This is a genomic window from Zobellia galactanivorans (assembly GCF_000973105.1).
Taxonomy (GTDB): domain Bacteria; phylum Bacteroidota; class Bacteroidia; order Flavobacteriales; family Flavobacteriaceae; genus Zobellia; species Zobellia galactanivorans.
The window spans coordinates 1169955-1227625 of sequence record NC_015844.1 but is presented as its reverse complement, the minus strand read 5'-3'; the positions used below and the strand labels follow the sequence as shown (position 1 = coordinate 1227625).

Sequence of the window (57671 nt, the reverse complement as noted above, 5' to 3'; positions counted from 1 at the left end):
ATGGTGTTTGGAATATAACAAGCGAAACTTGAACAAGAGTGGCGTGGTGATTTCGGAATCGGATGAAATGGAAGGGAGGATAGAAACGGGTAATGCGAATCTATCAACTTCAAGTTTATATTACGGAGCCTTAAACTTAGCCGCTGACCTTGGTGTTTCATTAGGGAGGCCCAAAAAAGAAGTTTCTGGCTACCGAAAGGCCGCAGTTCGATTGAAAAAGAACATTGAAGCCTATTTTGGGGAAACAATTGATGGTCTGGAGACCTATAAATATTACAAGGAACATGAGAATCTAAGGCATTGGATTTGCCTTCCTTTGGTGGTGCAAATCTTTGATAGGAAAGAGGGAACTATTGATGCCCTTTTTGATAGATTATGGACGGATAACGGCGTTCACGTTGAAAAAAATGATGAAAACTTAGAAATATCCAAAGTTTTTTGGGATCGCGGAACCCTATATGCCCTAAGGGGCACTTTTCTTGCGGGTGCCACGGAACGATCACTGAATAAATTAAAAGAGTTTTCCAAAAAACGCTTATTGGGTGATCGGGTCCCCTATGTTGTAGAGGCTTATCCTGAAGGGAATATGGCCCACCTCTCCGCAGAAAGTGGCTTGTACTGCCGGGTATTTACAGAAGGCATGTTTGGTATGGTACCAACGGGCCTAAGTAGTTTTCGTTGTACGCCTAGACTTTCTGAGGAATGGAACAAGATGGAATTAAACCACATTAAGGCTTTTAATAAGGATTTCCATATTAAGGTTTTAAGGGAAGGAGATAAGATTCGTTGTAAAGTGGTCGAAAGTAATGGCCGTGTATTCGTGAATTCTTTGATTAAAGATGGAGACTCGGTAGAAGTATTTCTTAAATAAAAACCTATGCTTGCTATGTTGAAAAATGATTTTGTAAACAATGGATTTGGGCATTTAGATCAACTATTATCTTTTGATGAAGTGGTTGAACTTAGAAAGTTATACGATGTCCTTTTGGAAGACAAGAAGCTTACTGCCGGCTTGAGAAGTGATTTATCGGGTAATAGCTCAAATTCTGAGGCTGTTGAGAAAATTACGCAGATCATGCTTCCCAGTAGTATTGAACCCCAACTTTTAGAGAAGCAAGTTTATACAAAAGCATTGGCTTGGGCCCGGGATTTGCTGGGCGATGACATGGCACTGGATTTTGATATGCTGATCAATAAGGCTCCTTTTACCGATACGGAAACGCCATGGCACCAAGATGCTGCTTATTGGATCGACTTACCGGACAAAAGGTCGGTAAGTTGTTGGATTGCACTTGATGATGTTTATGAAGAAAATGGATGTATGTGGTTTGCAAGGAGACATGACCAAAAGCTATTGGAACATTCCCATAAAATAGCAGGTGGAGCATTGTCCGTTCAAGCATTTCCTGAAAATGGAAAACCATTGCCGTTAAAGGCCGGAGGGTGTTCTTTTCATGACGGATTTACTTTACATTACAGTAAAGGTAACAGTACTAATGGGCAGCGAAGGGCTCTTATCTTGAACTTCAGACCCCAAGAAATGATAAAATTGGAACGTGAGCGAGGTATGGATCATACGGGCAAACGGAAATTTAGGAAGTCGGATGATGCCCTTTAGGCTTTACCGCCCATTGTCCCCGTTCGTCAAAGGGTTAGAATTACAACTTAAGTTTCTGTCCTAAATTTTGGTGGTATTATAGATTAAAAAACAAAATTGTTTACGGTATTTAACATCTAGAATTTGGTATATTTGACCGAATCCTAAAAAAATAGAATTTTACAAAAGACCGTCTTGATAATTTAATTAATAACTAAAATTAATATCGAGAACTTATGGAAAAATTCCAATTATTCAGAAACCTAATTATCCTGACGATCATTTGCAACTTGCACTGGGGCCAAGCACAAGATGTTATCATGTTCGACGATTTCAACTACGATGGTATCAATGATGACGACCTGTCGAATTTTAATAAATGGGTAGTTGTCGATGGCCTTAATGGCCCACCGGCAAACGCTATTTACAACAAAGGTAACGTTAAGTTTGTTCAAGATCCCGACCTTTCAGGAAATGCCTTGGTAACGCTAGAAACTGTAGTGAACAAGCAAGGCAGTGGAACCGATATAACGCATTCCAGGATACAGACCAATGGGTATGATTATTTTGAGGGTACCTACTCTGCAAGGGTCAATTTTAGCGATGTGCCCTTTGCTTACAAAGATGGAAATGTGCAAACTTTCTATACGATCGTAAGTCACTTACTGGCCACTGATGGTTCGCGGTATAGTGAAATTGATTTTGAATATTTCGCTGCGGACAAATGGGGTACTTCTACAGACAATCAAGTGCTGTATACCACGGCCTACAATCGTTATGAAGGCGATAATTTTTTCAATGATAGCGATTCCTCTACACGATCCTACTCCGGATGGCACACCTATACTTTCTCATTTACCGATGGTGTAAATGTAAAGTTTTGGGTAGATGATGAGTACTTGGGCGTTTTGAAATATTCACCAAAGGATGGTTCCCCCCTTTACCCTAGAAGTCCCATGCAGATTGCCTTTGCCAATTGGATATTCGGTCACATCACCGGTGCCAGTACGGAGAACAGAAACTCGACCATGAAGGTAGATTGGGTTCTTTTTTATGAAAACGAAGAAGTCGCCCCTTCGGAAATCGAAAACTTGGTATCGGAATTTCGCTCTAACGGAATCCAACGGCGCAATCTGGCCGGGGAAGTTTTTCCAGAAGGAGGGGGAGAACCGATATTCGAAATGGTAATGGAAGCGGAAGATTATACGAATATGGGGGGTGTAGAGGTCGAAAATACCACTGATACGAATGGTGGCCAAAATGTGGGCTATATCGACGCCGAAGATTGGATGAGCTATGCAGATGTAACCTTTCCTATATCCGGCGATTATACTGTTTCCTATAGAGTAGCAAGTAGGGATGGAGGGGGAAGCCTCTCTTTGGATTTAAATGCCGGTTCAATTGTTCTAGGAGAAAGAAGCATCCCGAAAACAGATGGATGGCAAAACTGGACAACAGTTTCCCACACTGTTCATGTTGATGCAGGAACATACAACCTTGGCATTTATGCAATAACTGGAGGGTGGAACATTAACTGGTTGAAGATTTCCATGGCAAATACGAATAATTTGAACGCTTCGGCATCGATTTTCCCCGAATCATCGCTAGAAATCGATTCGTTGGATGCAACCGTTTCACCCAATTCATTTCGGGATAACCTTAGTGTCGATTTGGGAAGTTCCGAAAGTGCAAGCGCAATCGTTCTTGATGTAACGGGACAACAAGTGGCGTCTTTTGAAAAAGTCATGAACCACGAATTCATAGACTTATCGGAACTTGAACCAGGCCTCTATTTTCTAAGGTTGAAAACCGATACCTACGATGTGGTGAAGTCTATTCTCAAGGAATGATTTAAATATATTCCCATGACCAAAAACATGGGCCGAAAAAAGGGCCTGTCCAAAAGGCTTGGACAGGCCCTTTTTATTATAACAATTACTAGGGCGTTTTCGTATCGATAATGGGATAATAGGTGAATATTTGGAAATCTTAAAATAGTGCCCCCCCCCCCCAGTAGATTGCCAAGGTACCTTACGGTTTTCCGATACGCTAAAATATCAACGAAAACAGTACCATACATCCGTTAAACTACTTTTTGAAGGAGTGTCGATATACATATAGAGTATTTAAGGCACTTGACATAACTGAGAACTATCAATAGTATCACTACAACTTGCTACTGATCTTCTTTTTTGTGAGTTGATTGATGCGAATTGTAATTGCTAACTCCCTAGGTCTACAGTAAGTTATGTCTAAATTCCTACGTCGTCTTTATTTATTTTACGGGATGCATACATTTTGGGGTGCTTCCTCATTTCGCTCTTTTTTAATTCATGGATATAAATTTATTCACTAAAAACCTAGTAATCCGATAGTTCTAATGTACTGTTAAAAAAATGATAATATTTCATTATTTGTAAGAATTTATTTATTAATATTGTGATGCATACAACTAATTTAAATTTATAAAGAAATGAAAAACTTAAATCGCAAAGTAGCCTATGTATTAGGGCTTACGTTTTTTTCAGTGTTACAATCTTGTACTAACGACGCAGACGTTGCAGATGTAGAGAGTGCAGAAGAATCTGTTTTAGCAATTTCAGATGCTTTCCCAGAGGAACTGCATAATTGTGGGTATGTAGATGGTAACTGGAGTAGTACGGCTTTTTTATCTAACTCTATTGGTACTGCATCGGAAACTAACTTTATGCAAACACAGAATTCTAAGATAGCATCTGTTTGGGGAAGACCAGCTGTGCCTTTATCTTTTGTAAAAGACAACGTTAATCCAAATTCTACGTACAATGCCATATCTTATGGTAGTGGTAAAATTTATTATGGTGAGGCTATTTATAATGCAGCAAAGGCACAAGGGCAAATTGCTAATGTTATGATTTTAGCACATGAGTTTGCACACCAATTACAATTTACCTATGGTTACCCTTCTAAAAATGAAACCACGGCAAGAGCTGGGGAGTTAGAAGCAGATGGTATGGCTGGATATTACCTAAGAAGACCAAATGGGTACAATAAAACCAGTTTTTCCGAGATTGCTGCAGCTTATGAGTTTGCAGAATCTATAGGTGATAATAATACATCTAGCCCAGGACACCATGGTCGTAGCTACCAGAGACGTTCTGCAGTAAGATTAGGATTTCTTTTAGGGGCATATGACCTTGATGCCGCTAGTTTTGACTACAACTTTTTCTACTACTATAATGGGGTATTAAATGGTACTTACAAGCAAGAGAAATCAGAATTTTTTAATCCGGAATTGGATAAATACATTCGTTCTTATACTAAGGAGTTAGAAAGAATTAAGAATGGCGAAATGACCGACGAAGAGTATTTTGAGTTAGATTAAAAAAGACTCTATCCCAATAAGTGCGTAAGTTAAAAAAAGGGGGTTGACTATATTTAAAGTCTGCCCCTTTTTTCATAGATCGTGAGGAACTGATTTCGTATTATGCCCCAGTTCCTGATGGGAATGGATATCTCGGACTCCCCTTCGAGCATCTTTGCGATGCCGCGTTTCTGGAGCTCCTTCAAAAAACCGTTCAGTTCGTCGCCCGATTTGAACGGTTTTAAAAATTCATTATTGGATAATTCTTCTTTCTTCATAAGGTGTAAATATTTTTTGTTTACACATTTTATGAGATAGTCCTTATTAAATATGGAGAACAAATCATAGTGTCTTTACTACTTTGTATATAGGTAAAGACACTTACTTTAGATATCCTTTACCAACAATTAATTCTTTGAATCAACCAATTGCCATGACCTTACCCAATTGTACGTTGTAGTTCTATCTTCTTTTGAACCTGTCATGCCGCCGTCTTTAGGTACCGGATTCCAATCATAGGTCTCAACGACCATTCGTAAATACATTTCAATATCAAAATCGGCCGGGGGCGTTACTTTAGATTGCATCTTGCCGTCCAAGAAAAATATAATTTCATCCTTAGATTTCCACCAAACACCATAAACATGGAAATCTTCGTATGCTTTTCCTCCTAACTCCGCTTTGCCTTTGCTCGATCCTTTTTCGTATTCACATCCCTCCGGAATATTTCTACTGTGGGTATTGGAGTTCATGGTTTGGTCAAAGTATTTCATCCAGTCGGCATCATTCGTTATTTGTCCAACAGATTCCTGAATGTCCAATTCCGTTGTTCTTTTGTCGCATCCTAATCGGTCTTTCCCTTCATTAATTAACCAAAATGTAGAGGACATGAAGGTTTTGTTGGCTTTCATTTCGCACTCATAATAGCCATAGGTCATACCATTTCTTGAGCCAACGTAACCACCTCCGTGCGTATAGGTTTTATTGTTTTTGACTATAGGTTCTGGCAGCATAGTTGTAGTTATTTGTAAACTTCCGTTATTTAAGGAAATATTTTCTGCAAGAAACAATCCCGGAGCGCGACCTATCCATCCTTGGCCCGAAATCTGCCATTTTTTTTCATCTATCTTTTTCCCTTCAAATTCATCGGACATGTTTTCAATTAATTTCCATTCCTGATGAGGTTGCCTTGGGTCTTCTCCAGGCTTAAAATGTGGAGCTTCTTGAGCGAATGTAATACTTGTGATTAGTAGGGTAATTGTTATTAGGAATTGGTTGGAAAGCTTCATTTTCGTAGATGTAATTTTTTTGTTAAAATTTTGGCTTGTATTGGTTTGATAAAGTTTTTATGGAATATTCAAATAAAGGGTAAGAAGACGTATCATTTGATTTAATTGCATTTTGCACGATTTTAGAATCGACATTAAAGGTGTGTAATAACAATCGGCGAATCAATCAATAACATCCTAACTACCTTTTTGGATACGAATTGCAATTTATGATTATCTGGATTCTTTCGCTGTGTATAACTCGTAGAACTGTAAGTGATACTGTAACTTTAACGGTTAAAATTTAAAAATTACTGTTGTTATAGAGGAAGTTACCCAAACACAAAAAAAGCAATCGAGAAATCGATAGCTTTTTTTTAGTAGCACGGACTGGACTCGGACCTGACCTCCCCCTATTTAAACAAACAGATTAAAGTTGGAAAGATCGGAGCGAATAAATGTTCAAGTTTAAACCACTATTTGTTTTTTTAACGCTAAAGAATCCCATAATCTTAAAAGGGTACTCTTGTAGATTACCAATGTGATTTCTTGTTTTTCTATACCCTAAAATTTTAATGAAAACGACACCATACAATCCGTGAAAACACTTTTTGAAGGAGTTTCGGTGTATATATCCTAAGAATAGAACCACAAAACCATAGAAAATACCTGCACAACACCTGCACAAAATCAACCGGAGCGCTATTTTTTCGGAAAAAACCTTACTGTTTTTAGAATATTGAAAATCTATCTAATCGTATAGTATATGGGGTGTTTTATTGTCGATTTATCAGTAAAAAGGTATTTTTTTGCTTTGTATGTTTTTTGTTGATATTCTTTCCTCTCTTCAAAGGAAGCAACGATAATATATTTGCGGCTCATTAAAATTTCAATTAATTATGGAGCCATCTTATTTGACAAACTCTCCTGTACTTAAAAAAGTACAATGCCCTCCTTAGTTTAGGTGTCGCATATATTTTATTCCTCAATTCTTTACATGTTTAACTCAGGGACTTTTATAAGAGTCTCTCAAACTTATTGATTATGAATTCACTAAAAAAGATTATTGGGTCTCTTTTCTTGATTCCCTTTTTGTTTTCGTCCTGTTCCAAGGAAATCGCTTCCGAGGAACAAAGTTTGGATCAGGCACCGATAACGCCGGTTGCGGCACAGGCCTCATCCGTAGATGAGCCCATTGTTTTGGGGTATTTTCCGTCTTGGTCCGAAACTTGGGCGGCTTCCGGGAAACCTTCGAAGTTAAGAGATCTTCCGGGGCATATTACTCATGTTTTTCTAGCCTTTGCCAAACCAAATTTGAGGTACCAAAAGGGTTCTATGTCACTCTCCGGTACAGGTATACAGACGCCTTATGACGGTGAGGCCCTCAAAGAGACCGTTTCTATCCTAAAGGCTAGGGGTACCAATGTCATCCTTTCCATCGGTGGGGAAACATATTGGGGGTCTCAAGCAGCCTACGACATCGATTATCAACAGATTAAGGATTTTGTCGATGACATGGGCTTTCAAGGTATCGATTGGGATTATGAGCCCAGCGGGAGTTTTGCGACTATCGGTGAGCCGGAAAACGTACAGCACTTTATTGATTTTTTCAATAAGTCAAGAGCTATCATGCCTAAAGGCGAATACCTTTTGGCCTGTGCTCCTGCAGGTGCAGGGGCCTTGGGAGGTCTAAACAATGACGACCCTGCTTCTCCCTATGCCTATAGTAAGCGAAATTCCGTAACCGGGGAATCGGACGACAAACTCTACAAGGCCACGGAGCCTAACGAGGCCATCAGTCTTTTCGGCTTTAGTGCTACGGGACATTTTATTCCTGTTATGAAAGCGGTGGGCGACAAAATCGACCTTGTGGCCTATCAGGGATACAACACCGGGGCGGCTAGTAATCGTAAGATCATGTATGACGCATACAAACACTATGCAGATCAGTACGGCTTCAACATAGCTGCGGGCACCCATTATCCCAATGAGCCTTGGGGACCACATTACACTTATGACTATCAGACAATTGCCGACCTTTCAGAACATATCGCCTCCAAAAGCCAGAATGACGGTCTAATGATCTGGCAACTGCTGTTGGGTGATGGCAATACCTCGGCCTATGGCTATTTGCATGTGGGCAGCCAAATACTGAACGGTGTTTCTAGGTCGACCGCTATAGCGAATGCAGAAAATTATCCTGGTGGTGGTAATGGAATCCCAAATCCAATTCCAGATCCGAACGATGGCACGGATTGCGATTCGGCCGCGGCATGGAGCGCTACGGCGTCCTACGCCGGAGGTGTGTACAGTACGTACCAAAATTCACTTTATAGAGCCAAATGGTGGACACTTGGCGATCTACCTACTAGTGGTGACGTATGGGAATTTATCGGCAGTTGCTCTGGTGATGATGGCGGTAGCGGTGACGATGATGGCGGTAGCGGTGACGATGATGGCGATTGCTCTTCTATTGCCCAATGGAGTGCATCAGCGGCCTATCTCGGCAACGCCGAAGTAGTTTACAACGGAACCGTATATCGGGCGAAGTGGTGGACCAGTGGAGAAGTACCTTCTGAAAGCACTGGTGATGGTCAACCTTGGGAGGTGGTACGGTCTTGTAATTAAACCCATATCTCCTATGTTGTTTATGACAGGCCCATGTCAATTATTCAACATGCTTCAAACTTATACAGTATAGTCTTAACCTACTAGAAGGCGATTGATTAGGGACGATAGTGATATCGTCCCTTTTTTTTCAAAAAATCATGTAAACATCAACCATACAACATCAATATATTGTTGGTTTTTTTTGATAAAACCCCAATTATGAATTTTTTCTACAAAATATAGTGGGTGTCCGTTAAATCGGGTAATCCGATATAGGGAATTCTTAAAATAAGAAACACATATTGGGCTTGTATGTTTTTTGTTGATGTCATTCTTAATCATTTATAAAAATTAAAAAATACTTTGGCAGTTAGATTAAATCGCGGAAGGTGGAAAATTTTTAAAGGGAACTAAAAATTAATAAAATGAAAAATAGTTACACGAATAAGGAATTTAACAAGGGGCAAAATGGAATGGGAACACCGATGTATTTAAAGTCAATCTTATTGGTATTCATTTGGTCCATTTTGGTTCTGTCAAGTGTTCAAGCACAGGTAGGCCAGGTTTTATGGGAAGATAATTTTGATACGTTTGACGAAAGTTTGTGGACTCCCGACATAGGCGATGGTTGTGCACAGGGTATCTGTGGTTGGGGAAATCAAGAACTTCAGTCGTACGAGTCCGACAATGTGTATATAGAAGACGTACCTGGGGAACCCGGGAACAAAGCGCTTGTGATCGAGGCCAAAAGGGAGAATTCTGGAAGCAAGTCGTTTACTTCCGGAAAAGTTACCACCAATAAGAAGGTGGCTATACATTACGGTCTTATCGAGGTCAGGGTGCGGGTGCCAGACCTACAGACCGGTCTATGGCCGGCTGTATGGCTCTTGGGAACTTCTAACCTGGTATGGCCCGCCAAAGGGGAAATCGATATGATGGAAATGGGCTTTAACCAAGAAGAGCGAACCCGGCAACTGGAACCAAATTCTACGGTCAATACCTACACAGGTGCCAATGCCTTTTTTCCAATACCCGATAACGGAGGGGTGGGTAACATCGCTTATGACGTCGATTATAATACTCCCTATGTGGCCGATCGGCCGCTAAACGATCGTTTTGTTACCTACAAGCTCTATTGGGAGCCTACATCCCTGCGCTTTGTGGTTGAAGACGATGGAACGGAGTACGATTTGTATGCCGGACCGCTACCCCTCGATCCCGAAGGCGATACGGCGGCTTTTACACGTCCTTTTTATATGTTGCTGAACTTGGCGGTAGGCGGTAGCCTAACGGGTGTTTTGGATCCTAACGGTATCAACGCACCCTTGCCCGGTAAAATGATGGTGGACTATGTGCGTGTTTCCGAATACAACGGACATGGTAGCGTAGAATTTGGTGATGGCAGTGACGATTTAGTGGCCGAATCGGGCAACTTTGGTGTTTTCACTGAAAACACCCCGGTGGCAAATGGGCTGAATTTTGGCAGTGATGCCGATATCTTCGTTTTTTCTGACACCTTTGCCGAAGGTTCTGAAGCGCCTTACGAGGGCGAGGAGGTCATCAGTTGGGAAACTTCCTCATCCAATACTTGGTTCGGTGCCGGAATCACCAGTCTTTTTGGAAAAAATATGTCCAATTATGTCGAGGAGGGTACCATGAAGTTTAAGATCAAGATTCCTGCCGATGTATCCTTCCGTATCGGTATTACCGATAATTTCACCAATGAAAAATATATCACTTTTCCTGCGGACGAAACCAAATACGGTTTGGTAAGGAACGGTGAATGGGGGCAAGTCGAGATTCCCCTTTCAGATTTTGAGGGCTTACTGGCTTTTCAAAACTTATCCTATTTGTTTATTTTCTCCAGTGATCCCGAGAATCTTCCATCTTCGCCCTTCGCGGTGGCCATCGATGATATTGTCTGGGAAGATGGTAGTGGTCTGATAGGTTGTCAACCTTCAGATATAATCGCCTCTGCCGACGTAAATGGTGATGCGACCTCTCAAACAAATTTGACCGTTGGAAGGGGTGATAGTGTGAGTTTAAATCCAGGACCCGCGGAAGGTACTTGGAGCTGGTCCGGGCCGAACAACTTTTCATCGAACCAAAGACAGGTCGATTTCCTTGTTATCGGCGAGGGTGATGGCGGTAGTTATACAGGAACCTACACCAACGGTTGTGGCGCCGAGACGACTATTACCTATCGTATTACCATCGATTCCGTTACCTTACCGGAGCCACCGGTCGGAGTAATCAAATCTTGGACCAGTGTCAGCAAGGCGGGGAATGTTATTAGACATCTCGATGGTCGAGTTGGAATTGCTTCCGATGTGGTACCCGTCGAAGCGGGACAATGGAATATGGTAGCGGGACTTGCCGGTAGCGGTGTATCCTTTCAATCTGTTGATTTTCCGAACAAATACCTAAGGCATCGGGGAGGAGAGGTTTGGTTAGATGATGTTGAGGATAGTGCTTTGTACAGGGAGGATGCTACCTTTTTTGAACGGGAAGGATTGGCCGACGCCTCGGCGACCTCGTTCGAATCCTTCAACTATCCCGGATATTATCTACAACACAGAAATTCCCTACTGTATATCGATACCGTGGATACTGATTCGGCAAGAAATGATGCGACCTTTACGGAGAACGACCAAGAACAGGATAATGATGATAACGGCAGCTGTTCTCAGCTTGCGGCCAACAACGATTACACCGTTGAGATAACCGAAAACGAAGAGGGCTCCTTTTTAACTTTCGTACCTGAAAACCCAGGTATCGGAAATGGCGTGACTATTCTGTACTATGGTACGGTCGAAAACGGAATATTCCCTGGTTATAGCGTGACGCCCAACGAGCCGAAGGCCATCAATGCCGAGCTTGGGCAGACCGTTTACTTCTTCTACACCTACAACGTTCCTGAGGGTGGGGAGCGCAATACTTCGGCGAACCGGCATAGTTTCGAGGTCGGTAGTTGTGCCACTGCCGGTGCCATGCAATTGAAAGCTTCGGTCATTGGTTCTGAAGCTCCTGATTTCTTTGTCTATCCGAACCCTGTTCAAGATAGGTTACAGGTGAATATAGACCGAACGACCGATTACCACACGGCCATTCTAGTAAACGGATTGGGACAGGAATTGGACAGGAAGGACATCAAAAAAGGGGAAAGTCCCGTTTTTGAAATGGCCAGTCTGCCTAGAGGTGTTTACTTTATTCGGATGATAGCGGCCGATAGAACGGAAACCGCTAAAGTGATTAAATAAAATGATTGAATAGGAATGTTTACGGGAAACTCCCCGGTTTCCCGTAAACCCTAATTTTCACCTTTTTTTGCTATTTTTTAATTGAACATTAACCTAAACATGCTAGTATGAAAAATTTCACACTAGAGCTTTTCAACTTGGCCGGTACTCCAGTGTTCGAATATTTAAAAACATGTTCGAGGGAAGGGTAGGGTTCCTTAGATGTCGAGTTGGACAATCTAAGCTAAAGACTATATTTTATACGGTTTCAATCAGTGGCGAAATGACTAATGCTGCGTTGTTAGTGGACTGATATAAAACAGAAAAGCAAGCTGCTTTTCGAAAGTAGTGAGGACATGTCGATACGCATACGCTGTCCATCACCAACGCACCCCATCGGAAAATCGCAGCTGATGTCGAGCGCTATTGGTAAATCAATCTTCTACACTCTTAAGTTATGGAGCAAACTCATAGCATACACTAGTGGTGGTAGCTATGAAATAGATAATAACCGCATAGAAATACCATCAGACCATTGGCAATAGGGAGAAAGAACTATTTATTTGCAGGATCACATAAGGCTGCCCAGAAAGCTGCAATGGTATATTCTTTCTTTGCTACTTGTAAGATTAACAATGTAAATCCCTATACTTGGCTAAAAGATATTTTAGAAAGAATTTCAGAACATAAGGCTAATCGGTTATATGAGTTGTTATCACATACTTGGGAGGCATTATAAAGCAAAGTGGATAACAATAGATTCATCCCTGAGTAAAAATTTTGAAACTTTCTAATGCCAATGGCTATAAAGGTTGTTATAACATCTCCAGTCAAAGGTACTATATCCAAGTCGTCGTTCTAGCCGTACTTGATAACCAATATTCTTAATATATAGTGAATAACAGGTTCGCTTAGAGTTACCGGCTATTTACTATGTGCTGAACCTATATTTACTCCAACGAAAGAAAAGAACTGTTAAAAATTACATTTTTCATAGGGTAATGATTTATATAATTGTTTTTTAAATAAAGATAAGTTTCTAAATTAATACTAGATGTAAGACTTTACTTTTAGAATTATCAAACCTATTCTTGTTAAATTAAAAAAAGCTTTCTTAATTATAAGTGATTTAGATACAGATAAAATATGAAACGAATAGAAAATACAGATCTGGAAAGCGATATTAGAGCACTTCTTATAAGTCATCCTTCGTATGGAAACCGCAAAACTAAACTAGAGCTAACTTTGAAAAAGCACTGGATAATAATGCATCCAGAGCTAACTATATATTAGAGCAAATTCAGCGTTTATATGTTCTGGAGCGAAAAACCAGAGATCGGAGTAAGCGTATGGTAATGTGCATTGCCATATGTTTACAAACAAACCATACAGTGGTATATAAACGTATACAAATTATGTAGGGTGCCAATTTGAAAAAACGACGTAATCATTTGAAAATACTATATTTTACTACACTTTTTTTGACAGCCCTATTGTTACGGGCGCAGGAACTTCCACCTATACAGAACTTTGAGACCTTTGATTACGGGGCAGAGACCCAAAACTGGGCCATCTCGCAATCCAAGGAGGGATACCTTTATTTTGGTAACAATAGTGGGTTGCTTCAATACGACGGGGAGGATTGGAAAACCTATTATACCACTAATCGATCTGTCATCCGTTCCGTAAAGGCCAAGGGCGACCTGATTTACACCGGATGTTACATGGAATTTGGTTATTGGGAAACCAATCCCCTTGGGGATCGGGTGTACCGTAGTCTACTCGATAAATTGGAAACCCCTTTGGTGGAGGACGAGGAATTCTGGAACATTCTTATACTAGATCAGTACATTTTCTTTCAGTCCCTCCACCGTATCTATATTTATGATACCGATGCCGAGACCTTTAATATAATCGATGCGCCTTCAACTCGTGCACGTATCTTTGAAGTGGGCGGTACAGTGTTCTTCCAGCGTTCGGGGGAGGGACTCTTTAAGATTGAAGACGGCGGGGCAACCAAAGTTTCGACCCACCCCTTACTTAAGTCCACTACGATTATCGGATTGTTCGAAATACAAGATAAACCATTGCTTTTATTGGAGAACGGAACCTTCTTTTTTTTGGAGGATGGTCGTCTATCTCCATGGAAAATACCAGCTTCCGACCAACTGGAATCTCTTACCATCTATAGCGGACTGCAACTTATGGACGGTAGTCTTATTGTGGGTACCATTGCCGATGGGATCTACCATTTAGATACCGAAGGGAACATTCTGCATCATATCAATCAAGGAACTGGCCTAGGTAACAACACGGTATTGGCCATCTATGAAGATAGGGAACAAAACCTCTGGCTGGGTCTCGATAATGGTATCAGCGTAGTCAACCTGAACTCTTTTTTCGAGGAATATGTTGACAAAATGGGCGCTTTAGGTGTAGTGTACGCCGCCACGATTTTCGACGGCTATCTATATCTAGGCACTAATCAGGGTTTATTCTTCAAACCTGCGGATACGACTGGCGATTTTGAGTTTATTGAAAATACGAATGGCCAAGTCTGGTCCCTGAACGTAGTCGATAATACGCTGTTCTGCGGCCATAACGAGGGTACTTTTACGGTCAAGGGTGGAAAGGCCAAGCTGATTTCCGATTTTCCGGGATCATGGGGGGTCAAAAAGATTGCCGACCGGCCCGACCTATTGCTACAGGGGAATTATGGGGGACTCAGTATTTTACAAAAGGATGATGATGGGTGGGCGCTTCGAAATACCGTCGAAGGTTTCGATATTTCGAGCCGTTTCTTTGAGTTCACCCAAAGTGGGGAGATATTGGTCAACCATGAGTACAAGGGCATTTTTACCCTAGAACTCGATCCCGACTTCCAAAGGGTCGTCGAAATTGATGAAAAACCGCCTAACGGTATGGGAGCCAGCTTGGTCAAGTTCCAAGATGACATTCTGTTTATGAGTCATCTGGGGGTTTTTGATTATGAAGCTGATTCGAAAACCTTTGTAAAGGACAGTGTTTTTACGGCTAACCTATTTTCCGAGGAAGAAAGACCTATCGGTATTCTGATGGCCGATACTTCGGCCGACAGACTTTGGTGTTTTACCAACGTAAATATTCAGTATTTGAGTCCCGGTAACTTTAACGAAAGACAACAGCGGGTTCAAATCCCGATTCCGGAGGCCTTCCGACGAAATTTGGGTCCCTTGGGTTTTGAGTGTCTTATTCCCCTCTCTGATGATAAATATCTGATAGGCATATCCAACGGGTTTATTACTTTAGATCTGAAAAAACTAGAGGAAAAGGTCTATAATATAAGGCTCAACTCCGTAGCTCTTAAAACCGACGATCCCGAGGTCGCCGTAAGCCTTCCAATAGCTGAGAAGGGCGAATTCGAGGCGGGTCAAAATAGCATTGAATTCACCTATAGCATACCCGAATACGCAAAATATCTGGAATCCAATTACCAATATCAGCTCGAAGGCCTGCATAGCAATTGGCAAACTTGGACGCTGGGTTCGAAAGCGGTGTTTGAAAAGCTATCCAGCGGCGATTATGTATTCAAGGTACGGGCCAAGACCGGTAATCATCTAAGTGAGAATATTGCGTCCTATGCCTTTACCATTGCGAGACCCTGGTACTTTTCGAAGATAATGATAGCGGTCTATGCGATTTGTTGTTGTCTCCTTTTCTATTTGGTTCACCGCGTTTCCCGAAATTATTACAAAAAACAGCAGGCCCGATTGGAAAAAGAGAGCGCGCGTGAGCTTGAGCACAAGCGCGCGGAGGCCGAAAGGGAGATTATGCAGGTCATGAACGAAAAACTGGAACAGGAAATTAAGGGCAAAAGCCATGAATTGGCCATATCGACGATGAGCTTGATCAAAAAGAACAAATTTTTGAATGCCATCAAGGAAGAGCTGAAGGGGGTTGAGGATCCCAAGATAAAGTCCGTTATACGTACCATCGACCGCAACATTAACCATGCCGACGATTGGAAGTTTTTCGAGGATGCCTTCAACAATGCCGATTCTGAATTCTTGAAAAAAATCAAGAAAAAGCACCCTGAGCTAACGTCAAATGACTTACGCCTTTGCGCCTATCTTAGATTGAACCTGTCCTCAAAAGAAATTGCCCCCTTATTGAATATTACCGTGCGTAGTGTCGATGTCAAACGGTACCGCCTGCGAAAAAAAATAGGCCTGTCCCACGATGATGGGCTGACGGACTATATATTGAGTATTTAAGGCCAGCGGGGAAACCTATATCCTATCACAACATTATCACTACAACCTGCTGTTTGTCTTCTTTTTTGAGCAGATTGTTGGTGTGAATTATAATCGCGAAAGCTTAATGACTACAGTGTGTTGTGTATTAATTCCTACGCTGTCTTAATTTATTTTATGGGATGTATACATTTTGTATTGCCGCGTTATTTAAATCTTTTTGTGTGAACTGATAAATTAGCGGTGTCAAAAAATAATAGTGGCCGTTGTGCTGACTTAGCTTGACTCGCCTATTTCATGCCCCATTTTTTACTGTAAAAATTAATTAAACGAAATGCTATGAAAACATTCTACTTTACACTGTTATATCTAATTCTTGGAGGGGCCCTTTTGAGTGCTCAGACCCTGCCTTATCAGATTGCGAACAATTCGGAGTTTCCCGATGATGAAGTTTACGTGGCCGTAGTCGGCGAAATTGGAGGCTTCGTTTGGGTAGACCCCGTAAACGGGCAGGTCAATAGGATGTCCCGCTCCGATAATACCGTACCCGGCCCTGTCATCAATGGCAATCTCGGTCCCGGACTTGACGGTCGCTACGCGAACTGCTTCAGGAAGTTGAGCGACATCCCTAATAAAACGGTAAACATCCCAAAAATTGCGGGATGTCGTATCTTGATTTCCTTTGGAAGTCCGCTCTATCTCTATTTTTTTGGATATGATGGTGACCCAAGGGGATATGCGGCCCCCAACCTAGAGAATCCTACAGACCCCAACCAGGGAATTACATTTGAATCCATCGAGCTTACCTATAACGAATTCGGAATCTTTAACAATACTTCGAGGGTAGATGCCTTTCAACACCCTATCGGACTTGAAGTAGAAGGAGTAGATTTCTTTAAAAAGGTCGGGGAGTTGAAATCCTCACAGGAAATTCAGGATGCATGGGCAAGAACGGCTCCGCCCGAATTTCAGGGACTTTTGAAAAGAGATCAGGGAATCATAAAATTCCCCACCAAAGACGATAGCTTTCCGGCGGATTATATGGACGGCTACATCGATGCGATCTGGTCGAAATACCGTAATGCCGAACTCTATTTCAACGCTGGGGATGCCGGCCGATGGCGAGGTAGGGTACAGGGTGCTAATTTTGTGTTTGAACGGGAAAGTGATGGTCAAGTGGCCACCATCCCCGGAAAACCTACCACCCTTATGGCGATGGAAGGCAGTGGTGTTATGGCCTCCGGGCAACGTTGGGACCTAGTGGTACAGGCACAGATGGTCGCTGCGATTACACGACATGCTATCGACTTGAACGCACCTTCGGGAGCCTTTCAGGACTTCGGGGACGCTTCAAGGTATTATCAGGTAGAACCTTATAATTGGTACTCGAAATTCTTTCACAGAGCAGATATCAGTTTCGAGGGCCAGACCTATACCTTTGCCTATGACGATGTATTCGACCAATCTTCGACCATTAGTACCGGACAGCCTCTGCGTGCAAAGATTACCCTTGGTCCGATCGAGGGTGACGGCGATGGAGGTGGTTCGAGCCTCGACCCGCTACCTTCACACGTAATCGAGGCGGAAAGCTTTTTCGATTCCAATGACGTTCAAAAGGAACCCTGCTCCGAAGGCGGCGAGAACGTGGGTTATATCAATAACGGCAGTTGGATGGCCTATTCCGATATCGACTTTCCGTCTTCAGGAAATTATTTGATCGAGTATCGCGTGGCCAGTGCCATTAGTGGTGGTCGCTTTTCTTCCGATCTGGAGGCGGGCGAAACAGTACTTGGTGAGCTTACGGTTCCCAACACGGGAGGTTGGCAAAATTGGACTACCGTTTCACAAACGGTCAATGTAAATGCAGGTACGTACCAGTTCGGTCTCTATTCGATTTCAGGAGGATGGAACATCAACTGGATTCGCATTTCCCCACAAGGAAACTCCACGGCCTTACGGGCCGATCTAAATCAGGAAGGCATAAGTGAAACGACCACCATCATGTATCCGAACCCGTTTTACGATACGGTGACCTTCGGAAGGGGGGAAGGCGAAATGGATGTAATGATCCTAAACATGGAAGGTCATGAAGTATTGGCTCCGCAGACATTGAAAGTCGGTAGTTCCTTAGATTTATCGACTCTAGACAAGGGAATGTATATCGTAAAGATGAAAACAGGGGCTGGGGAGAAAACCCAGCGTCTTCTTAAAAATTAATAAGATGGTATAATCCATCTTCCAACTCTTTTGCAATGGCTGCCGGAAAGGTTTAATTGACGGTCTCCTATTCCGGTGGTCATTTTGTTATTACGGTTATTTAAAATTTAATGGACAAGCACAAAATTAGAACAAGATGAAAAAAATTATTACGTATTTGCTGATGGTCTTATGCTTTGGCATGACCCCCATACTTTCGGCCCAAGATTACAACTTGGTCTGGCAAGATGAATTCGACGACGGTATTGGCCCTGATTGGGTCTTTGAGACCGGCATGGGCTACAACGGATGGGGCAACAATGAATTGCAGTATTACAGACGGGAAAACGCCGCAGTCGAGAATGGCAATCTGGTAATTACCGCAAAACACGAGAATTTTGGCGGTGCCCAATATACCTCGGCGAGAATGAAAACCCAAGGTCGGAAGAGTTTCAAGTACGGGAAAATAGAGGCCAGAATCGCATTGCCTTCAGGTCAAGGTCTATGGCCGGCATTTTGGATGCTCGGGAACAATATTACCAGTGTGAGCTGGCCTGCCTGCGGGGAAATAGATATCATGGAGCGCATCAATAACGCTCTACAGACTCACGGTACTATCCACTGGTCCGATCAAAATGGTGATCATGCCTCCTACGGTGACGACGTGGGGGTAAGCGATCCAGGGCAGTACCATATTTATTCTGTTGAGTGGGATGCAAATTCCATCAAATGGTTCGTAGACGGGCAGCAGTTTAACGAAGTGGATATTAGCAACGGTGTCAACGGTACTGGGGAATTCCAGAACGAGTTTTTTATTCTGTTGAACATGGCGGTAGGAGGCGATTGGCCAGGATTCGATGTGGATCAAAGTAAGCTTCCGGCCCAAATGTTGGTAGATTACGTAAGGGTCTACCAAAAGGGGGACGACAACGATAGCGCTAACACCCTTAAAATCGAGGCGGAAAGCTATTTATACTCCAACGACGTACAAAAGGAACCCTGCTCCGAAGGCGGCGAGAACGTGGGTTATATCAATAACGGCAGTTGGATGTCCTATCCAGGGATCAACTTCCCGTCATCAGGAAATTATTTGATCGAGTATCGCGTGGCCAGTGCCGTCGACGGCGGTCGGTTTTCTTCCGATCTGGAGGCGGGCGAAACGGTGCTTGGTGAGCTTTCGGTGCCCAACACGGGAGGATGGCAGAATTGGACTACCGTTTCACAAACGGTCAATGTAAGTGCAGGTACGTATCAGTTCGGTCTCTATTCGATTTCGGGAGGATGGAATATCAACTGGATCAGGATTACAAAGCAGGGCACGGCTTCGGCAGCCACGGCCTTGAATTCCTCTCTGATAGCTTCTGACAATGGTATTTCACAAGAAATCAGGGTATATCCCAACCCCTTTACGGAATACGTGTCCGTTAATTTTGACGGGGAGGCGGCAAACCTGACCCTACAGGATATGCTAGGTACGGTTATATTCTCTAAATCGGGCGTTTCCGCTGATGAATCCGTCGATTTATCGGGACTAAAAAGTGGTGTGTATTTCTTGACCATTGAACAAGATGGAAAGTCTACTGTTCGGCAGTTGATCAAAGAGTAGTATCCTACACCCTATATAAAAACTGACAAAGCAATTAATGATTGATAGAATACCGTACATAGCTTAGGGAAATACCTGAATTTTTTAATTTTTAGACTGTGTGGGTCGGTGCTGCTTCTAATTTTGGCGGCACCGACCTTGGTCTTTATCCTGAAAACCGAAAAAAATTCGGGAAGAAAAAAAGCCATTTATCTGATTGTTCAGATAAATGGCTTCTTAATTAGTAGTGGGGACTGGACTCGAACCAGCGACCTTTGGGTTGTGAGTTTGACAAAATTCTCGAATTTTAGCACTATTATCTATAAATACTTTAAAACTGTTTGCTATGTCGGTATAATTCTTTCTTTGGTTTTAAAGTAAACAATTATCTGATTTTCAGTAAATTCTTTTCAGAAGTCGTTTGTTTGGAGCTTTTAGTAGGAGGGGGCAAAAAAAATGAAGTACAAAGTAGCAAGACAATTTTTTAACTGTTTAGACTCATGAGATATAGTTGCAAAACCTTCTCTTACTACAAATAGATAATTACGTCGTTTTTGAAACCAGATTAGATCTAAAGAGTAAAAGGAAAATGCCGTGAGATTTTTTATCTAAGGTTTTTCGTAAAATCGAAAAGGCTTTTGTAATGTGGCCTTCCACCGATTTTATTGAAATACCCAAGTATTCTGAGATTTCTATATTGGTAAGACCTTCCTGTTTACTTAATAAAAAAGCTTGTTTACATTTTGGAGGGAGATTTTCAATTTCTTTTTTTACTTCAAGAAGCAATTTTTCCAATGAATTTCCAGAGTCTTCTTCCACAAAGAGAGAGAGGGATTCAATATGTATTTTTTCTAATGAAAAAACAGGACGTATTTTCCTGTAATGGTCTATGAACTCGTTATATGTAGACTTATATAGGTAATTTTTCAAATTAATATCATCTTTCAGTGCTTTGCGCTTTTTCCAAATTTTAATAAACACATTTTGTACTATATCTTCAGATACATCCTTATCGTTGACTAGTCCATATGCATAGTTGCATAGTCTATGATGGTACTGTTCTACTAAGTAAGTAAAAGCTTTTGAGTTTCCTTTTTTTAGGCTTTTAATAAAGGCAATATCGTTGATAAAACTAATTTTCATTATGAGAATTATGGAAAGTTGTAGCTTAATATTTGACAATATAAAAAAAATGTTATCAAAAAAACAAGGGTAGTGTAATTTTTACACGTTTTAATTATTGAAAGGCTAACTGATTTGAAATTAATGAAGAATTTAATTGCAAAATATTTAACAAGACAAGCTTCTATCTCAGAGCTAGATGAACTTTCTCATTGGATTGAAGATTCTGATAATAGAGAGGAGTTTATTAAATATGTCAGAATTAATCATAGTGTTAATCTAAATTTACTGAAGTTCGATGCAAATGCCGCCCAGAATTCTTTGCTCAGTTATATTGAACATGAAAAAGATATACTTAAAAGACAGCGCTTGTTAAGATTTGTAAGTTCTGCCGCAGTAATTATATTTTTTTTAGTTGGATACATGTTCAAGGATAAAGTTTTCAATTCATCAATGGATTCAATAAGCATTGAAGAAGTAGAATCCATTGCCGATCAAAGGAGTATTGATGGAGGTAATGGGAAGGCTATTTTAACTCTAGAGGACGGGTCTACTATAGATTTGGAAAAAGGAAAAACAGTTGAAACCAAGTACACTCGAAGTGACGGTGAAGAACTGGTGTATGATTCTACTAGTAAAAGAGGCTCACAAGAAGAATATAACTATCTGACTATTCCTCGTGGAGGTCAATTTCATTTAAAGTTGGCCGATGGTACTCTCGTATGGTTAAACTCCGAAAGTAAGTTGAAGTATCCTGTTTCATTTATAGAAGGAAAACCTAGAGAGGTAGAATTAGTATATGGAGAAGCATATTTTGAGGTGTCTCCTAGCAGTAATCATGAAGGAGCGACATTTAAGGTTAAAAGTATCTCACAAGAAATAGAAGTTCTGGGTACGGTATTTAATATAAAAGCATATAGGGACGAAACAAGTATTTATAGCACTTTGGTTGAAGGTAAGGTTGCAGTAAGCACATTTACAGAAAAGAAAGTTCTTGCTCCGAGTGAGCAATCCGTTTTAAATCTTGAAAATAAATCCATTAGTGTTCATCATGTGGATGTTCAACGCGAGATATCTTGGAAGAGAGGACTTTTTAACTTCAAAGGAAAGACATTAGGGGAGATTACAAAGGTTTTGTCACGATGGTATGATGTGGATTTCGAATTTTCAAAATCGGAAATCGCTTCGTTGAAATTTAATGGTGTATTAAGAAAAGAGGAATCTTTAGAAGAAATATTAAACAGTATTTTAATAACAAGTAAAATAGAAGCTTATGAAATAAACGATGAAAAAATTATTATAAAATAAAGGGAATAAAGTTTAGACCTGGACAGTACTGCACTTTTATCCCCTTTTAGAAAAATTGATTAAGAAATATTAACCAATAGATACTCAAATTTATGAAAATTAAGTATACCAACCACCTTTTTCCTAACCGGAAAAACCTATTAAAATTAATCATGAGGACATTCATTTTCCTGCTCTGTTCGACTGTTTTTGGATTTACTTCTAATGAAATTTTTTCACAGAATGCAAAAATTCACATAGACAAAAGTCAAACTTTGTCTGTAGACGAGGTATTTGATTTATTAGGTAGTCAAACCGATTACAGTTTTATTTATCCAGAAGGTTTTTTTAAAGATGTACCTAAAGTACAGGTGAATAAAGGTACTATTAGGGCAGGCAAGTTGTTGAAAATGTGTGTTTTATACGGAGGGGTTACACTAGATGTCAATGGGAACATAATAACAATAATTGGTAAGACTGGGTCTGATGAAAAGATGCAATCATTGATTGTGTCAGGTAAGGTTTCAGATTCTTTTGGACAGCCTCTGCCAGGGGCCAGTATTATAGAACAAGGGACAACGAATGGTGTGACAACAGATTTTGATGGTAACTTCTCAATTAAAATTCAAAATGAAAATGCAATATTGTTAGTGTCTTATGTAGGCTTTGCCTCTAAGGAAGTTGCTGCGGAAACTACTAAAACCATAGAAATTATTCTTGAAGAGGATACTGCAAATTTGGATGAAATAGTTGTGATTGGGTACGGAACAGCAAAAAAGAGTGATTTAACCGGAGCGGTCGCAAGTGCGGACTTGAAAAACGCAGAGGAAACATCAAATGTTTCTATCATTCAAGCTCTACAAGGGTCCATCGCTGGATTAAATGTAGGGGCAGTAACAAATGCAGGAGACAATCCTTCACTAACAATAAGAGGACAAAATAGTCTATCAAACAGTGAAGGCGATAATCAACCGTTGATTGTTCTTGATGGTATTATTTATAGAGGAAATTTAATAGATATTAATCCTGCAGACATAAAAAGTGTTGATATATTAAAGGATGCTAGTTCTACGGCAATCTATGGATCACAGGCATCCAACGGTGTTATTGTTATTACTAGTAAAGGCGGAGGAATTTCTTTGAGCAAACCAAAGATTAATTACTCTACAAGTTATACTGTTCAAACCCCATCGAATAGGTTTGAACCAATGAATGCTGCTGAGTATGAACAATTTTATCCAGATATTTTTTGGGCACAAGGAGGTAGGATAGCCCCAGATTATTTAAACACGAATCCTGATTATGATTTTACAACTAATCTAAAGACTAATGAAATTAGACAAGGGTATGAGGATGGAATTGATACGCCATGGTTTGATTTATTGACAGGCAGTGGAGCAATTAAATCACACAATCTTAGTATTCAGGGTAAAAGTGATGCATTGGGATATTTTATCTCGTTAGGGGTTACCGACCAAGAAGGATTTATTCAAGGGGATGAATATGAGAGATATAATTTCAGGGTTAATCTTGACGCTAAAATAAATAATTGGTTGACGATAGGAACTCAGACTTTTATGACAGTGAGCGATTATTCCGGACAGGCAGCAAATTATCAAAATGCCTATTTTAACCTTCAGCCTTGGGCTCCTATTCGAGATGATAACGGAGAACTGATTCCAAACCCGGAAGGTCAATGGCTGAATCCCTTTTTAGCTCTTGAAATTGATGATTCTGATATTCGCTACAATTTATCAAATGTTCTTTATGCTAATTTACAATTGCCCATAGATGGTCTCTCATATAAACTCAACTATGCAAATAATTACCGAACCACAGATCAGTCCCGGTTTGATCCTTCTGCTGCTAATTTTCAAGGTAGCGGATCAAAAGATCATTCAAAGAATAGAGATTGGACATTTGATAATATCCTGAATTATACAAAGACGTTCAACAATGATCATAATGTTAATGCTACACTTGTATACGGAGTAGAAAAAAGACAGCTTTCAAGTACGTTGGCTGCAGCATCAAACTTTAGTTTAGACCTTTTAGGCTATAATAACCTTAGTGCAGGAGACCCAACGCTCAATGAGGTGTCTTCAACTAAAGAGGCGGAGACTAGTATCTATCAAATGGGAAGACTCCTTTATAACTATCAAAATAAATATTTTTTTACAGGAACAATTAGGAGGGATGGTTTTTCCGGTTTTGGAGCAAATGATAAAATTGCAGTTTTTCCTTCGGCTGCATTGGGTTGGGTTATAACTAATGAAGATTTTGTAAATGACTCTAGCTGGATGAACTATTTGAAATTAAGAGTGAGTTATGGAAAATCTGGTAGACGGGGCTTAGGTAGATACGATACCTTGTCAGAGACTAATGTTTCACCCAGTGTAGTTTTTGGAGATGGAGGTCAAACCTTTTTGGGACAAGAGCCGATAAGTCTTTCAAATCCTGATCTTGCCTGGGAAGCAACAACAGGTTCTAATTTTGCATTTGATTTTGGCTTATTTGACTCTCGGGTAAATGGTACCGTAGACTACTATACAAATAAGACCGAAAATATTTTATATCAAATATCACTCCCAGAAATTACAGGTTTTGAAACGATAAATTCAAATGTTGCGGAAGTATCTAATTCAGGGGTGGAACTTACGTTAAATTTAGACATAATTAACCAAGACAAATTTAATTGGAATACTTCATTTAATTTCAACAGGGTTAGAAATAAGATAGAGTCTATACTGGGAGCTGACAATGATGGAGATGGGGTAGAGGATGATTTAATTGGGAACCAATTATTTATTGGTGAACCACAAAATGTTAACTATGGTTATGAAATAATCGGAATGTGGCAGCTAGAGGATGAGGCTAATGGAAATATATGGCAGGGATTTTTACCAGGAACCTACAAACTGGCTGATTTAAATAATGATGGAGAAATCAATTCTTTGGACGATAGAAAAATACTTAATTATAGAGACCCTTCATATAATTTTGGCATTGGAAATACTATTACTTATAAAAACTTCAGCACTTATTTTTTCATTAATTCAATACAAGGTGGAAAGGATTATTTTTATGGAAATGATACTCCTCATGCACAAAATAGTTTAAGTAAATCTGATCAATTGAGCTATAGTAATGTTCCTAGTGGAGCATGGGACTATTGGATGCCAGAAAATCCGGAGGCAAAGTATCGTAGACTTGACACTGCTTCTCAATACGGCGGGGATCCTTTGACTCAAAGAAACTTTGTGAGGTTACAAGATGTTACTTTCAAATATGCTTTGCCTGCAGACATTTTAGAAAAAATACATATAAATAGTGCTAGTTTATTTCTTAGTGGGAAAAACTTGGTTACCTGGACCAAGTGGAATGGAAGTGACCCGGAAACCGGTGTTGGATTTGCTCCTACCAGTCCTTTGTTAAGAAGCTACACTTTAGGCCTAAATGTTCAATTTTAAGAAAAAAATAAATGAATAATATAAAATTTTTGATAGTCATTTTTGCGTTCATAAGTATTTTGGTTGGATGCAACGAAGATAAATTTCTGGAAGAAAAAGTCTATGACTTTTATTCGCCTGAAAACTCCTATACAACTCCTGACCAAATTGATTTGGCAGTAGTTAAGTTATATGAAGATATTCATACAGCATTTTACGCTAGTGCTGCACCTACATGGGCTATGTACTATCTTACGGATGTTGCTTACGATGCTATTTCTACTACCCATAGACTAAATTCATGGGCTGATAACGTTACACCCGAAGCCGCTGATATAGGTTTTTGGTGGGATAGTTTGTATAAAATTATATCAAATGCGAATACAATAATCGATAGAATTGAATATGTAGAATATCAAAGCGAGCAAGAGAAATTGAGTCAATTAGCCGAGGCCAAATTTTTTAGAGCCTATGCATATAGAACTTTAGCCATTATGTATGGAGGGGTACCGATAAGTCTTGAGGAAATAACTACTCCGAAACGCGATTTTGTTAGAGCATCAAGAGATGAAGTACTTCAGCAAGTTTTGATAGATCTTAACGAAGCTGCCGCAAATCTTCCTGATATAAATAATGTAAAACAGGATGGTAGGGTTTCAAAGGCAGCTGCGAATCATCTTTTGACGGAGGTGCATATTATGCTTGGAGATTATAATCAGGCGATTGTGCATGCTACTTCTGTTATCGATAATCCCAATTTTGAATTAATGACTAGTCGGTTTGGAAGCAGGATTTCTGAACCAGGTGATGTTTTTTGGGACCTTTTTCAAATAGGAAATGTTAATAGGGGAAGCGGTAATACGGAAACAATTTGGGCTAGTCAATATGAACATTTGGCTCCAGGAGGCGGAGCTCCGGATGATCTGGCTAGATTTCTTGTGCCTCAATATTGGCAGTTGCAAGATGTAAACGGAGATAATGTATTTTTTGGACATTCTAGTCAAAATGGTGGTAGAGGAATCGGATGGTGGGTAGCATCGGATTATATGTTAAACCAGATTTGGGTTAATTCTAACAATGATATCAGGAATTCTGATTTTAACATTATTAGAGATTTAGAAGTTGACAACCCCAATTCTGCGTTCTTTGGTCAAATGATGGTTGCAAGTGGTGCAATTGAGGGGGCTTCAAATGAATTAAATGGTGATTGGAGTGCGATTTTTGCTAAAAGCGCACCCATCGGAAATTTTCCCGACGATGTCATTTCTGACCCTGAGACAGGAGCTACCAATAATGGAGCTAGATCAAGCTTTAGGGATAGATATCTTATGAGGTTGGCCGAAACCTACTTGTTAAGGGCGGAAGCATACTATTTAAATGGGGATTCTGAAAATGCCGCCAATGATATCAATGCGCTAAGGTTCAGAGCCAATGCTGATCAGATAACGGCTAGTGAAGTTGATTTAAATACCATACTTGACGAGCGGGCAAGAGAGCTTTTCATTGAAGAGTTTAGATTACTTACTCTAATGAGAATGAACAAACTAGTGGAAAGGGTAAGAATATACAACCCTATGCATAACGGTTTTTACTCTTCTAATCCAATAAATGATACGCAAAATTTATGGCCAATACCAAATAAGGAAATTGAAAGAAATACCGAGGCTACGTTGGAACAGAACCCTGGATATTAGTCGTGTTATTTGCTACTTAAATGATTATCCTCCCATTTCCAACTTTGGGTTATACAAACTTGTAAGTCTGACGTTTGTGGTTTCCTTTTACAAAAGGTAATCTCTAGTTTATCTGTACAGGTTTTGTTATCTAAACCTCCTCAAAGAGTAAATGATAAACGGACGTTATTGGGTAAATGAAGAAAATATGGTAAATAACTTTTTGAAGTGGCCATTGGATACAGAAATAAACATGTGCCAACCGCAGTTTCGGGTCATTGGGGGGAAACATTTAAACCTTACGGAGTTGGATTGCACAATCTTGAAAACGATAAGTATGTTGCAGATGCTTTAACCGATGAGTGCATTGATTTTATTCGAAAAAACTCAAAAAAACCATTTATGGTTGTCCTTTCCCATTATTTGGTGCACAATCCAATACAGGCAAAACCTGCATTGGTGAAAAGGTTTAAAAATAAAGCTACCACGGATCAAGATAATCCAGAGTATGCGGCCATGCTGGTTTCTGTAGATGAGAGTATTGGGCGAATTAATACTGAACTGAAAAGACTCGGAATTGAAAATAATACGCTGGTCATCTTTACCTCGGATAATGGAGGCTTAAACAATAGTACATCAAATTACCCTTTGTTGGGAGGCAAAAGTTATTCGTTTGAGGGAGCTATGAGAGTCCCACTAATTGTTAAATGGCCAGCAATGATAAAACCAGGGAGAAAATCAAAAAAACGTGTTATTGGTATGGATTTTTATCCGACATTTTTGGACATAGCTGGTATAAAACTGGAATCGGGACAGAATATGGACGGCGAAAGTTTTCTTTCGGTTTTGAGGGGGCAGGTAGTTGTGGACAAACGCCAGTTAGTGTTTCATTATCCTCATTATACAGGAAGTACCAGTCCTTTTTCATCAATAATAGAGGGCGATTATAAATTGATTCGTTTTTATAACGATGAAGCAGGGGGCTATTTATTATTTAATTTGAAGGAGGATCCATCGGAGCAAAACGATTTGTCGGATAGAATTCCATGGAAAGTCAAAGAATTAGCAAAAACCCTTCAATACGAGCTCAATGATATGGAGGCGGAATTTCCTATCAAAAATCCAAATCATCAGTTAAACTTTGTAAATCTCAGTAATTTAAAATCAACATATGATAAAGCGAATAAAGAAAGGGATATACAAGAAAAAAAAATAAAAACCTTTAGTAAGCTCTTTAATGAAAACTAGTTTTATACTTTCTGTAATGACACTCCTTCTGTGTTTTTTTACATTATCAACAAGTGCTCAAACAAATCAAAATAAACCACCCAACGTCATTGTGATTATGGCGGATGATATGGGCTATGGTGATCCAAAATGTTATAACCCTGAATCAAAAATCCCTACGCCAAATATGGATGCGTTAAGTAAACAGGGCATACGTTTTACAGATGCACACACTGCAGCTTCAGCTTGTACGCCATCTCGTTATGCATTATTGACGGGGAGGTATAGCTGGAGAAGTCGGCTAAAGAAGAAAGTTTCATGGTCGGGGTATGACAACCCTTTAATACATAAAGAAGAAACTACTCTAGCCGATGTCTTTCAAAAAGCTGGTTATACAACAGGAGTTGTAGGGAAGTGGCATTTGGGTATGAATTTTCTCCGAAAACAGAATATAGATTTTGTGAAACCCAAAACACATCATGAGAAAGGAAGGCATGGAACAAGGGATGTAGATTTTAGCACGCCTATTTATAATGGACCTAATTACTTAGGGTTCGACTATGCCTTTGTTTCTGGAGCTGGACATAATATGGAGCCTTTTTGTTATATAGAAAATGATTATACCGTTGGAGTTCCAACTATTTGGAGAAAAGCAAAGGATACAATTTATCCTGGGGTGTCTGCAGTTGAAGTTCATGAAGGTTGGATGGTTAAGGGTTGGGATCCAAGAAAGGTCGGTCCTGATTTGACGCAAAAAGCAGTTGACTTTATAACAAAATCAACAAAACAGAATCCTGGGCAACCATTTTTTCTTTATTTACCGACGGTTTCTCCACACAGACCATGCACGCCGCCTGATTTTATAAAAGGAACAAGTGAGGCAGGCGAGCGTGGTGATATGGTGGCAGAGTTTGATTGGACAGTAGGTCAAATAATGAAGGTACTTGAAGCATTGAAAATAAACGAAAATACCGTACTAATTGTAACTAGTGATAATGGCGCCGTTAAAGTGAGCGATGATGGCAAAGACTATGGGCATAAAAGCTGCGGTGATTTAAGAGGTTTTAAAGGGGGGGTATATGAAGGTGGTCATCGTGTGCCTTTGATAATGAGATGGCCCGCAAAAATAAGAGGAGGACAGGTAAATGACAATCTGGTTTGTTTATTGGATCTTCATAAGACTTTTTCGGAAATGTTGAACATATCGTATAGTAACGAAGGAGGTGAGGACAGCTACAATATTTTACCGACCATGCTTAAAGGCAAGGAAGTCCGTCATTCCTTGGTAATGTTATCGTCTGCGGGCCATTTTGCTATCCGTAATAAGGATTGGAAGTTGATATTTCAAAGGAATGAGCCGGTCGCCTTATTTAATTTAAGTGACGACCCGTATGAAAAAAGGAATCTTATTAAATCTAGGTCACAAAAGATACAAGAATTAACGAAACTTTTAAATAGTCATAAATGGCAATAAACCGGTGCACGGGACCTAAACGAAGTGACAAAGGAAAACCTAGCACTATGAGGAATAAAGACCTATCATATATGAAAACATTTTTAACGTTAATATTTTTTATCACAATTAGTTTTAATGGTGCTAGGGGGCAAGAAAGACCCAACATCGTTTACATTATGGCCGATGACCATTGCGACCGGGCTATTGGAACTTATGGGGGAAGGTTAGCGTCCCTCGATCCTACTCCGAATCTGGATAAATTAGCTCAAAACGGGATGGTTTTTGAAAATGTATATTGTACCAATTCTATTTGTACTCCGAGTAGGGCAACCATAATGACTGGGCAGTATTCCCACGTAAATAAAGCTTATGATCTATATACAGGTTTACCCAGGGAAAAACACTATTTGCTAAAAGAAGTACAACAGGCGGGATATAATACGGCCGTTGTGGGAAAATGGCATCTTCACACTTCACCTCAATACACAGACTATTTTGCGGTTATAGCTGGGCAAGGCAGGTACATGAACCCTGTTATACATGTAAGTGAAGGAGGAAAAAAGAGGAAGATTCGCTTTGATAGTACCTTGGAGAAAGAGGTTGACGTAATTGACACGGAAGGGCACTCCTCTGATGTTTTGACCGATATTTCCTTGGATTGGCTGGAAAATAAGCGAGATAAGAGTAAACCTTTTTTTCTGATGCATCATTTTAAAGCGCCACATGGCATGTTTGTCTATGCTGACAGGTATAAGGATTATTTAGCTAGTGTTGAGATTCCTGAACCACAAAACCTTTACAATCAACCAAGTGAGAATTGGGGTTCTATAGGAACACGCGGAATAAACGATTCGCTCGTGAGAGTCATAGGCTCTACTATCTCTCCTCAGCCGGACAAGAGGAATCTTTCAAGATATTACAAATCCAAAATTCAAGAACTACTAGGGAAAAAAGAACTTACAGATAAAGAATTAACGCACTATTCCTATCAGTTTTACTTAAAGGAATACTTAAGATGTGTAAAAGGAATTGATGACAACCTTCAACGCATATTGGATTATCTCGAAGAAAATGATTTAACGGAGAATACCATTATTGTTTACACCAGCGACCAGGGAATGTTTTTGGGCGAACATGATTTTATTGATAAACGTTGGATGTATGATGAATCAATACGAATGCCGCTTATAGTACATTATCCTAAAATGATCAAGCCTGGCACGCACAATGATTGGCTAATTAATAACACCGATTATGCACCCACATTATTGGAAATAGCAGGAGTACAAACACCCAATTATATGCAGGGACGCAGTTTTGTTGGCGCCTTAAAAGGCCAAAATGAACCTGCAGAGTGGCGCAAAGCAACATATTATCGTTATTGGATGCACATGGCTCATGGTCATAACAATCCTGCACATTTTGGAATTCGGACAAAAAAATATAAGCTCATATTCTTTTATGGTGTTGACTATACTAATATTCACGACAAGAAACGAGTTAGTGGAAAAGATGGCAATCGGTATTGGAAAAGTACGCCGGCAGCATGGGAATTCTATGATTTGGAAAAAGATCCCAACGAAATGATAAATCAATATGCTAATCTTGAATATGCTCCGATTATCAATGAGCTAAAAATTGAACTTTTTGAGACAAGGGAAGAGATTGGCGATACAGATGATGAGTTTCCTAGAATTAAAGGTGTTATAGAAAAAAATTAATACTTGATAAAACGTTTAGAAGCAGAAGAAATATTAAAGGTTTTGCCTTTCACTTCATTTAACAGAGATGAGTAGAATAGAGCAAATCATGTTGCTTTTATAAAGAATGAAGATTCTACAGTTAGAAATAAAAAAAATTATAAAAGGATGATATTTAAATACACAATTGTTATTTGCTTATATATGTTTGGCACATTAACTGGTCTGTCTCAAGGGACACCTCAATCCGTTAATATTGTTGAGGGTGGAAGTTTTAAGGACCTGATACTTCCTATTCCAATTACTAAAAAACTCATGGGTGACAATATTTGGGGTAATGACAATGTTTTACCTAGGGATTTGGATAATGGTGTAGAAGGGGTAGAATGGAGCTATTGGGGAGGGAACCCAATTTTGGGAAAAGACGGTAAATATCATATTGCTATTGCCCGATGGCGCGAAGCAACGGGGCATTGGGGTTGGCCTAAATCAGAAGTGGCTCATGCTGTCGCCAACAGTGTTCTGGGGCCATATAAAGTAACCGGAACCATACTTCCATTAGCCCATAATCCTGAGGTAATTGAATTAAATGATGGAACATATCTGTTACATGTAAGTAAAGGAAATATGTATACCTCGAAAAAATTTAATGGACCTTGGGAACTTCAGGGAAAAATTAAAATAGACCAGAGGGGACACAAAGGACTAACACATTTGTATACCAATCTTACGGGTTTGCAACGTAAGGATGGCAGTTTCTTATTTTTTACCAAACGGGGAGACGTCATGATTTCAAAAACGAAAATTACTGGACCTTATGAAATTGTTTCATCGCGTAATTATGACCGATATAGTGGTTACCCTGAGGATCCCGTTATTTGGAAAAGCCGTTATCAGTACCATGTCATATTTAATCATGCAGTAGATAAAAAATCCGTTTATATGCGTTCTTTAGATGGCATCAACTGGAATATAGAGCCTGGTGAACCGTACGATAAATCCGTGTTTCGATATTCTGATGGCACAGTTAACGAATGGTGCAAATTTGAACGTCCTAAGGTTGTTCAGGACGAATTTGGGAGGGCTACAAATCTTTCTTTGGCCGTTATTGATGTGGAAAAGCATCTCGATCTTGGTAACGATCAACATAATTCTAAACAGGTGATATTGCCACTCCTTACCGAGCGTTTGATAGAGATAGTTAACACTGATATAATAACGTCTAATACACAGGAAGTAAAAATAAGAATCAAAGCAGAGAAAGATTATAACCCTGCCGATACAATAGATATAGAGTCCTTGAGATTAGGCGTATCCGAAGCGGTGAATTTTGGAGGAGGGTTGAAGCCTGTAGCGTCGAAGGTAGTTAAAGGTGATTTGGAAGTGACTTTTATATGGGACGGTTCAGAAATCGGCAGTTCAAATTATGATTTAAAAATACTGGGTAGAGCTATGACTGGAGAAGTTGTATTTGGCTATGCTTTACTGCCTCAATATAGAGAAGACCCAGCGTCTTTAGTAACCTTACCTATAAAAATTAAAGATAGTATTCTGTATACTGAAGTAGAAAACTTTGGCCTCAAAAAATCAGCTCCTTGTAAATTGAAAATATTTAAATACTTCAATCAAAAAAGAGAGTTACTTAAACAGTTTGATATTAAAGCTTTGAAGGCATATGAAACTTATAAAATTAAGTTTCCTGTTGAAGGTGATGCAAGAGTAGAATATGAAGCGCTACTTGTTAGTACAGAAGAAGAAACAAGATTTTGGAATAAAGTTGATGACAGTGACTTCTCGATTGTATATAAAGGCAATTGGAGTGAAAATAAAATGGGGAAGAGTATTTATTTTGGTGCCGAACAGGTGGCAACTGATGAGGGAGCTTCGGCAGCTTTCTTTTTTTCTGGTACACAGGCACGTTGTTATGGCCGAATCAGTAAAGAAATGGGAAGCTTTAATGTATTTATAGACGATATTTTTATTGAAAAGATTGATTGCTATTTTGGAGTGGATTTACAAAATATGATTATTTATCAAACTAAAACACTTCCTCTAGGATTACATAAACTAGAGCTTGTAGCCACGGGGGAACATTATAAAGGAAATGATAAGGGGCCAGTAACTATAGATGCGTTTTCTTATATCGAATAAGAAATAATTTTTAAGACTTGAATCTATAATTATTTAGCTACATGAGAGTAATTAAAACAAATATTAAAACTTTATCTAAATGGTATCTAATGGCGTGTAATACAATTGGAGTACAAATTAATAGAGTGGTGATGGTGATTTTAATCACCATAGTTGTTTTACTGGTTTCTTGTAAATCAAAAAGTGAAACCGGAAATGTGACAACTAAAAAAAGTGAAATTCGTCCTAATATCATTTTAATGATGGCGGATGACCAAGGTTGGGGCGATACAGGGTACAATGGGCATCCATATTTAAGGACCCCAAATTTAGATGCCATGGCCGATAACGGTGCTGTTTTTAATCGATTTTATGCGGCTTCATCGGTATGCTCCCCTACACGCGGAAGTGTTATGACTGGTAGGCACCCTTTGCGCTATGGCATTTGTAAGGCCAATTGTGGACATTTAAAGAAAGAAGAGTATACAATTGGGGAATTGGCGAAGGCTGAAGGCTATGCAACCGGTCATTTTGGGAAGTGGCATTTAGGCACACTCACAAAAGATACCTTGGATGCCAATAGGGGAGGTAGAAAGGCACATGACGCACATTATGCTCCACCCTGGGAGCATGGCTTTGATGTAAGCTTCGTGACCGAGTCCAAAGTTCCAACATGGAACCCCATGATTACACCCTCAATAGCTTCGGGTGATGTAAAAAAAACATTGGTAAGAGGAGAATCTTTTGGAACCTCGTATTGGTCCGGTCCTAATAAAATAGTTAATGAAAACTTAGAAGGAGACGATTCACGTATAATTATGGATAGAGTAATTCCTTTTATTGAAAACGCAGTGGAAACCAATAAGCCATTTTTAAGTATAGTTTGGTTTCATAGTCCCCACTTACCTGTTGTAGCAGGTGATAATTATAGAAAACCTTATGATGAGCTTTCTTTAGATCAACAGCATTATTATGGAGTAATATCGGCTATGGACGAACAGGTGGGACGTTTACGCGCTAAGCTTAAGGAATTAAGTATATCTGAAAATACGGTACTCTTTTATACTAGTGATAATGGCCCTGAAGGAAAACTAGTGGAAGGGAGAACCCAAGGCCTGACAAAGGGGTTGAGAGGACGAAAAAGAAGTCTTTACGAGGGGGGAATCAGGGTGCCTGGTATTATGGAATGGCATGGGAAAATTGAGCCAGGTATTAAAGTGGAAATTCCCTGTTTTACCTCAGATTATTTTCCAACAATTGAAAATTTGTTAGGTTCAAGTTTAGTTGATGACAACCGTCCTTTTGATGGTGTTGACCTAATTCCTATTGTAAAGAAAGATGTAAAGGAAAGATTAAAACCATTGGCTTTTGAATTTCAGGGTCAATCGGCATTAATTGACAATAATTTTAAAATTTATAGAAAGAATAAGGATGAAATTTTTGAACTTTATAATATTGGAAACGATCCAGCGGAAAAGCATAATTTAGCAAATAATAAGCCTGAAAAGCTTGAGAATATGAAAGCTGCATGGAGACGATGGAAAACTTCTGTCATGAATAGTAGCATTGGTCAGGACTATTGAAGTCAAGTAATTTTTGAGATTTTATTTTCACTTAGAGACTCAAATCTTACATTGATTTAAGCTTGAAATAACAAGACCTGGGCTTGATAGAGTATTAGTTTTGGTAAAACGTTTGATGAACTGACTCAAAACCATATGCTAGTTCCATATGGTCAACGATTAGGAACCTTACTCAAGGACAATACTGCAGTTAACCATATATAAACTGGGATAAAATTAAATATTCCATTTCTTTAAGGAATCTAAATGTTATTTTTAGATGGACATCTACAAAGTGTATTAAGAAAGTTGGTAAAAAAATAAAATTATAATTTTTTCCTAATCTTTTTCTTAGATAAGGAAACGTTCGATTAAAGACACCAACCTTCAGTAATAGATGTTTATGCTTTTACTGATGGTGGTGTTTTGTATATTAACTTAATTTTTTTTAACTGCCTATTTCGTTGGTCGCAAAAAAAATCTTTTTAAGGTCGGGAATATACAGTCATTAGCGCTTCTTGTCTTTTGATTTGTATAGTTCACCTTATTTTTAATGAGTTCTTTCTACTTGGGCAGAATCTACATAGAAATATTCGCCTAAAGCTGTCCGATTCAAAGTTAGATTATAACTGCCATCTTCTAATTCAACGGTCGCTTTAATACTCTCTTCTTTTGGCTGTGTGTTTTTGTTTGCCCTCTTCCCGGTCAATAGTTCTCCAATAACTCTGCCATCCATTGTTTCAGGTATGGGCAAGCCGTAAATCGCTAAAATGGTCGGGGCAATATCTACATTTGATGTGGGTAATGCACTTATAATGTTCTTCTTAAAGCTTGGTCCTTTTACCAATAAAGCAATGTTAACTTCATACGGGCTAAGACCGCCATGTCCAGCTAACCCTTTTAAATAACCCTTTCCCGCATAACCATTTTCGTTAATACTGTCATTCCAATTTACATCAACCAAAATATCGGCAGCACGCTCTTTGTGGTTCCAGTGTATCGATTCAAATGATAGGGTTCCTTGAATACTTCCCATTAGTTCACCAGGTTTTTTTGCCTTGGAAAAAATAGCCCCTATCCAATCTTCATTTTGCAAAGCGGTAACTATTTTTTGGATGGTAACACAATCATGATTTTTCACATGAATAGCGCCTCCCACAAGAATTACATCGTCGCTGTCTTTGTCTTTTTTTAAACCTTCATTAATCAAAAAATCAGAAATGCTTATGTTGCCTATATGCGTTATAAATCCGTGATCTGCTGAAATGATTATATTAAAATACTGCTCTAGGTTTTGGCTCCGCATCTCATTCAATATTCTCCCAAATTCTGCATCGACAAATTTAATAGCCTCCGTCACCTTTGAATCTCCTATCCCGTTACTGTGTGCCGTGCCATCTGGGTCAGAATACCAAATCGAACTCACTAATGGACCGTTGGAATCAAGTCCATACTTTAAAAAGGCATTCGTTATCCATTGATGTTGAGCTTTATTGGGCTTCGTTTTTTCAGGAATGGGACCAACGTCCTTGATAATTTCCTCTTTTAGGGACAATGGTAAAATGAGTTCGGGGTTGATAATTGCTCCGCCCGCGACGGTATGATTTTGCATAAGTGCCTGACCTGTTGAGCCAGAACTGAATACCATCATTCTGGCTCCCGCTTTTTGAATTATCTCTCCTAAGGTTGTTGAGGTAAGTAATCTGCCATTTGTAGTCTTGTTAATTTTTTCCAATTCGTGATAATCCCCTGTATTTATGCCTCTTTTATCATAGACTTCTGGAAAATAGACAGAATTCCCCATTAGACCATGTGTAGTCGGATAACTACCAGTGGAAAATGAGGTGGCATTAACCCTTGTTACAGTTGGGAAAACACTATGGTGCCGTTTGCCATAGCTTCCCGATTGGGAAATAGAATAGACGTTAGGCATCAGTTCAGGAGTAATATAATCAGGGCGAAGGCCATCAAAAAAAACAACTAGAGTTTTTATTTTCTGTTCTTTTTTAAAGTCTTGTGCGACAGCTGTAAATGTCAATAGGATAATCGCCAGAAATCCGCTCATTTTCTTTTTTCGAATACTTATCATGACCATGATATATTTAGATGAATTATTTATCCCACCAAACTTTAATATCACTATTATCTCCACCCATATTATTTACTGCCGCCTGCAAGTTATTTGGGTTTAACGATTGAAGGTAGGTGGGGTAGGGAATTCTAGAGGGAAAGTTGTTTTCCAAGGGAATACCCTCTCCTCTTGGGAGTTCAGGGTATCCAGTCCTGCGCTTTTCGAACCAAGATTGGTAGTCTACAAAAAAGTAGGCATAGTATTTTTGCAACATAATTTGCGTCATCTGGCCTTCCATTGTAGCTGAAGTATCGTATTTAATATTTTCTCGTTCTAAAAAGTCATTTGGCATAGGTGCCCCCCATTGGGCCATGGAAGCCCTTATTCCGGATGCGTAATGATCTTTTGGCTGTTGGCCAGTAGGATGATTTTTTAAGGCAAGTTCCGCTTTAATAAATTCTACTTCGGCATAGGTCATCATGATACCCAGTTGAGGAAACGTTTTAAGATTGTCGCTATAACTGGAATTCTGTCCTACAACGTGTTGGGTAGTTACAGGATAACCGCTTTCTGCTCCTCTATAAATGTTTTGACCCTCTTGTTCAACCGTGAGGGCCCATACATTGCGTCTTGGGTCTTCGGAGGCATTAAGTCCGTCAATAAAGAATTTTGTAAAGTAGACGTTTTCGCTCCAATCTACCGTACGTGCATTATAATATGGGTTAAAGTAGGGGAACGAACCGGTATAATTGAAAATTGCATTATCATCTATACTGGTAAAAACGGGATAGGTTTCCGGGTCACTTAAAATAGTATTGATTTGCGACGTTATATCGATCTCGCCATCACGCTTGGATATCCTTAGTAAAAGTCTTAAACGTAGTGAATTAGCAAATTTTTTCCATTTGGTTATGCCAGGGTTACTATCACCTGACAGTTCGTTTGCTTCATATACCAAATCTCCTCCGTAAGTGAGTGCTTTGGAATCGTCAAATAAGGAATTGGCTATTTCCAAATCATTTAAGATTTGTACATAAATATCTTCTTGTTTGTCGAATTTTGGTTGAAAAACACCATCACCTGCGGAAGTAGCTTCAAAATAAGGGATATCACCATATAAATCTGTCAAGATGGAAAATGCCCAAGACTTGTAAACTAATGCGATGCCTTTATAATTATCCTCGTTTAGTTCCTCTGAAATAGTCTGTAAATCTTCAATATCCGTCAGATAACTATAGAAAGAAGTCCAAACACCTTCTCCTGGATTTATGACGTAACGATGTTGACCGCCACCACCTGTACTTTCCCTTGGTACATCCACTTGCATTAATTCATGAGTGAATGATCTAGATGACTTAATTGCCGAATTTACTATGCGGTACTGCAACTGTCCTAAAAGTACCCCAGGGGTTATTTCTTCAGGTCTGTTCGGGTCAGTGTTTAATTCTTCAAAATCTTTGGTACAACCAGTCAGCAAGATTGTAAAGATCAGAACGGTATTTATAAGTTTTTTGTACATGTTTAAAGTAGATAAGGTTTAAAATTTTAAAGTGAGATTGGTTCCGATAGAACGTGTGGAGGGAAACTGGGCCAATTCCACTCCTGGGGTTAACGTACCGTTATTCAGATTGCCACCTTCTGGATCAAAACCGGGAAACTTAGTAAAATTGAATAGGTCCCTTCCAAACAATGCGATAGTTGCTCCTTGCAACCCAATTTTGTCTAGCAAATTCTTAGCGAATTTATACTCTAGTCTAACCTCGCGTATTTTGAGAAAATCAGTGCTAAAGATGTTTGTTTCAGCATTGCTACTCTTGTAATAATTATTGTAATAGGAATCAGCGGGAACATTTATGGTATTAGGAGCATAGGAACCATCTTGCTGTAAGACTACCCCGTCTCCTACAATACCCGTTTCACGACCTGGTAATGTCACTTTGGTTTTACCTAAGGTATTACTCTTGTGGTTTGTATGGGAATATATACTTCCACCTGTTTGACCATCCAAAAGCATACTGAACTTGAACCGGCCCAATGAGATTTCGTTCATAATACTACCCTTCCAATCGGGAAAAGCATTCCCTAGTTTTTTACTTTCTGGATCCAATTCTGCAGGAAGACCAGCAGATGAATAGATAATCTGTCCATCTGGAGAACGTTGGAAACCTCTGCCGTAAAGATCCCCCATAAGGCCTCCTACACGAGCTTCTATGGATACGTTACTACCACGTGCATATATAACCTGAGTTTCTATTCCATCTGAAAGTTCCTTTACATAACTACGGTTTCTTGACCATATCAAGGTTGTATTCCATTTGAAATTTTCATTGTTAATAGGTTTGGCAGTTAATTTAAGTTCCAAACCTTGACTGTTGATTAAACCCGCATTAATTAGTGCGTTCGAATAGCCCGATACCGGATCCAAGGGAATGGCTAAAATCTGGTTACGACTGTCATTTGTATAATAAGTCGCGTCTAGTCCTAACCGATTTTTCAATAATCGTAAATCTACTCCAATCTCATAGCTTGTTGTAATTTCAGGTTTTAATTCGTTATTGAAAAGAGTGGTTGGGTTTGTAAAACTATTACTTAAAACTCTATCATAGTATTTAGCGGTTTGATAGGGGCGGGTATCATTACCTACTTGCGCCCATGAAAGCCGAAGTTTTGCAAAAGAAACGGCTTCTGGAAGTGTTATTAAATCACTAACTAAGAAACTGGTGCTTACCGATGGATAGAAAAAAGAGTTGTTTTTTAAAGGTAAGGTACTCGACCAGTCATTACGGCCGGTAAGATCTAAAAAAATACGGTCATTTAAGAATGAAAGTTGTGAAATTGCATATAAGCTATTGGTAGCTTTCTCTGTCCTTATGGGGTCTAATACTGCTTGGTCTAAACTATTAGAAATTTGATAAATGCCTGGCTGCGCCAATTGATCCGCATATTTTCCGGTAAAATTATAGTTCTGCCGCATAGCATTACCTCCACCTGAGACTGTAAAACCAATTTTTTTGCCCAGATTTCCTGTGTAGGTCAATAGGAAGTCTGTATTGGATTCATAACTGAATACGTCCTGTTCGCGATAAGAGCCTCTAGGGAATTTAGTCATGCTAAATGGGCGCTGTTGTGTTCTGAATTCATAGGCCATATCCAGGCCGGAACGTACTTTAAGACTTAACTTTTTGGAAAATTCATAGTCTAGTGAAATATTCGCAATAACACCATGTTTATTCATTGTGTTCAACATTTCATACATACCCAGAAGTGGATTGTCCGGCCCTGGGTTAAAAGGATTTTTTTGTTCAACATCCTCTAACCCGGGTTGCCAATAAGGGTCAAACCATTCAGGATTAATACTCGGGGCAGTTCCAAGAATCAGAAAATACATTAAGGATTGATTATTGTAACCGGCAGCTGGTAGGTTGTCACTAGTTTTATTAGTATAGTTAGCTTTACCCGCGATTTTTAACTTGTCGGAAATTTTTTGGTTTACCGATAATGAGGCATTAATACGTTCAAAACCAGTATTAGGTATAATCCATTTGTTCTTTAAATGGGTTACTGAAAATCTTGCGGATCCGTTGTCTCCACCGCCTTCTAAGGAAATACTGTTGGAAGTAGTTGTACCAGTCCTGAAGAATCCCGAAATATAATTTTTGTAGGGTACCCATGGGGTTCGCTCAGTTGGTCTGCCATCAGGGGTATCGGGATTAAATTGAAAATAGGATTGTCCTGAAAATTTTGGGCCCCATGCTCTGCCCGCACCCACGTTGGTACTGGTGTTTAAGCCGTCTGGACTATCTAAATATGAATAATACTCAGAAGTGCGCCCCTCACCATATTCAAATTGATAGTCGGGATAACGATTGACTGATTCGGTATTAAAGTTGGAGTTAATAGTAACGCCAATTCCATTCTTTTGTTTTGAACCTGATTTGGTAGTAATAATAATAGCTCCGTTACCAGCCCTGCTACCATATAATGCCGTGGCACCTGGTCCTTTTAAAACAGTCATTTCCTCAATATCGTCAGGATTGATATCGGATAAGGTTGATCCATAATCCACAGGGCTATCTGCTGAAAGGTAAGACGAGAAACCTGTGCCAGTAATTTTGCTGCTAATTGGAACACCATCAACAACTACTAGAGCCTGATTGTTTTCCAAATTTAGCGATGATTCGCCTCTAAGGGTTATACGTGCCGATCCCATTGGGCCGGCTCCAGCACCTTGAATGTTCAGCCCTGCTACCTTTCCTGAAAGGGAATTTACCCAGTTGTTGGTCTTGGCATCCTTTACGGACTTTTCATTTATCGTCTGTGCCGAATATCCCAGTGATTTTTCTTCTCTTTTGATACCTAGGGCCGTTACCACAACACCTGACAGTTCCATTGCGTCGGGTTCTAGTTGTACATTGATTTCCGTCCTTTCCCCTACTATTATTTCGTTAGTTGTGTAGCCGATATAGGAGACAATTAACGTTGCACCGTTGTTAGAAACGTTAATGGTGTAGTTGCCATCAAAATCAGAGGTCGTACCGTTAGTAGTTCCTTTTTCAACAATGCTAGCACCAGGTAATGGACTTCCGTTTTCATCGGTAATGGTACCATTGATTAATTTTTGTAAATCTGATTTTAGATTAGGAATGTGATGCTTAGTCCTATTGGTTGCATCATTTTTCAACTTGGATTCAGTAAGGAATATGCGGGTTTCAATGACTTTGTAATCGGTTTTTGTTTTTGAGAATATTAAATCGAGTAAAGTATCAATCGGTACGTTCCGGACATTAATAGATACTGAACGGCCTAAGTCGACAGCCTTGATTTTATATACGAAACGAAAATCTGTGGAGTTCTCAATGGTATCAATGAGTTCACTCACGGATATGTTATTATAATTTAGTGTGAGCTTGGTTTGTGATGAATAGTTTTCATTAGCGTTAATTTTAAAAAAAGAAACTAAAATGAGTAGAATGCAAAGTCTCATTTTATAAGTGAATTTTTGAAACGGGGAAAGGCTTCTTGTAAGGTTAAGAAGTTTTTTCATACTTTTATAGTGTTATATTGTGGTAATTCTTTTAGAAAAATCACTTTAGTCCAATCGGGAAATGTTGACGCATTTCTCGATTTTTTTTAATTTTTAGTATTGATACTAGAGTGCTTTTTTATTGTTGGTTTTTACTTTGGTTGTTCTAGTTCATAAGTATTATGGTTTTTTATTCTGTTATATTTATTTGATTTCCATTAATGGTATAATTGATATTATAGGTTGTTTTCAAATCTTGAAGCACAGCTTCTATAGGAGTATTTTTACCTAGATTGGCATTGAATTTTTCTTTCGATATACTTAAATTATCATTTGAGATTTTGACGTTGTAATGTCTCTCCAATTTTCTTAGAATATTTTCAAAAGTCATTTTCCTAAAAACCAGTTCATTCTGCATCCATGAAGTATAGAGGTCGGGTAAAACCTTCTCTTTAGAAAATTCTCTATGTTTTTTATTGAAGCTTGCTTTATGTCCGGGAGCGAGTAAAGTACCTTTCTCTAGAAAATTCTCCTCATGTTGGTAGAGACTCACGGAGCCTTCAATTAGAACAACTTCGGCAACTTCATCTTCTGGGTATGCATTGATATTAAATTGAGTGCCAAGTACCCTAATGTTCAACTCATCGGCATTTACTATAAATGGACGCAGGGAATCTTTCTTTACATTCAGAAAAGCCTCCCCTGATAGAAATATTTTTCTTTCTTCTCCCCTTAAAAATTTGACAGGATATTTCAGTGATGAACCGGCGTTGAGATGTACACTGGTGCTATCTGATAATAGGATGTCGAAGGTTTTTCCGTTGGGAACAGTTAATGTATTGTAAGCAAGTTCACTTTTTGAGTTTGCAGGATAATAGACAAGTTCTCTTTTCTTTTGCTTTCCAAAGAGTTTACCTTGTTCATCGAACAGTTCAGTTGTAGCGTGCTCATCTAAGACCTTTAATGAACCATCTTCGAGCTCCAATGTAATCGTGTTATTTGGTAACCTATCATTTTTTTGGAATAAGTAGACAATGGCGATTAGGCTTATAAACGTTGCTGCAATCGCCCCAAGCTGTTTCCAATAAATTTTCTTATTGTTGATAGATTTAATATCGCTAAGCTTTAAAGCGTTAGTGATGTTTTTCAACAATCGAATTCTTGTTTGTTCCGTCTCCAATAAATTCCAAGAATCCATTTTATTTTTCCCTTGGGCTTCATTACAGAACTCGAGTAGAAGCTCCTCTTCTTCTTCAGAACAAAAACCATTTGCATGTTTGTCTAATAAACTAATGAATTCTTTCTTGGTCACAATTATCCTGTTATGGTATCAAGACACAAAATGGTGGGGGGTACTCACGTCTCATATTCAAAAAAAGCCTGAATTAACGTATTGGTAACATTAAATATAGCGGCAATTAACTTTTGACTAGATATTCCAGAAAAGCACTAGGAAGTGTAACGATTTTCCCAGTGTACTTCTGAGTTCTTTAGAGGCTAGGTACAATTGATTCTCTACACTTCGATGTGAAATATTAAAAAAATCGGCAATCTCGGTTATTGAATAATTTTGCAGTCTGCTCATCAAGAAAATTTCTCTTCGTTTTTCGGGTAGATTTGAAGCAGCGTCTTTGATAAGAAATGTTAAATCCTCTAGATTTAGATTTTGTTCTGCTTCGGAATTTAAACTCAGTGTACTTATAATTTGTTCGTTTAGGGACGAGAATTTATTATCCCTTATTTTTAATAGTGCATTGTTTCTAACAGCATTGAATAGATAATTCTTTAATCGTTCTATTTGGGTAGTTTCTCTATTTGTCCAAATTTTAATAAAGACCTCTTGGATAGTGTCTTCGGTAAGTCCTTTGTCTTCTAGAATATTTAAGGTGTAGGCGTAAAGCTGTTTCCAGTACCTATTATATATCTGATGAAAAGCTAGTTCGTTCCCTTCTCTTATGAGTATAAGAAGTCGTGTATCAGATATTTCCGTAAGATTGGTTGGTGTCATTTAATATTTTCAAGGATGAAGATAATTGCACGCATATCAACTTAAAGGAGGAAAAAAGTTAAGTAATCATTAATTATAAGGGAGACGATTGAACCCATACGTGAATAAACCGTTGATGTTAAAGGTAAAACTCAGGGATTAATGAGATGTTTCAATTCCTATGGAACGTGCAGCTTCAAGCATTTCAGATAAGTTATCGGTTAAAACGAAATCAACCCCTTTGTTGAGTAATGTTATGCCTTCTTCGGGAGTGTTGCTGTAGAAATAATTAATTTTTATATTATTAAATTTTAGCGTTTCGATGTCCTTGAGAATATTCGTGTTATCTCTTTTCTTTAATAGTTGTATGGCTGCAAATTTCTCTTTAGCTGTAGTTTGGATATAGTCACTCCGGGAACTGGTTCGCTCCATATTACAAATCATAATATCACTGTTTACTAGCCTAACACCTTTGGCGCTTTCATTGTTACATGCTATAATGGCCTGATGTGTTCTATTCTTAGCAAGAATTGTTTTGGCAACGGCAATTCCTAATTTTTTATCTCCCTTTAAATGTACGTTCAACCAAATGTTTTTTGGAAAAACGTCAAGAACATCGTCTAGCAAAGGCACCCTTTCTCCTTTAAATTTTTTGGATTTCCATGCTCCGGCATCGAGCTCTTTAATTTCATTCCATGTTAGGTCTTCTACCAAGCCTGATCCATCTGTAGTTCGGTCGACCGTAGCGTCGTGCATGATGATCAGTTTGTTGTCAATAGTCATTCTTACATCAAATTCAATCATCTGAGCGCCCAGGCGCACTGCTTCTTTAAATGCCGAGATGGTGTTTTCAGGATGTAGTTTACTAGCACCTCTGTGCGCACAAATACCCCTTTCTGGCATTTTAGGGTCGTCCTTTTGTGCATGTGTGGTTATTGCGAAAATGTTCAAAGAGTTTGTAAATAGAAAACCAATAAGAATGATTTTTAGGAAATGGACCATGATTATGTGTTAAAACTTTTTAGGGCTTATATGAAGCTCTTTAATGGATTATTTAGCTGATGATATTATAACTGTATGTTATAGTAACATAGGAGGCTCCTAATGTACACCTTCTATGTATTTAAGAAAGGGCGGTATTGTTATCTATTTGTAAAATCTAAGTAAAGAATCTGAATGGAATTGGTAACGCAGAAGAATACTTAATGGAGATACCTTTTTAAATATACAGCAATTAAAAAAATGTTTGAGAGGTTATTGTGGACGCTACCAGAAAATACGGCTCAATAGGTGTTAGTTTAGTTCAACCTAAGGTTGTACCAGGGTTATACCTGTGTGTAAATATGAGCTATTTATTTGTTGGAGTTTTACGCTAGTTTTCAGTGTCCGGTATCTTACCATTTATGTCACTAATTCAATTATCAGGGGTGTATGATATGGTTAACAAATGGGAACTTGATTAGAGTTACCCGCATCATTCATTTTCACCTACACTTCATTTTTTTACGATTCGATTTAATCAGGGGCCTTGCTCAGATTTGCCGGTAATATCGGCACCCTTTTACACCCATCTTCCATCCCTGGTATTGGGAGGGTTTAAATAAGAAGGTAGCCACGGTAGTTGGAAGTTCTTATGATATGTTATTATGGCACCATGATTTTGGACACCTGCTAAGACACCGTGTTTTTTACCGTGATCGGCACATTCGATCAAGGTATCAGAAACCCTAACTGCGGTTTCTTCCTAGGTATGTTCTTCGGGTTGGTGTCCAGCAAAGATACGCATGACCGGAGCTCCCATTTTTGCTGCGACCTCAATTCATTGTTTCGTTAATTCCATGTCGGCCATTCTCTTTTTCTTATTAGCTGGGGAAAAATCAGCTCTTATACCTGTGCCACTTCCATCTAGACCAAGCTGAAATATACGCCGCTTGAAATCGTTTATAAAAAATGTCTTAGGAACTTCTGGATATCCCAGGAAGAAATACCCTGTTGGGTCAATAGCATCAAAACCCAGCCGAGCACGTTCATCTAACAATTGAAAGAGGCTCATGCCTTCAGTCTTCCCTTTTATATAGTTGAAGAGTGGCATGTTGTAGGACCAGGCATTTAGGCTTAGTTTAATTTTAGAAGTAGGACTATAAAAAGGTAAAGGTTCTTGTGATGAATAGGTATGCTCTAATGAGGAATTCCCTAGTGTCATGCCAATGGGCAAAATGGAAGCACTTTTAGTGAATTTTCGTCAAGTAGTGGGTTTTAGGGTTGAATTAAGTTTGGTTATTTTGTTGCTAAAGAAAACTACTCTACTGAGTATGAAATAATTTGGTGTAAACAATGTGCTTCATGTTAATAGGGAGCGCTTTTGTAACAAGTATTGATCAAGGGTCATGATCAATATTTGTATTCACACAACAATTGGTCATGATCCGTCTTTATGGATCAAGCTCAAAAGTTGTGTGTGAATTGAAATAGGAGTTCGATATTTGCAGTAAAACGAACAGCATTGGAATTATCTATCGACCTATTAAAGCTTATACTGCCGGAACTTTTACTAACCCACTTTAAACTAGTTTCCCATGAAACTGAAGATGGTATGCTTCATTTATATTTTGAAGAAAAAGAGGATACCCCTAAAGAGGAAAAACACCGCATTTTAATAGGCCATGGATTTCATAAGGAGATCGTCGTCCAGGACTTTCCATTGCGGGGAAAGTCGGTCTTTCTCCACATTAAGCGCCGCCGTTGGCTGGACAAGGCCACGGGGCAAGCCGTGCAAAGAGATTGGGAGTTGGTGGCCCAGGGAACTCGTATGACCGTAGAGTTCGCTGCTTTTTTAAAAGTACTTGGTCAGTACTAAAGCAAATGACTGTCATACCATCGGCCAATTCTATGGGGTAAACGGCAAAAAACTACAGCGACAGTTTAGGGATTATCTAAGCGATTTCAGGCAGTGGAAGGAGAAATCCCATGCCAAGCAATGGCTTATATTCCCCGAAAACATAGGGCCTAATCTGTCCATTGACGAAACAGCACTCTCCAAAGGAGAACTCTACACCATAATCACCAATAAAAAAGCCAAGGGCAAGAAAGGGGCCATAGTGGCCATATTCTCCGGTACCAAGGTGGGGCCGATTATAGAGCAGCTGTTAAAGATATCGGCCAAGAAAAGGGCCATGGTCAAAGAAATCACTCTGGATATGGCCAACTCCATGAAGACCATCGCCAAGACCTGCTTCCCAAAGGCGATACAGGTAACGGACAGGTTCCATGTGCAAAAACTGGCACTGGAGGCCCTTCAGGACATCCGAATCAAACACCGATGGGAGGCCATAGACCAAGAGAACCAACAGATTAAAGAGGCCAGGGCAAAGAACGGGACATTCGTCCCAAAAGAGTTTAGCAATGGGGATACCAGAAAACAACTCTTAGCCAGAAGTAGGTACCTACTTTACAAATCACCAAACAATTGGACGCAGAACCAAGCCGAAAGAAGTAAAATATTGTTCGCCCAATATCCCGATATAAAGGTCGCCTTCGATCTTGTGCAGGGGCTCAGGAACATATTCAATACAGCAGCTTCTATACAATCTGCATATACAAAGCTGGCACATTGGTACAAAGATGTACAGAACACAGGCTTTAGGGCCTTCAATACCATTGCCAATACGATATCACTCAATTATAGGTCGATCCTAAACTATTTTATAAATAGAAGTACGAATGCTTCTGCGGAATCCTTCAACGCAAAAATTAAAGCGTTCAGGGCACAGTTCAGAGGGGTGAAAAATGTAGAATTCTTCCTTTACAGATTGACGACAATTTTTGCATAAACACAACAATTGGTCATGATCCCACAACAATTGGTCATGATCCCTGAAAACCGAAAAAATGTCGGGAAGAAAAAAAGCCATTTATCTGATTGTTCAGATAAATGGCTTCTTAATTAGTAGCGGGGACTGGACTCGAACCAGCGACCTTCGGGTTATGAGCCCGACGAGCTACCTACTGCTCTACCCCGCGATATGGGTTTCACCTTTCTTGTTTTGCAACTTCGGCTCATGACGCCGACAAGATGAGCGCTACTATTCGTAACGGGCGACAAATATACGACTGTTTTTTACTTAATTCCAAACTTAAGCCAGAATCTTTTTTGGTATACTTGAAAAAATATCCAAATTCCATACCTTCGGGACTTGCAAGCCTTTTTATGGATACAATAAACGATTTTATTTCAGCTGCACTTCCCTATACGGAGTGGCCCATGTTTCTCCTGCTTATTGGAGGGGGACTTTTCTTGGTGTTTTACTCTAAATTTTTACCTTATCGTTTCTTTGGTCATGCCATTGCCATTACGGCAGGGAAGTATGATAATAAGACCGCCGAAGGTGATGTAAGTTCTTTTCAGGCCTTGTCCGCTGCCGTTGCGGCAACCGTTGGGCTAGGAAATATTTCCGGGGTGGCCATAGCCATTCACGATGGTGGACCCGGTGTGGTTTTTTGGATATGGGTGACCGCGCTTATCGGCATGTGTATCAAATTCTATTCATGTAGCCTTTCCATTATGTTTCGCAGTACGGATTCCGAAGGCAAACTGCAGGGTGGCCCCATGTACTATATAACCAAAGGACTAGGGCCAAAAGCCAAGCCTTTGGCCGTGTTTTTTGCCGTTTGTGGACTGTTCGGTTTTTTGGGGGTTTTTACCGCCAATCAGTTCACCGAAACCTTTATGAGTGTTGTTGAACCGTCGGAGACCCTGTTTCAAATGAGCGAGCAGAATTGGAAGTTGGGCATAGGTGTGCTTCTTGCCGTGGTTACCTCCTTTGTGATTTTTGGAGGGTTGACCAAAATTGCGAAAGTGGCCTCGGCCATCGTTCCTTTTATGGTATTGGTGTATTTGGTGGCCGTTGTAATCGTAATGGTGTTAAATGCTTCGCAAATTATTCCTTCCTTAAAATTGATCATTACCGAAGCATGGAACTTTAAGACCGTCGTCACCGGAGGTTTCTGGGGGCTGGTCATCATAGGTATCCGCCGGGCTATGTTCTCTAACGAGGCCGGTCTGGGTAGTGCACCGATGTACCATGGGCAATCAAAAACCGATAATCCTATAAAGGAAGGTCTTGTGGCAATGTTAGGTCCATTTATAGATACCATTTTGGTATGTACCTTTACAGCGGTCGTAATCATTTTAAGCGGAGCTTATTTGGAGGATGGTAGCGGAATTGTCATGACCCTTTCGGCATTCGAGACCACCCTCTTCGGCTATGGCGATGTGCTACTGATGATCATCGTTACGGCATTTGCCATGTCTACCCTGTTTACCTACTCGTATTATGGGGTAAAGTGTCTTTCTTTTTTGACCAATGCAAAAATTGGGAAGTTTTACAACTGGTATTTCGTAATCATGATTATTTTTGCAGCAGTAGCTTCGCTCGACTTGGTTAAAAACCTGATTGACTTATCGTACGCACTCATGGTCATACCGAACATGATAGCCGTTTTATTACTGGCACCGAAAGTAAATGCAGCGGCGACCGACTACTTTAAAAAATTGAAAGATGCAAAAGCATAAAGCAGGATTCGTAAATATTATCGGCAATCCCAATGTGGGCAAGTCTACTTTGATGAACGCTTTTGTGGGCGAAAAACTGTCCATCATTACTTCTAAGGCCCAGACAACAAGGCACCGTATTTTAGGTATTGTCAACGGCGATGACTTTCAGGTCATCCTCTCCGATACTCCCGGAATCATTAAGCCCGCCTATGAGCTGCAGTCGTCCATGATGAATTTTGTAAAATCGGCCTTTGAAGATGCAGATGTGCTTTTGTACATGGTCGAGATCGGCGAAAAGGCTTTGAAGGACGAAGCGTTTTTTGACAAGATCAAAAACAGCAAAATACCGGTGTTGCTATTGCTTAACAAAGTAGATACGGCAACCCAAGAGCTTTTGGAGGAACAGGTGCAATACTGGCAAGAAATGCTTCCTACCGTAGAACTGCACCCCATTTCGGCCTTGTCCAACTTTAATATCAAGAATATTTTCGAGCGTATTATCGAACTGCTTCCCGAAGCACCCGCTTATTACCCTAAAGATCAGCTGACCGATAAACCCGAACGGTTTTTTGTAAACGAGACCATTCGAGAGAAAATCTTGATGCACTACAAAAAAGAAATTCCCTATTCCGTAGAAATCGAGACCGAAGAGTTTTTTGAAGATGAAGATATCATCAGGATGCGCTCGGTTATTATGGTGGAGCGAGATTCCCAAAAGGGTATTATTATTGGCCACAAGGGCAGTGCCTTAAAAAGGGTAGGCGTAGAATCGCGTAAAGACCTAGAGAAATTCTTCGGTAAGCAGGTGCATTTGGAATTGTATGTAAAGGTCAATAAAAACTGGCGTAACGATGCCCGCCAGTTGAAACGCTTTGGATACAATAACTAAACCTTCTTAACCCTTTCATTGCGTTCTTTTAAACATTGCTTGTTCTTAAGCTAACTTTTAAGTGACCTTGAAACTTCATCTTTGGTGATTAATAACCAAACTTGAAGATGAAAAAAATTAAAAGTATTCCGTTTATTCTTATCGCATTGGGTAGTTTTTCCTGTGAAAAACTGGAAGATTTTGTCGGCCATCCCCACGAAGGCCCTGCCGTAGTGAACACCTCTGAGCTTACCTATACCAAGATAGGAGGTTTTGTTAATGGTTCCGGCGAAGAGGGCTTTGCCGAAATTAGTGCTTACGATGCTGTTACCGGAAATTTATTTGTTGTTAATCCGGTACAGGGCGAAGTTTCCGTTTGGGATATTTCCGAACCTTCCGTGCCATCAAAACAAGCTTCCATTGCCTTGACGGGAACCCCTAATAGCGTTGCGGTTCATCATGGTCTTTTGGCCATAGCCCTAGAGAACGACAATAAACAGGTAAACGGTACGATAGAGGTATATGATACCGCTACCATGAGCTTGGTCGACTCTTATCCCGCAGGTGCTTTGCCGGATATGGTCGCGTTCAGCCCGAACGGAAAATATATTGTTGCCGCTAATGAAGGGGAGCCTAATGACGATTATACGGTAGATCCCGAAGGCTCGATATCGGTAATCGATGTTGAAAAAAAAGAGGTTCATACTTTGTTCTTTACAGCGTATAACGGACAGACCATCGGGAACGATTTTCGTGTTTTTGGTCCTGAGGCTTGTCTGGCGCAAGATGTTGAGCCGGAATATGTGGCGGTTTCCGAAGATAGTAAGTACGCCTATGTCAGTTTACAGGAAAACAATGGTATGGCCGTTGTTGATCTGTCTACAATGACATTGACCGATGTTTTCGGTTTGGGGGTGAAGGATCATTCCCTTACTGAAAACGCCATGGATGCCAGTAATAAAGACGGTATGCTGGGCAACTTTCAAACATGGCCGGTACTAGGTTTTTATATGCCCGACGCTATTGCCTATGCCAAAATAGGGGGAGCTGCTTACCTTATTTCCGCCAATGAAGGCGATTCCCGTGATTACGACGGTTATTCGGAAGAGGAAAGGGTAAAGGACCTTGTACTCGATGCTACGGCCTTTCCTAATGCCGAAGAACTACAGGCCGATGAAAACCTCGGACGGTTAAAAATCACTACGGCCAATGGCGATATCGATGGCGATGGTGATTATGATAAAATCTACTCCTATGGCGCACGCTCATTTACCATCTGGACTCCCCAGGGTGAAATCGTTTACGATAGTGGTGATGAAATTGGAAGAAAAACGATGGAAATCGCCCCTACTTTGTTTAATGACGATGAAGGTGAAGCCGATGGAAGGAGTGATGATAAGGGGGCGGAACCCGAATCGGTAACCACACTTAAAATTGGAGAGTCAACCTTATTGTTCGTCGGCCTTGAACGAACCGGAGGTGCCATGGTTTATGACATTACCAACCCCTCGGCCCCTGAATTTTTAAAATGGATCTTTAGTACGCAAGATGTTGCACCTGAAGGACTCTTGGTCATACCCGCGGAAGAATCGCCAAACGGTGAAAATTTATTGGTCATCACCAATGAGGTATCCAATACCGTTTCGATCTATGAAATAAAATAAAGTCTTTAACCGGCTAAAACATAGTAGAATCCCCGAATTTCATTTTGAGATTTGGGGATTCTGTTTTTAATTTACTTACGATTAGTTGATTAGAATTACGATTCCATCGGGATTAATACTATTTTTGCAGCAAATTTAAGGAAGTATGAGTGCTATTGTAGCCATTGTAGGGAGACCGAATGTAGGGAAGTCTACGTTTTTTAATCGTTTGATCCAACGGAGGGAAGCTATTGTTGATGCCGTAAGCGGGGTTACCCGTGACCGCCACTATGGAAAAAGTGATTGGAACGGTAAAGAGTTTTCTATTATAGATACCGGTGGTTATGTTCAGGGTAGTGACGATGTTTTTGAACAAGAAATAGATAAGCAGGTAGAATTGGCCATTGATGAAGCCGATGCCATTATTTTTATGGTAGATGTGGAAAGTGGTATAACGGGCATGGATGAAGACGTTGCCAACTTGCTCCGTAGGGTGAAAAAACCGGTTTTTTTGGCGGTCAATAAAGTAGACAATGCCAAACGTGCCGAAGATGCGGTAGAGTTTTATGCCTTGGGACTGGGAGAGTATTTTACCCTTTCCAGCGTCAACGGTAGCGGTACGGGAGATTTGCTCGATGCCTTGGTAGAAGTGCTTCCTGAAAAGGAAAAGGAGGAAGCTGACCTTCCGAGGTTTGCCGTGGTAGGAAGGCCCAATGCAGGGAAATCTTCCTTCATAAATGCCTTGATCGGTGAAGACCGTTATATCGTTACCAATATTGCCGGTACTACTAGGGATAGTATCGATACCAGATACAACCGTTTCGGGTTTGAGTTCAATCTTGTCGATACGGCGGGTATACGAAGAAAATCGAAGGTAAAGGAAGATTTGGAATTCTATTCCGTGATGCGTTCGGTAAGGGCCATTGAGCACTGTGATGTTTGTTTGGTAATGTTCGATGCCACTCGCGGATTTGATGGCCAGGTCGAAAATATCTTCTGGTTGGCCCAACGGAACAACAAGGGTATCGTGATTTTGGTAAATAAGTGGGATTTGATCGAGGAGAAGGAGACCAATACCATGAAGCAATATACGGAGCGGATCAAAAAAGCGATGGAGCCTTTTGTAGATGTGCCTATTCTCTTTATATCGGCACTGACCAAGCAACGTATTTACAAGGCTATAGAGACGGCCGTAGAGGTGTATAAGAACCGATCTAAGAAGATAAAGACCAGAAAGCTTAACGATGTCATGTTGCCGATCATAGAGCGCACTCCGCCACCGGCCTATAAAGACAAATATGTGAAGATCAAGTATATCACCCAGTTGCCGACAAACTATCCCCAATTTGCCTTTTTCTGTAATCTTCCACAATACGTGAGGGAACCTTATAAGCGGTTTTTGGAAAACAAACTAAGGGAGAACTTTGATTTTAACGGGGTACCCGTCACTATCTATATGAGGAAAAAGTAAGGGCTAAGGGGCGTGCTGTAGGGACTTGCGTTGTTTTTTTTTACGTAAAATCCTATAAAACCCGGGCATAAACTTTTGTTAAATTGCAACTAATGTTTTAGTTCAATGATTAGATTTGGGTCAAGCCATTTGCCAATCCAATGACTGATCCGTTTATGCAGAAAGTGTTACCAGCTTTTCTTGTGTTCACATTTTTCTGTGTGAACACCTATTCCCAAGAATTCAAAATCACCGGTAAAGTAGTGGACGCTGTTTCTGAACAGCCCTTGGAAGCTACCACCATCTATGCCGAATCGCCAAAGGATAGTGCCTTGGTCGCATATACCATTTCTGACGAAATCGGAAGTTTTACGCTTGAGGATCGCTCGGGGGTAAAGGAAGTGAATCTGTTCTTTTCCTATAATGGGTACAAGACCAAGGTCATGAGGGTTCAACTGAAAGACCATGTAGAGCTTGGTACCTTATTGTTGGAGGAACAGGCCCAAGAGCTCAAAGGGGTATCCGTTGTGGGCGATAGGGTGCCCATCACGATCAAAAAGGATACCTTGGAGTTTAACGCCGATTCGTTTAAGACGCGGCCCGATGCCACCGTAGAGGAACTATTGAAAAAGCTGCCAGGCGTAGAAGTCGATAGTGACGGAAAGATTATGGTAAACGGAAAAGAGGTGAGCCAAGTACTGGTAAACGGTCAGGTCTTCTTTAGCAACGACCCCAAAATGGCCACCAAGAGCCTGCCCAAGGATATTATTAGCAAAATACAGATAACCGATACCAAAACGAAAGCCCAAGAATTTACCGGCGAAAGTGGAGACGGGTCTTCAAAGACCATAAACCTAACGATCAAAGAGGATATGAACAAGGGAATCTTGAGCCGGTTAACGGCAGGTGATGGTACTGATGAAAGATATCAAGCCAATGCCTTATTCAATTATTTTAACGGTGATGAACGCTTTAGTTTGGTGGCGGCTTCCAACAATATAAATTCGTCGGGCTTCTCCTTTGATGAAATCTATGATATGATCGGTCGTGCACGGAGTGGAGGTTTTAGTGTAAATAGAGATGGCGGATTTTCTATAGCTGGATTAAATTTTGGGTTCGGACAAGGTATCACGACCTCCAATACTCTGGGCGCCAGTTATGCCAATTCTAAAAAAGGAGAGTACGAGATTACTGGAAACTACTTCTTTTCATCGTCGGATAGTTACAATGATGAGCGTATGTCACGTGAAAATATTCTGCCTAGTGGAAGTTTTTTTACGGATCGTGAGTCGAGTTTTGAGGGGAATACGATGTCGAATAGAGGGGCGGCGGATCTTATTTTCGATATCGATGAAACGCTTCGGATTACCCTGGCCCCGTCTATGAGCGTAAATCAGACGAATTCCATCGATGCATCAAGTACCCGCTCATCTACCGAAAATGATGGACTCTTGAACGAAAATGAAAACTTGACCAGTGAGGATGGTGTGAGCAGGAATTTTTCGAATCGTTTTGATATTACCAAAAAGTTGGATACCCTAGGTACTTATGTACGCCTGTTCTTCAATAATGGCAATGAGCAAAACAACAACGAGTCTAGATTGAATACGGTCAGTCGTATTTTTGGGGATAATGCCAGAACCGATGAGCTCAACCAGAATACGGAATTCGAGGCTGAAAATGATAGCTACACATTTGGGGTAAACTACAGGCAGGCCCTAGCCGAGAAGTTGTTTCTTGATTTGACCTATAGGCAACAAGAAGACAAGAATAGCAATGTGCGTTCGGTATTCGATTTAGATGAGCTTACCGGTACTTATTCACGGTTTAATTCGGCACTTAGCTCCGATTTTCTTTTCAAGACCTCTCGCAAGACGCCATCCATAGGCATAAAAAAGGATACCGAAAAGTTAAGATTGGGCCTTGATATGAAGTACCAGTTTTCTGATTTGGACAATTCTGAGTTTCTACGTTCGACCTCTTTTTCGAAATCGTATAAGAATGTTTTGCTCAATGCCTATGCGAACTATAATCTTGATAAGAGCAAAAGAATAGGGGTTTACTTTGATTCTTATGTAGACCTGCCGCGTATCAATCAATTGCAGCCCGTTGCCGATGTAAGCAATCCTTTGAATGTGGTAACCGGTAATCCTGATTTGGAACCTTCGGTTTCAAGAAATGTGTATTTCAATTACAATGATTTTAATTGGAAGGAACGCACAGGTATGTTTGTTTACTTTGGACTTAACTTTCATGATAAACTTATTTCGTCGGTAACGGAAACCGATGAGGATTTACTTCGTCGTACGACCTATATCAATGTAGATGGAAACTACAATCACTACGGTGGGGTGGGCTATTCAAAGGAAATCAAAAAAGACAGCACCTTAAAGGTCAAGTTTAATTTTAGGCCTTATTTTAACCTTCAAAAGAACGTGGGTTTTGTAAATGGCCAGCGCCTCGAGGCGAAAAGAAATTCTTTTACTCCGCGCATCACCACTACCCTTAATTTTAAGGAGTTCTTAGAGGTAGAACCAGGTTATTCCGTTACGGTAAATTCAACCCAATACAACTTGGAAAGTTATGATGATATCAACTTTACATCTCATAACGCCGAGCTGAAAACTACCCTGTATTGGCCTAAGAACGTAATTTGGGCGAATGACATCCGTTACAATTACAATGGTAGTGTGGGCAATAATTTTGATAAGGATGCCGTCTTTTGGAATATGAGCTTAGGTGTGCAAATGTTTAAAAAGAGTGCGACCTTAAAGTTGTTGGCCTATGACCTTTTAAATCAAAATATAAATACGAAACGGATTACAGGACAAGACTTTATTCAAGATGAGCAGGGTACGGTCTTGACCCGTTATTTCATGATGAGCCTAACCTATAAATTTGACCAGTTTGGGGGTAAAAAATCAAAAGAGGGCAATAGGTTTATGTTTTAAGGCCTCCACTCGTCAAAACTACCACCGCCGCCAAAACGACCACCGCCAAAACCACCCGTAAATCTAGGACGTTTGCCCATTTTGTCGTATTCACGTTCTAACTCCTCATTGACGTCCTCTAGCTTCGATTTTAATTCGTTTCTTTCCTTTTTGCAGATTTCATACTGTGCCAGAGTGGCCTTGTGTATGGCATTCGTAGCTATATTGACATATTTGGAAGATAGGTTGGCGGCAAGAACGACGACATCTTTTCCGGTAGTTACAGCGTTTGTTACATCGCTTTTCTTGAAATTAATTGCCCAAGCCTTTTCTTCTTCGTCGTAATAAACAATAAAATTTTTGACGTAATTTTTGACGGCACGTTCTAATTTCTCTTTATTGTTGATCAACTCCAATTGTTGTTCTTCTGAAAGTGTTTTGAATTTTTGAATAACATTTAAGACCAATC

At 39.9% G+C, this 57671-nt stretch carries 36 protein-coding genes, 1 tRNA gene and 1 pseudogene (2 of these 38 cut by a window edge); 26 read left to right on the top strand and 12 right to left on the bottom strand.

Features of this window, described 5'->3' with window-relative positions; all coding sequences use genetic code 11:
• The 4 genes from ZOBGAL_RS04830 to ZOBGAL_RS04815 form a co-directional block, all read left to right on the top strand.
• Nucleotides 1-871: the 3' portion of a hypothetical protein gene (locus ZOBGAL_RS04830; protein WP_013992392.1), read on the top strand. The gene continues 1151 nt to the left of window position 1, outside the view; only the last 871 of its 2022 coding nucleotides appear in the window; its start codon lies beyond the left edge, outside the window; the stop codon is at nucleotides 869-871.
• A gap of 15 nt (nucleotides 872-886) precedes the next feature.
• Nucleotides 887-1618, top strand: coding sequence for a phytanoyl-CoA dioxygenase family protein (locus ZOBGAL_RS04825; protein WP_013992391.1), 732 nt, complete (start codon nucleotides 887-889; stop codon nucleotides 1616-1618).
• A gap of 215 nt (nucleotides 1619-1833) precedes the next feature.
• On the top strand, nucleotides 1834-3447 hold the full coding sequence (locus ZOBGAL_RS22595; RefSeq protein ID WP_013992390.1) for a carbohydrate-binding protein: 1614 nt from the start codon (nucleotides 1834-1836) through the stop codon (nucleotides 3445-3447).
• A gap of 623 nt (nucleotides 3448-4070) precedes the next feature.
• Nucleotides 4071-4961 carry a metalloprotease gene (locus ZOBGAL_RS04815; protein WP_013992388.1) on the top strand — a complete coding sequence of 297 codons (891 nt, stop codon included), beginning with the start codon at nucleotides 4071-4073 and terminating at the stop codon, nucleotides 4959-4961.
• A 137-nt stretch (nucleotides 4962-5098) separates the two neighbouring features.
• On the opposite strand, the pseudogene ZOBGAL_RS24090 reads toward ZOBGAL_RS04815, so the two are convergent.
• Both ZOBGAL_RS24090 and ZOBGAL_RS04805 read right to left on the bottom strand, forming a co-directional pair.
• Nucleotides 5099-5218, bottom strand: a pseudogene (locus tag ZOBGAL_RS24090) (IS256 family transposase); the annotation flags it as partial.
• A gap of 129 nt (nucleotides 5219-5347) precedes the next feature.
• Entirely contained in the window at nucleotides 5348-6229 is an 882-nt protein-coding gene (locus ZOBGAL_RS04805) for a family 16 glycosylhydrolase (RefSeq protein WP_013992386.1), read from the bottom strand.
• Between the two features lie 1023 nt (nucleotides 6230-7252).
• Here ZOBGAL_RS04805 and ZOBGAL_RS22590 point away from each other — a divergent pair.
• The 7 genes from ZOBGAL_RS22590 (at nucleotide 7253) to ZOBGAL_RS04775 (ending at nucleotide 20091) form a co-directional block, all read left to right on the top strand.
• Nucleotides 7253-8836: a carbohydrate-binding protein gene (locus tag ZOBGAL_RS22590; RefSeq protein ID WP_013992384.1), complete on the top strand. Its 1584-nt coding sequence runs from the start codon at nucleotides 7253-7255 to the stop codon at nucleotides 8834-8836.
• A 407-nt stretch (nucleotides 8837-9243) separates the two neighbouring features.
• Nucleotides 9244-12078, top strand: coding sequence for an AbfB domain-containing protein (locus ZOBGAL_RS22585; RefSeq protein WP_052725485.1), 2835 nt, complete (start codon nucleotides 9244-9246; stop codon nucleotides 12076-12078).
• 335 nt (nucleotides 12079-12413) lie between these two features.
• Nucleotides 12414-12602, top strand: coding sequence for an IS66 family transposase (locus tag ZOBGAL_RS24015; RefSeq protein ID WP_394331323.1), 189 nt, complete (start codon nucleotides 12414-12416; stop codon nucleotides 12600-12602).
• A 53-nt stretch (nucleotides 12603-12655) separates the two neighbouring features.
• Nucleotides 12656-12796: a transposase domain-containing protein gene (locus ZOBGAL_RS24010; RefSeq protein ID WP_084724337.1), complete on the top strand. Its 141-nt coding sequence runs from the start codon at nucleotides 12656-12658 to the stop codon at nucleotides 12794-12796.
• Between the two features lie 742 nt (nucleotides 12797-13538).
• Nucleotides 13539-16310, top strand: coding sequence for a triple tyrosine motif-containing protein (locus tag ZOBGAL_RS04785; RefSeq protein ID WP_231854796.1), 2772 nt, complete (start codon nucleotides 13539-13541; stop codon nucleotides 16308-16310).
• A 318-nt stretch (nucleotides 16311-16628) separates the two neighbouring features.
• A complete protein-coding gene (locus tag ZOBGAL_RS04780; protein ID WP_013992380.1) occupies nucleotides 16629-18506 on the top strand; it encodes a beta-1,3-glucanase family protein in 1878 nt (625 codons plus the stop codon).
• 136 nt (nucleotides 18507-18642) lie between these two features.
• Nucleotides 18643-20091: a carbohydrate-binding protein gene (locus tag ZOBGAL_RS04775; protein WP_013992379.1), complete on the top strand. Its 1449-nt coding sequence runs from the start codon at nucleotides 18643-18645 to the stop codon at nucleotides 20089-20091.
• Nucleotides 20092-20613: 522 nt separating this feature from the next.
• On the opposite strand, the gene ZOBGAL_RS04765 is transcribed toward ZOBGAL_RS04775, so the two are convergent.
• Nucleotides 20614-21213, bottom strand: a complete 600-nt coding sequence (locus ZOBGAL_RS04765; RefSeq protein WP_013992376.1) for an RNA polymerase sigma factor — start codon at nucleotides 21211-21213, stop codon at nucleotides 20614-20616.
• Between the two features lie 123 nt (nucleotides 21214-21336).
• Here ZOBGAL_RS04765 and ZOBGAL_RS04760 point away from each other — a divergent pair, with 123 nt between their 5' ends.
• The 8 genes from ZOBGAL_RS04760 (at nucleotide 21337) to ZOBGAL_RS04725 (ending at nucleotide 35697) form a co-directional block, all read left to right on the top strand.
• Nucleotides 21337-22500: a FecR family protein gene (locus tag ZOBGAL_RS04760; RefSeq protein WP_013992375.1), complete on the top strand. Its 1164-nt coding sequence runs from the start codon at nucleotides 21337-21339 to the stop codon at nucleotides 22498-22500.
• 152 nt (nucleotides 22501-22652) lie between these two features.
• Nucleotides 22653-25949, top strand: coding sequence for a SusC/RagA family TonB-linked outer membrane protein (locus tag ZOBGAL_RS04755; protein WP_013992374.1), 3297 nt, complete (start codon nucleotides 22653-22655; stop codon nucleotides 25947-25949).
• An 11-nt stretch (nucleotides 25950-25960) separates the two neighbouring features.
• Nucleotides 25961-27622, top strand: a complete 1662-nt coding sequence (locus tag ZOBGAL_RS04750) for a RagB/SusD family nutrient uptake outer membrane protein (RefSeq protein ID WP_013992373.1) — start codon at nucleotides 25961-25963, stop codon at nucleotides 27620-27622.
• Nucleotides 27623-27829: 207 nt separating this feature from the next.
• The gene (locus ZOBGAL_RS04745) at nucleotides 27830-28849 is read left to right on the top strand and encodes a sulfatase-like hydrolase/transferase (RefSeq protein WP_013992372.1); all 1020 of its coding nucleotides are present in this window, start codon (nucleotides 27830-27832) and stop codon (nucleotides 28847-28849) included.
• Nucleotides 28839-30302 carry a sulfatase family protein gene (locus tag ZOBGAL_RS04740; protein ID WP_013992371.1) on the top strand — a complete coding sequence of 488 codons (1464 nt, stop codon included), beginning with the start codon at nucleotides 28839-28841 and terminating at the stop codon, nucleotides 30300-30302. The genes ZOBGAL_RS04745 and ZOBGAL_RS04740 overlap by 11 nt, the downstream gene beginning before the upstream one ends.
• A 71-nt stretch (nucleotides 30303-30373) precedes the next feature.
• Nucleotides 30374-32005 (top strand): sulfatase family protein, encoded by a 1632-nt coding sequence (locus ZOBGAL_RS04735; RefSeq protein ID WP_046287754.1) that lies wholly within the window; start codon nucleotides 30374-30376, stop codon nucleotides 32003-32005.
• Between the two features lie 147 nt (nucleotides 32006-32152).
• The gene (locus ZOBGAL_RS04730; RefSeq protein ID WP_013992369.1) at nucleotides 32153-34135 is read left to right on the top strand and encodes a glycoside hydrolase family protein; all 1983 of its coding nucleotides are present in this window, start codon (nucleotides 32153-32155) and stop codon (nucleotides 34133-34135) included.
• A 41-nt stretch (nucleotides 34136-34176) separates the two neighbouring features.
• Nucleotides 34177-35697 carry a sulfatase family protein gene (locus ZOBGAL_RS04725; protein ID WP_013992368.1) on the top strand — a complete coding sequence of 507 codons (1521 nt, stop codon included), beginning with the start codon at nucleotides 34177-34179 and terminating at the stop codon, nucleotides 35695-35697.
• Between the two features lie 529 nt (nucleotides 35698-36226).
• Here the strand turns inward: ZOBGAL_RS04725 and ZOBGAL_RS04720 are convergent.
• The 7 genes from ZOBGAL_RS04720 to ZOBGAL_RS22580 all read right to left on the bottom strand — a co-directional run bounded on the left by ZOBGAL_RS04720 (nucleotide 36227) and on the right by ZOBGAL_RS22580 (nucleotide 46972).
• Nucleotides 36227-37765 carry an alkaline phosphatase family protein gene (locus ZOBGAL_RS04720; RefSeq protein ID WP_046287752.1) on the bottom strand — a complete coding sequence of 513 codons (1539 nt, stop codon included), beginning with the start codon at nucleotides 37763-37765 and terminating at the stop codon, nucleotides 36227-36229.
• Nucleotides 37766-37787: 22 nt separating this feature from the next.
• Nucleotides 37788-39266: a SusD/RagB family nutrient-binding outer membrane lipoprotein gene (locus ZOBGAL_RS04715; RefSeq protein WP_013992366.1), complete on the bottom strand. Its 1479-nt coding sequence runs from the start codon at nucleotides 39264-39266 to the stop codon at nucleotides 37788-37790.
• Nucleotides 39267-39284: 18 nt separating this feature from the next.
• Nucleotides 39285-42791 carry a SusC/RagA family TonB-linked outer membrane protein gene (locus ZOBGAL_RS04710; RefSeq protein WP_197541281.1) on the bottom strand — a complete coding sequence of 1169 codons (3507 nt, stop codon included), beginning with the start codon at nucleotides 42789-42791 and terminating at the stop codon, nucleotides 39285-39287.
• Nucleotides 42792-42960: 169 nt separating this feature from the next.
• Nucleotides 42961-44082, bottom strand: coding sequence for a FecR family protein (locus ZOBGAL_RS04705; RefSeq protein ID WP_013992364.1), 1122 nt, complete (start codon nucleotides 44080-44082; stop codon nucleotides 42961-42963).
• A gap of 117 nt (nucleotides 44083-44199) precedes the next feature.
• On the bottom strand, nucleotides 44200-44778 hold the full coding sequence (locus ZOBGAL_RS04700) for an RNA polymerase sigma factor (RefSeq protein ID WP_013992363.1): 579 nt from the start codon (nucleotides 44776-44778) through the stop codon (nucleotides 44200-44202).
• Nucleotides 44779-44916: 138 nt separating this feature from the next.
• Entirely contained in the window at nucleotides 44917-45759 is an 843-nt protein-coding gene (locus ZOBGAL_RS04695) for a glycerophosphodiester phosphodiesterase (protein ID WP_013992362.1), read from the bottom strand.
• An 817-nt stretch (nucleotides 45760-46576) separates the two neighbouring features.
• Nucleotides 46577-46972 (bottom strand): hypothetical protein, encoded by a 396-nt coding sequence (locus tag ZOBGAL_RS22580; RefSeq protein WP_013992361.1) that lies wholly within the window; start codon nucleotides 46970-46972, stop codon nucleotides 46577-46579.
• 288 nt (nucleotides 46973-47260) lie between these two features.
• Here ZOBGAL_RS22580 and ZOBGAL_RS04685 point away from each other — a divergent pair, with 288 nt between their 5' ends.
• Together ZOBGAL_RS04685 and ZOBGAL_RS04680 are read left to right on the top strand one after the other, a co-directional pair.
• Nucleotides 47261-47614, top strand: a complete 354-nt coding sequence (locus ZOBGAL_RS04685; RefSeq protein ID WP_013992360.1) for an ISAon1 family transposase N-terminal region protein — start codon at nucleotides 47261-47263, stop codon at nucleotides 47612-47614.
• Entirely contained in the window at nucleotides 47601-48587 is a 987-nt protein-coding gene (locus ZOBGAL_RS04680; protein ID WP_013992359.1) for an ISAon1 family transposase, read from the top strand. Before ZOBGAL_RS04685 ends, ZOBGAL_RS04680 begins: the two co-directional genes overlap by 14 nt.
• A gap of 117 nt (nucleotides 48588-48704) precedes the next feature.
• Here the strand turns inward: ZOBGAL_RS04680 and ZOBGAL_RS04675 are convergent.
• Nucleotides 48705-48777: transfer RNA gene (locus ZOBGAL_RS04675), tRNA-Met, on the bottom strand.
• Between the two features lie 187 nt (nucleotides 48778-48964).
• Here ZOBGAL_RS04675 and ZOBGAL_RS04670 point away from each other — a divergent pair.
• The 5 genes from ZOBGAL_RS04670 to ZOBGAL_RS04650 all read left to right on the top strand — a co-directional run bounded on the left by ZOBGAL_RS04670 (nucleotide 48965) and on the right by ZOBGAL_RS04650 (nucleotide 57223).
• The gene (locus tag ZOBGAL_RS04670; RefSeq protein WP_046287750.1) at nucleotides 48965-50329 is read left to right on the top strand and encodes an alanine/glycine:cation symporter family protein; all 1365 of its coding nucleotides are present in this window, start codon (nucleotides 48965-48967) and stop codon (nucleotides 50327-50329) included.
• The gene (gene era / locus ZOBGAL_RS04665; protein ID WP_013992357.1) at nucleotides 50316-51200 is read left to right on the top strand and encodes a GTPase Era; all 885 of its coding nucleotides are present in this window, start codon (nucleotides 50316-50318) and stop codon (nucleotides 51198-51200) included. Before ZOBGAL_RS04670 ends, era begins: the two co-directional genes overlap by 14 nt.
• Nucleotides 51201-51307: 107 nt before the next feature.
• Entirely contained in the window at nucleotides 51308-52843 is a 1536-nt protein-coding gene (locus tag ZOBGAL_RS04660; protein ID WP_013992356.1) for a choice-of-anchor I family protein, read from the top strand.
• Nucleotides 52844-52988: 145 nt separating this feature from the next.
• Nucleotides 52989-54293, top strand: coding sequence for a ribosome biogenesis GTPase Der (der, locus tag ZOBGAL_RS04655; protein ID WP_013992355.1), 1305 nt, complete (start codon nucleotides 52989-52991; stop codon nucleotides 54291-54293).
• A gap of 155 nt (nucleotides 54294-54448) precedes the next feature.
• Nucleotides 54449-57223, top strand: a complete 2775-nt coding sequence (locus tag ZOBGAL_RS04650) for an outer membrane beta-barrel protein (protein WP_046287345.1) — start codon at nucleotides 54449-54451, stop codon at nucleotides 57221-57223.
• Here ZOBGAL_RS04650 and ZOBGAL_RS04645 read toward each other — a convergent pair.
• A protein-coding gene (locus ZOBGAL_RS04645) for a hypothetical protein (protein WP_013992353.1) crosses the window boundary here: on the bottom strand, nucleotides 57220-57671 show its 3' portion. 394 nt of this gene lie beyond the right edge of the window; 452 of the gene's 846 nt are visible here — the last part of the coding sequence; its start codon lies beyond the right edge, outside the window; it ends in the stop codon at nucleotides 57220-57222. The two genes, ZOBGAL_RS04650 and ZOBGAL_RS04645, sit on opposite strands and share 4 nt — an antisense overlap.

Excerpts from the sequence above, each read along its gene's own strand:
- ZOBGAL_RS04775 (WP_013992379.1), top strand. The coding sequence starts at position 18,643 with ATGAAAAAAATTATTACGTATTTGCTGATGGTCTTATGCTTTGGCATG.
- ZOBGAL_RS04765 (WP_013992376.1), bottom strand. The coding sequence starts at position 21,213 with ATGAAAATTAGTTTTATCAACGATATTGCCTTTATTAAAAGCCTAAAA.
- ZOBGAL_RS04750 (WP_013992373.1), top strand. The coding sequence starts at position 25,961 with ATGAATAATATAAAATTTTTGATAGTCATTTTTGCGTTCATAAGTATT.
- ZOBGAL_RS22590 (WP_013992384.1), top strand. The coding sequence starts at position 7,253 with ATGAATTCACTAAAAAAGATTATTGGGTCTCTTTTCTTGATTCCCTTT.
- ZOBGAL_RS04650 (WP_046287345.1), top strand. The coding sequence starts at position 54,449 with ATGCAGAAAGTGTTACCAGCTTTTCTTGTGTTCACATTTTTCTGTGTG.
- ZOBGAL_RS24015 (WP_394331323.1), top strand. The coding sequence starts at position 12,414 with ATGTCGATACGCATACGCTGTCCATCACCAACGCACCCCATCGGAAAA.
- ZOBGAL_RS22595 (WP_013992390.1), top strand. The coding sequence starts at position 1,834 with ATGGAAAAATTCCAATTATTCAGAAACCTAATTATCCTGACGATCATT.
- ZOBGAL_RS04735 (WP_046287754.1), top strand. The coding sequence starts at position 30,374 with ATGAAAACATTTTTAACGTTAATATTTTTTATCACAATTAGTTTTAAT.
- ZOBGAL_RS04715 (WP_013992366.1), bottom strand. The coding sequence starts at position 39,266 with ATGTACAAAAAACTTATAAATACCGTTCTGATCTTTACAATCTTGCTG.
- ZOBGAL_RS04700 (WP_013992363.1), bottom strand. The coding sequence starts at position 44,778 with ATGACACCAACCAATCTTACGGAAATATCTGATACACGACTTCTTATA.
- ZOBGAL_RS04780 (WP_013992380.1), top strand. The coding sequence starts at position 16,629 with ATGAAAACATTCTACTTTACACTGTTATATCTAATTCTTGGAGGGGCC.
- ZOBGAL_RS22585 (WP_052725485.1), top strand. The coding sequence starts at position 9,244 with ATGAAAAATAGTTACACGAATAAGGAATTTAACAAGGGGCAAAATGGA.
- ZOBGAL_RS04725 (WP_013992368.1), top strand. The coding sequence starts at position 34,177 with ATGAGAGTAATTAAAACAAATATTAAAACTTTATCTAAATGGTATCTA.
- ZOBGAL_RS04730 (WP_013992369.1), top strand. The coding sequence starts at position 32,153 with ATGATATTTAAATACACAATTGTTATTTGCTTATATATGTTTGGCACA.
- ZOBGAL_RS24010 (WP_084724337.1), top strand. The coding sequence starts at position 12,656 with ATGGTATATTCTTTCTTTGCTACTTGTAAGATTAACAATGTAAATCCC.
- ZOBGAL_RS04825 (WP_013992391.1), top strand. The coding sequence starts at position 887 with ATGTTGAAAAATGATTTTGTAAACAATGGATTTGGGCATTTAGATCAA.
- der (WP_013992355.1), top strand. The coding sequence starts at position 52,989 with ATGAGTGCTATTGTAGCCATTGTAGGGAGACCGAATGTAGGGAAGTCT.
- ZOBGAL_RS04755 (WP_013992374.1), top strand. The coding sequence starts at position 22,653 with ATGAGGACATTCATTTTCCTGCTCTGTTCGACTGTTTTTGGATTTACT.
- ZOBGAL_RS04710 (WP_197541281.1), bottom strand. The coding sequence starts at position 42,791 with ATGAAAAAACTTCTTAACCTTACAAGAAGCCTTTCCCCGTTTCAAAAA.
- ZOBGAL_RS04805 (WP_013992386.1), bottom strand. The coding sequence starts at position 6,229 with ATGAAGCTTTCCAACCAATTCCTAATAACAATTACCCTACTAATCACA.
- ZOBGAL_RS04695 (WP_013992362.1), bottom strand. The coding sequence starts at position 45,759 with ATGGTCCATTTCCTAAAAATCATTCTTATTGGTTTTCTATTTACAAAC.
- ZOBGAL_RS04760 (WP_013992375.1), top strand. The coding sequence starts at position 21,337 with ATGAAGAATTTAATTGCAAAATATTTAACAAGACAAGCTTCTATCTCA.
- ZOBGAL_RS04740 (WP_013992371.1), top strand. The coding sequence starts at position 28,839 with ATGAAAACTAGTTTTATACTTTCTGTAATGACACTCCTTCTGTGTTTT.
- era (WP_013992357.1), top strand. The coding sequence starts at position 50,316 with ATGCAAAAGCATAAAGCAGGATTCGTAAATATTATCGGCAATCCCAAT.
- ZOBGAL_RS04815 (WP_013992388.1), top strand. The coding sequence starts at position 4,071 with ATGAAAAACTTAAATCGCAAAGTAGCCTATGTATTAGGGCTTACGTTT.
- ZOBGAL_RS04660 (WP_013992356.1), top strand. The coding sequence starts at position 51,308 with ATGAAAAAAATTAAAAGTATTCCGTTTATTCTTATCGCATTGGGTAGT.
- ZOBGAL_RS04720 (WP_046287752.1), bottom strand. The coding sequence starts at position 37,765 with ATGATAAGTATTCGAAAAAAGAAAATGAGCGGATTTCTGGCGATTATC.
- ZOBGAL_RS04670 (WP_046287750.1), top strand. The coding sequence starts at position 48,965 with ATGGATACAATAAACGATTTTATTTCAGCTGCACTTCCCTATACGGAG.